The sequence below is a fragment of the Bradyrhizobium tropiciagri genome, assembly GCF_001189845.1.
In the GTDB taxonomy this organism is placed as follows: Bacteria; Pseudomonadota; Alphaproteobacteria; order Rhizobiales; family Xanthobacteraceae; genus Bradyrhizobium; species Bradyrhizobium tropiciagri.
The window spans coordinates 1-57,671 of the sequence record NZ_LFLZ01000009.1 but is presented as its reverse complement, the minus strand read 5'-3'; the positions used below and the strand labels follow the sequence as shown (position 1 = coordinate 57,671).

48 protein-coding genes, 1 tRNA gene and 8 pseudogenes (1 of these 57 running past the window's edge) are annotated in these 57,671 nt (G+C 60.2%); 22 read left to right on the top strand and 35 right to left on the bottom strand.

Features of this window, described 5'->3' with window-relative positions; all coding sequences use genetic code 11:
• Positions 1–51 carry the beginning of a sensor histidine kinase gene (locus tag AKN84_RS10075; protein WP_050420557.1) on the bottom strand. 606 nt of this gene lie to the left of the window's left edge, so the window shows 51 of its 657 coding nt (coding positions 1–51); the start codon lies at positions 49–51; its stop codon lies beyond the left edge, outside the window.
• Between the two features lie 2,392 nt (positions 52–2,443).
• On the opposite strand from AKN84_RS10075, the gene AKN84_RS50330 reads away from it, so the two are divergent.
• Complete coding sequence (locus AKN84_RS50330) at positions 2,444–2,776, top strand: BA14K family protein (RefSeq protein ID WP_128970607.1); 333 nt, start codon at positions 2,444–2,446, stop codon at positions 2,774–2,776.
• 1,451 nt (positions 2,777–4,227) lie between these two features.
• On the opposite strand, the gene AKN84_RS44830 is transcribed toward AKN84_RS50330, so the two are convergent.
• The 7 genes and pseudogenes from AKN84_RS44830 to AKN84_RS10055 all read right to left on the bottom strand — a co-directional run bounded on the left by AKN84_RS44830 (position 4,228) and on the right by AKN84_RS10055 (position 9,722).
• Positions 4,228–4,428 carry a hypothetical protein gene (locus AKN84_RS44830; RefSeq protein WP_128970606.1) on the bottom strand — a complete coding sequence of 67 codons (201 nt, stop codon included), beginning with the start codon at positions 4,426–4,428 and terminating at the stop codon, positions 4,228–4,230.
• Positions 4,429–4,900: 472 nt separating this feature from the next.
• Entirely contained in the window at positions 4,901–5,158 is a 258-nt protein-coding gene (locus AKN84_RS10070; RefSeq protein WP_050420646.1) for a hypothetical protein, read from the bottom strand.
• 1,055 nt (positions 5,159–6,213) lie between these two features.
• Positions 6,214–6,345, bottom strand: coding sequence for a recombinase family protein (locus AKN84_RS44820; protein ID WP_128970605.1), 132 nt, complete (start codon positions 6,343–6,345; stop codon positions 6,214–6,216).
• Complete coding sequence (locus AKN84_RS44815; protein WP_128970604.1) at positions 6,345–6,551, bottom strand: recombinase family protein; 207 nt, start codon at positions 6,549–6,551, stop codon at positions 6,345–6,347. The genes AKN84_RS44820 and AKN84_RS44815 overlap by 1 nt, the downstream gene beginning before the upstream one ends.
• A 418-nt stretch (positions 6,552–6,969) precedes the next feature.
• Positions 6,970–8,289: a hypothetical protein gene (locus tag AKN84_RS10065; RefSeq protein ID WP_128970603.1), complete on the bottom strand. Its 1,320-nt coding sequence runs from the start codon at positions 8,287–8,289 to the stop codon at positions 6,970–6,972.
• A 523-nt stretch (positions 8,290–8,812) separates the two neighbouring features.
• Positions 8,813–9,125: pseudogene (locus tag AKN84_RS10060) on the bottom strand (integrase core domain-containing protein); the annotation flags it as partial.
• Between the two features lie 213 nt (positions 9,126–9,338).
• Positions 9,339–9,722 (bottom strand): hypothetical protein, encoded by a 384-nt coding sequence (locus AKN84_RS10055; protein WP_128970602.1) that lies wholly within the window; start codon positions 9,720–9,722, stop codon positions 9,339–9,341.
• A gap of 282 nt (positions 9,723–10,004) precedes the next feature.
• Here AKN84_RS10055 and tnpA point away from each other — a divergent pair, with 282 nt between their 5' ends.
• The 3 genes and pseudogenes from tnpA to tnpC all read left to right on the top strand — a co-directional run bounded on the left by tnpA (position 10,005) and on the right by tnpC (position 12,437).
• A complete protein-coding gene (tnpA, locus tag AKN84_RS10050) occupies positions 10,005–10,427 on the top strand; it encodes an IS66-like element accessory protein TnpA (RefSeq protein WP_050420554.1) in 423 nt (140 codons plus the stop codon).
• Positions 10,424–10,777: an IS66 family insertion sequence element accessory protein TnpB gene (gene tnpB, locus AKN84_RS10045; RefSeq protein WP_050420553.1), complete on the top strand. Its 354-nt coding sequence runs from the start codon at positions 10,424–10,426 to the stop codon at positions 10,775–10,777. The genes tnpA and tnpB overlap by 4 nt, the downstream gene beginning before the upstream one ends.
• Before the next feature lie 69 nt (positions 10,778–10,846).
• Positions 10,847–12,437 (top strand): annotated as a pseudogene (tnpC, locus tag AKN84_RS10040) (IS66 family transposase).
• 18 nt (positions 12,438–12,455) lie between these two features.
• Here the strand turns inward: tnpC and AKN84_RS10035 are convergent.
• Positions 12,456–13,346 (bottom strand): annotated as a pseudogene (locus tag AKN84_RS10035) (ISL3 family transposase); the annotation flags it as partial.
• Positions 13,347–14,060: 714 nt separating this feature from the next.
• Between AKN84_RS10035 and AKN84_RS10030 the strand changes: the two are divergent.
• Together AKN84_RS10030 and AKN84_RS10025 are read left to right on the top strand one after the other, a co-directional pair.
• A complete protein-coding gene (locus tag AKN84_RS10030; protein WP_050420552.1) occupies positions 14,061–14,963 on the top strand; it encodes a polyphosphate kinase 2 family protein in 903 nt (300 codons plus the stop codon).
• Between the two features lie 232 nt (positions 14,964–15,195).
• Positions 15,196–16,842, top strand: a complete 1,647-nt coding sequence (locus AKN84_RS10025) for a Na/Pi cotransporter family protein (protein ID WP_244485003.1) — start codon at positions 15,196–15,198, stop codon at positions 16,840–16,842.
• A 45-nt stretch (positions 16,843–16,887) separates the two neighbouring features.
• On the opposite strand, the gene AKN84_RS10020 is transcribed toward AKN84_RS10025, so the two are convergent.
• Both AKN84_RS10020 and AKN84_RS10015 read right to left on the bottom strand, forming a co-directional pair.
• A complete protein-coding gene (locus tag AKN84_RS10020; protein ID WP_050420551.1) occupies positions 16,888–19,632 on the bottom strand; it encodes an HAD-IC family P-type ATPase in 2,745 nt (914 codons plus the stop codon).
• 744 nt (positions 19,633–20,376) lie between these two features.
• Positions 20,377–20,877 carry a DUF1269 domain-containing protein gene (locus tag AKN84_RS10015; protein ID WP_050420644.1) on the bottom strand — a complete coding sequence of 167 codons (501 nt, stop codon included), beginning with the start codon at positions 20,875–20,877 and terminating at the stop codon, positions 20,377–20,379.
• A gap of 616 nt (positions 20,878–21,493) precedes the next feature.
• Between AKN84_RS10015 and AKN84_RS10010 the strand changes: the two genes are divergently transcribed.
• The 4 genes and pseudogenes from AKN84_RS10010 (at position 21,494) to AKN84_RS10000 (ending at position 22,626) form a co-directional block, all read left to right on the top strand.
• Positions 21,494–21,694 carry a hypothetical protein gene (locus AKN84_RS10010; RefSeq protein ID WP_050420550.1) on the top strand — a complete coding sequence of 67 codons (201 nt, stop codon included), beginning with the start codon at positions 21,494–21,496 and terminating at the stop codon, positions 21,692–21,694.
• A gap of 79 nt (positions 21,695–21,773) precedes the next feature.
• Positions 21,774–21,985: pseudogene (locus AKN84_RS50615) on the top strand (transposase); the annotation flags it as partial.
• On the top strand, positions 21,974–22,144 hold the full coding sequence (locus tag AKN84_RS48485; RefSeq protein ID WP_083633114.1) for a universal stress protein: 171 nt from the start codon (positions 21,974–21,976) through the stop codon (positions 22,142–22,144). The pseudogene AKN84_RS50615 and the gene AKN84_RS48485, both read left to right, overlap by 12 nt.
• 29 nt (positions 22,145–22,173) lie before the next feature.
• Positions 22,174–22,626, top strand: a complete 453-nt coding sequence (locus tag AKN84_RS10000; protein ID WP_050420549.1) for a universal stress protein — start codon at positions 22,174–22,176, stop codon at positions 22,624–22,626.
• 1,097 nt (positions 22,627–23,723) lie between these two features.
• Here AKN84_RS10000 and AKN84_RS09990 read toward each other — a convergent pair.
• Positions 23,724–24,011, bottom strand: coding sequence for a hypothetical protein (locus tag AKN84_RS09990; protein WP_193399641.1), 288 nt, complete (start codon positions 24,009–24,011; stop codon positions 23,724–23,726).
• Positions 24,012–25,231: 1,220 nt separating this feature from the next.
• On the opposite strand from AKN84_RS09990, the gene AKN84_RS09985 reads away from it, so the two are divergent.
• Positions 25,232–26,227: a type 1 periplasmic-binding domain-containing protein gene (locus tag AKN84_RS09985; protein ID WP_050420546.1), complete on the top strand. Its 996-nt coding sequence runs from the start codon at positions 25,232–25,234 to the stop codon at positions 26,225–26,227.
• Between the two features lie 462 nt (positions 26,228–26,689).
• On the opposite strand, the gene AKN84_RS09980 is transcribed toward AKN84_RS09985, so the two are convergent.
• From AKN84_RS09980 to AKN84_RS09965, 4 genes are all read right to left on the bottom strand, one after another.
• Entirely contained in the window at positions 26,690–27,715 is a 1,026-nt protein-coding gene (locus tag AKN84_RS09980) for a hypothetical protein (protein ID WP_128970600.1), read from the bottom strand.
• A 147-nt stretch (positions 27,716–27,862) separates the two neighbouring features.
• Entirely contained in the window at positions 27,863–28,321 is a 459-nt protein-coding gene (locus tag AKN84_RS09975; protein WP_050420544.1) for a hypothetical protein, read from the bottom strand.
• A 16-nt stretch (positions 28,322–28,337) separates the two neighbouring features.
• Positions 28,338–30,497 carry a CHAT domain-containing protein gene (locus AKN84_RS09970; protein ID WP_128970599.1) on the bottom strand — a complete coding sequence of 720 codons (2,160 nt, stop codon included), beginning with the start codon at positions 30,495–30,497 and terminating at the stop codon, positions 28,338–28,340.
• A 274-nt stretch (positions 30,498–30,771) separates the two neighbouring features.
• Positions 30,772–31,668: a S1/P1 nuclease gene (locus AKN84_RS09965; RefSeq protein ID WP_050420542.1), complete on the bottom strand. Its 897-nt coding sequence runs from the start codon at positions 31,666–31,668 to the stop codon at positions 30,772–30,774.
• Between the two features lie 1,003 nt (positions 31,669–32,671).
• Between AKN84_RS09965 and AKN84_RS47240 the strand changes: the two genes are divergently transcribed.
• Positions 32,672–33,127 (top strand): hypothetical protein, encoded by a 456-nt coding sequence (locus tag AKN84_RS47240; RefSeq protein WP_157863270.1) that lies wholly within the window; start codon positions 32,672–32,674, stop codon positions 33,125–33,127.
• A complete protein-coding gene (locus AKN84_RS44800; RefSeq protein WP_128970597.1) occupies positions 33,067–33,237 on the top strand; it encodes a DUF3363 domain-containing protein in 171 nt (56 codons plus the stop codon). Before AKN84_RS47240 ends, AKN84_RS44800 begins: the two co-directional genes overlap by 61 nt.
• 747 nt (positions 33,238–33,984) lie before the next feature.
• On the opposite strand, the pseudogene AKN84_RS48840 reads toward AKN84_RS44800, so the two are convergent.
• A pseudogene (locus AKN84_RS48840) lies at positions 33,985–34,200 on the bottom strand (DUF2285 domain-containing protein); the annotation flags it as partial.
• 217 nt (positions 34,201–34,417) lie between these two features.
• Here AKN84_RS48840 and AKN84_RS09950 point away from each other — a divergent pair.
• The gene (locus AKN84_RS09950; RefSeq protein WP_244485002.1) at positions 34,418–35,317 is read left to right on the top strand and encodes an aminotransferase class V-fold PLP-dependent enzyme; all 900 of its coding nucleotides are present in this window, start codon (positions 34,418–34,420) and stop codon (positions 35,315–35,317) included.
• 274 nt (positions 35,318–35,591) lie between these two features.
• Here the strand turns inward: AKN84_RS09950 and AKN84_RS09945 are convergent, their stop codons facing one another.
• Entirely contained in the window at positions 35,592–35,801 is a 210-nt protein-coding gene (locus AKN84_RS09945) for a hypothetical protein (RefSeq protein ID WP_050420539.1), read from the bottom strand.
• Positions 35,802–36,207: 406 nt separating this feature from the next.
• Positions 36,208–36,465 carry a DUF3551 domain-containing protein gene (locus AKN84_RS44790; protein ID WP_128970595.1) on the bottom strand — a complete coding sequence of 86 codons (258 nt, stop codon included), beginning with the start codon at positions 36,463–36,465 and terminating at the stop codon, positions 36,208–36,210.
• A 352-nt stretch (positions 36,466–36,817) separates the two neighbouring features.
• On the opposite strand from AKN84_RS44790, the gene AKN84_RS09940 reads away from it, so the two are divergent.
• Positions 36,818–37,276, top strand: a complete 459-nt coding sequence (locus tag AKN84_RS09940; RefSeq protein ID WP_193399640.1) for a hypothetical protein — start codon at positions 36,818–36,820, stop codon at positions 37,274–37,276.
• Between the two features lie 63 nt (positions 37,277–37,339).
• On the opposite strand, the gene AKN84_RS48835 is transcribed toward AKN84_RS09940, so the two are convergent.
• Positions 37,340–37,705 (bottom strand): ATP-dependent DNA helicase, encoded by a 366-nt coding sequence (locus AKN84_RS48835; RefSeq protein WP_050420538.1) that lies wholly within the window; start codon positions 37,703–37,705, stop codon positions 37,340–37,342.
• A gap of 77 nt (positions 37,706–37,782) precedes the next feature.
• On the opposite strand from AKN84_RS48835, the gene AKN84_RS48830 reads away from it, so the two are divergent.
• Positions 37,783–38,217: a hypothetical protein gene (locus AKN84_RS48830; protein ID WP_050420537.1), complete on the top strand. Its 435-nt coding sequence runs from the start codon at positions 37,783–37,785 to the stop codon at positions 38,215–38,217.
• On the opposite strand, the gene AKN84_RS09925 is transcribed toward AKN84_RS48830, so the two are convergent.
• From AKN84_RS09925 to AKN84_RS09900, 6 genes are all read right to left on the bottom strand, one after another.
• Entirely contained in the window at positions 38,189–38,797 is a 609-nt protein-coding gene (locus AKN84_RS09925) for a Uma2 family endonuclease (protein WP_050420536.1), read from the bottom strand. The genes AKN84_RS48830 and AKN84_RS09925 overlap by 29 nt on opposite strands.
• Before the next feature lie 621 nt (positions 38,798–39,418).
• Positions 39,419–39,877, bottom strand: coding sequence for a Mov34/MPN/PAD-1 family protein (locus AKN84_RS09920; RefSeq protein ID WP_157863269.1), 459 nt, complete (start codon positions 39,875–39,877; stop codon positions 39,419–39,421).
• A 23-nt stretch (positions 39,878–39,900) separates the two neighbouring features.
• Positions 39,901–41,607, bottom strand: a complete 1,707-nt coding sequence (locus AKN84_RS09915) for a ThiF family adenylyltransferase (RefSeq protein ID WP_162240860.1) — start codon at positions 41,605–41,607, stop codon at positions 39,901–39,903.
• Positions 41,608–42,240: 633 nt separating this feature from the next.
• Complete coding sequence (locus tag AKN84_RS09910) at positions 42,241–42,486, bottom strand: hypothetical protein (protein WP_050420533.1); 246 nt, start codon at positions 42,484–42,486, stop codon at positions 42,241–42,243.
• Between the two features lie 91 nt (positions 42,487–42,577).
• The gene (locus AKN84_RS09905; protein ID WP_050420532.1) at positions 42,578–44,176 is read right to left on the bottom strand and encodes a hypothetical protein; all 1,599 of its coding nucleotides are present in this window, start codon (positions 44,174–44,176) and stop codon (positions 42,578–42,580) included.
• 132 nt (positions 44,177–44,308) lie between these two features.
• Entirely contained in the window at positions 44,309–44,740 is a 432-nt protein-coding gene (locus tag AKN84_RS09900) for a hypothetical protein (RefSeq protein WP_050420531.1), read from the bottom strand.
• 271 nt (positions 44,741–45,011) lie between these two features.
• Between AKN84_RS09900 and AKN84_RS09895 the strand changes: the two genes are divergently transcribed.
• Positions 45,012–46,133 carry a hypothetical protein gene (locus AKN84_RS09895; protein ID WP_050420530.1) on the top strand — a complete coding sequence of 374 codons (1,122 nt, stop codon included), beginning with the start codon at positions 45,012–45,014 and terminating at the stop codon, positions 46,131–46,133.
• A 76-nt stretch (positions 46,134–46,209) separates the two neighbouring features.
• Here the strand turns inward: AKN84_RS09895 and AKN84_RS09890 are convergent, their stop codons facing one another.
• From AKN84_RS09890 to AKN84_RS09880, 3 genes are all read right to left on the bottom strand, one after another.
• Positions 46,210–46,635, bottom strand: a complete 426-nt coding sequence (locus AKN84_RS09890) for a DUF1810 domain-containing protein (protein WP_050420529.1) — start codon at positions 46,633–46,635, stop codon at positions 46,210–46,212.
• 191 nt (positions 46,636–46,826) lie between these two features.
• On the bottom strand, positions 46,827–47,366 hold the full coding sequence (locus tag AKN84_RS09885) for a hypothetical protein (protein WP_050420528.1): 540 nt from the start codon (positions 47,364–47,366) through the stop codon (positions 46,827–46,829).
• Positions 47,367–47,410: 44 nt separating this feature from the next.
• Positions 47,411–48,358 carry a S1/P1 nuclease gene (locus AKN84_RS09880; protein ID WP_050420641.1) on the bottom strand — a complete coding sequence of 316 codons (948 nt, stop codon included), beginning with the start codon at positions 48,356–48,358 and terminating at the stop codon, positions 47,411–47,413.
• 357 nt (positions 48,359–48,715) lie between these two features.
• On the opposite strand from AKN84_RS09880, the gene AKN84_RS09875 reads away from it, so the two are divergent.
• Both AKN84_RS09875 and AKN84_RS09870 read left to right on the top strand, forming a co-directional pair.
• Positions 48,716–48,976 (top strand): BrnT family toxin, encoded by a 261-nt coding sequence (locus AKN84_RS09875; protein ID WP_050420527.1) that lies wholly within the window; start codon positions 48,716–48,718, stop codon positions 48,974–48,976.
• Positions 48,957–49,238 (top strand): BrnA antitoxin family protein, encoded by a 282-nt coding sequence (locus AKN84_RS09870; RefSeq protein WP_050420526.1) that lies wholly within the window; start codon positions 48,957–48,959, stop codon positions 49,236–49,238. The genes AKN84_RS09875 and AKN84_RS09870 overlap by 20 nt, the downstream gene beginning before the upstream one ends.
• 114 nt (positions 49,239–49,352) lie before the next feature.
• Here AKN84_RS09870 and AKN84_RS09865 read toward each other — a convergent pair whose 3' ends face one another.
• From AKN84_RS09865 to AKN84_RS09845, 5 genes and pseudogenes are all read right to left on the bottom strand, one after another.
• Positions 49,353–50,333 (bottom strand): nucleotidyl cyclase domain-containing protein, encoded by a 981-nt coding sequence (locus tag AKN84_RS09865; protein WP_050420525.1) that lies wholly within the window; start codon positions 50,331–50,333, stop codon positions 49,353–49,355.
• Between the two features lie 71 nt (positions 50,334–50,404).
• A complete protein-coding gene (locus tag AKN84_RS09860) occupies positions 50,405–50,923 on the bottom strand; it encodes a hypothetical protein (RefSeq protein WP_050420524.1) in 519 nt (172 codons plus the stop codon).
• Positions 50,924–51,423: 500 nt separating this feature from the next.
• Positions 51,424–51,498 (bottom strand) — tRNA-Val (locus AKN84_RS09855).
• A gap of 110 nt (positions 51,499–51,608) precedes the next feature.
• Positions 51,609–52,915: pseudogene (locus tag AKN84_RS09850) on the bottom strand (hypothetical protein).
• Between the two features lie 142 nt (positions 52,916–53,057).
• Positions 53,058–53,663 (bottom strand): DUF1134 domain-containing protein, encoded by a 606-nt coding sequence (locus AKN84_RS09845; RefSeq protein WP_050420523.1) that lies wholly within the window; start codon positions 53,661–53,663, stop codon positions 53,058–53,060.
• 153 nt (positions 53,664–53,816) lie between these two features.
• Between AKN84_RS09845 and AKN84_RS09840 the strand changes: the two are divergent.
• Positions 53,817–54,280, top strand: a pseudogene (locus tag AKN84_RS09840) (YHS domain-containing (seleno)protein).
• A 90-nt stretch (positions 54,281–54,370) separates the two neighbouring features.
• Here the strand turns inward: AKN84_RS09840 and cysQ are convergent.
• Positions 54,371–55,195, bottom strand: a complete 825-nt coding sequence (cysQ, locus tag AKN84_RS09835; protein WP_050420522.1) for a 3'(2'),5'-bisphosphate nucleotidase CysQ — start codon at positions 55,193–55,195, stop codon at positions 54,371–54,373.
• 151 nt (positions 55,196–55,346) lie between these two features.
• On the opposite strand from cysQ, the gene chpT reads away from it, so the two are divergent.
• Both chpT and AKN84_RS09825 read left to right on the top strand, forming a co-directional pair.
• The gene (chpT, locus tag AKN84_RS09830) at positions 55,347–55,994 is read left to right on the top strand and encodes a histidine phosphotransferase ChpT (RefSeq protein WP_050420640.1); all 648 of its coding nucleotides are present in this window, start codon (positions 55,347–55,349) and stop codon (positions 55,992–55,994) included.
• Between the two features lie 202 nt (positions 55,995–56,196).
• Positions 56,197–57,671: pseudogene (locus AKN84_RS09825) on the top strand (chemotaxis protein CheA); the annotation flags it as partial.

Genomic DNA, 57,671 nt, shown 5'->3' with positions numbered 1-57,671 from the left:
CAGCAGTGTGGAGTCGTCTGAGAGCGGTAGATCGAGTGCAGATTCGATCATATGACCCTCCCGTCGTGCGAGCTACCGCTCCAGAAGCGAACCCGATGCAGTGCCCACTCCGCACGAATGATTTCTTTCATCGGTTTCTCCTGAATACGTCCAACCTGTTCAATCGCTGATCGCGTAAGGTAGCCAGACCAAGCTGTTTGGTTCATCGCGCTCAGGTGGAGCGGATGTATGCGTTCAATGCGGCAACGACGCCAACGGATAGAACTCGCGGGCCATTGCATAAGCGCGCACCCAGCGAGCGTCGCAGGAGTGTAAAGCTACTCATTGCAATAGTTCGACGGTCGCTCGCCGCAAGCGATATCTGGTCAGCAGCAGGGCGACCGCGTTGGGCAAAGAGCAGTCGAACTGCAGTATTGCCTCCAGCCCGACGTCCCGGGCTCTAAAAGCAAGCGCCTCGCGGTCGCCGATTTATTGGAATCGAATGGACCCCAGGGCACTCATATGGTGGCCGCTGGCGTGCATCCCGTCGGATCAATAATTGCCCGGTCCTGGCTCGCAGGGGATATTGTTTCCGGTCCAGGGCGCCGTCGCAAATGCGCCGACGCGAGGTGCGGGGTAGCAGAGGCGCCCTCCGATGTTGATCAGGGCCGGGGAAGCGCTGGCATTGAAGTCCTCCGCTGAATGCCGCCAAGCGACGTGGCTTTCGCGAGCCGTAGCGGGAGCGGCGAGCATGGCGACTGCGACGAGCGCAGTCGACAAGAGTTTCAGGTGTGTCATTGGGATTCTCCGTTGGTTGCGGGAAGCCAAAGAGCTTCGGCTTCTCTGCACCTGATGTAGATTGTCGAACCTCGATCGCAATTAAATTGGATGTTAGAGCTCAAGCGGCGGATCGAGGTCCGTGGGTTCGGCTCGACTAACCGAACACCGCCGCACGTCCTTTGCTGCGCCTCGTACTCGTGCTCGTGCTATTTTGAACCAAAGCCGAAGCAAGTGCCGCTTCTTCCCTGGGGAAGGTCGAGCGCCGCGGGCACCTCACCGCCATCCAATCCAGGCCGATCGAACCGGCAGCAGGCGAGGTCCGGGCGCACATCGTTAGGCGCCTGCCGTTCCGCCTGCGGCGCCATTTGGTCGCGGGCGGTTTCATGGATAGGCACGGCGATGAGTCCGCCACGGCTCCGTCACCGCGGCCGACACATATATTCAAGAACCGCAGTTGGCTAACGGCATCACGCACATGCTCGGATCTGGTCTGCACGCACATCATCCAACGATGGCCGCCGCGATGCCTTCGCCATGCAATGGCTAGGCTCGAAGCCAAACCAGGCGGTTCAGTAGCGAGATCGCTCGGAATACCGACCACGCCCCACCGCGTATTGGGGGCCGCTATAGTCCGGGTGCCAGGTGCCGATGCGTTGGCATTGGCCGACGCCGGCCATCAACTGGCCGCCGTTCATCGCGGGGCCGGCGTCGCCTACAGCATCGCCACCAGGCGGGGTGCAGAGGCCTGCGCCACGATCCGCTGCAAAGCTCATGCTTGGTGCTGCGAGTGGCAGCAGCGTTGCTAGTGCGGCGGCCACGCTTAGAGTTCTCAGGGTCTTCATCTGCTATTCATCCTCTTTGATTTGATGCTTTGCCGCCGCTGGTGATTTCGACACTCCGGTCTCCGCTTCGAAACCGAAGCCGACAGGCGCCGGCCAGTGACTCAGAAATTAGGATCGGTCCCGCGAAATCCCCATCACATTCTCTGGAGATCGTGTGAACTAGCTGATCACCACTTGCCGTCGCCGTTATCGATGCGACGCCAGTTGAATTCCGCTCACTGGTGCTCCCAATTGATCTCAGCTGAGCACGCTCACCAGTCGGGGAAGTTGCTCTCCAGGCCGTTACCTGGACCTGCGCTCAATTGTCCCGGTGCTGTCGGTTGTTCGGTTGAACCAGGGGGGTGCCGATCGCTTTAATGTCGTGTAGACGTCCTCAACGTCCCGCACTTGAGTTGATCCCGCACCTGACCGAGGCCGAGTTATGAGAACGACGCGAAGCGGAGTTGTTATCCTAGCGAGGCGTCACCGCCCTATGTCGGCTGATGTCGCTATCGCGAAAGCAGTTTGCGACGGCCTAGTCATCACTGCGATAAACGTGCTTATTCAGCTCGGTCGCTGTGGCTACACGCATCGAACATGATATGGTTGTTGTCTGCGCGGGTTGCGGAATGCGCGTAGCGGTTGGAGTATGGCTCCAGCGATGATCTCCAGCCACAGCTTGGTAAAGCAGCGGGAAGTTCATTTTGCTCTTCGCGCAACAGTGATCAACGCCGCGCGTGCATTCTCAGGCGCAATACCCACGTAACTGGTGTCCAGAAAATTCCCGAAGGAAGCGCTCTCCGCAGAGCAGCGGTCATCGCTCGCGCGAAATCTCCGCACAGATCAACATACGGAGAACGAAAATGTTTGTGTTCAAAGCTCTGATCGCGGCCGCTCTACTGTCGGCGGTTACGGTAACTTCAGCGACCGCGCAATATGCGGGCTTCGCGAGCGACCACCCGGACGCTTTTGATGCCGAGTATCCCAATCGGGATTCCCTAAATGGAGGCGCGCTGACGCCCGCTGGTAGGATGGGCCTCGAGTTACCGGGAGGCGCAGCGTGGGTTCATTCGGCGAACGCTTATGCAGGAATGGGCAGCGTCAGGCCCTCATTCTGCGGCCAGCGGTATCGTTCTTACGACCCGGCAACGAGCACCTTCCTTGGCTACGATGGCCGCCGTCATCCGTGTCAGTGATCCGGATGGGAAGTCGAACCGAGACTGACCAGGATACAGCTGTTCCCATGATCAAAAGGCAAAGGGTCCGTACGGGGCGCTGACGGTGTTATCGCTTGGGTCGCCTGAAGGCGGACCGCGCCCTTGAGGCGTGGCCGCTATCGGGACCGGCCTCGATCGTGGGCCCGTATCAATTTGAAAGGATTCAACTGTAAGCGACGATAGCGATGCGCCAACCTCGGAGGTCGTTTACCAATGTCAATGGCGCGCTCGTCTCGATCGCTGCGGTTGTGCAACCCGACCGTATCGGCCGCGTCGCGCTTGGTGGCGCTTTCGGGTGATCGGCATTCCATAGGTGCTGAAAGCGGGCTTTGCGAGTTCCGCATAGACCAACGGCGCATTGTCTTGCGTAGGCCAATTTGGGGAAGCTCGTTGCACGCAGCGGCGCACGCTACACGCTTGCGCAACTAAAACACCAGCGTCGGGTAGGGACGCTGGTGTTTTTTCAGGCGAGTAGATCGTTCCCAGGCTGCAGCATCCGGACGAACGTTCCGCTCTGGGCGAGTTCGATGATCCTGCGCCGATCAATTGAGGCCGACTACACTCCGAAGGAATGTCGCATCTGACTCGCCATGCGCTGTACCGCGTCCGTGTATTGACCGTGGTTGAAGTGCTGATCGGCGACGTAAAGAACCACAATGAGGCCTGCAGCGATCAATAAGCCTTTCACGAGCGACGCTCCTTTAAGGTCTGGGCGGCTCCGAATGTCGTGACGATTCCCGCATTCTGGCTGGACTCTCCGTCCGCGTCGGCTCCGGCAACCGGCTCGCCTCCAGCGCTCTGTTGTCGCGTACCGTCCAGCAAGCAAGTCGAGCGTAGCTGCGTCTTAGCGCAGGCATGAGCCCTTCCCGTGGCGCTTCTCGATCCATCACTGAGGAGAATCGCAGGGCTCCTTTAAGGAAGTCTTGATCAGCCTATCTGGAGAACTCCGGGCAAACCCGGCCCGCGTCGCGCTCGTTCACACGTTCAATCCGCCGTCCCTCGCGGCGGCGAGTGGACGATCACAGTGAAAGACTGGCCCCGGCGGAAATCTCCACGCGCCGGGGCCTTCTTCTTTTCGGGAACAAGTGGGCAACCAGGGGCGTTTAAGCACCGCTTTGATAGGAGTGGGATTACTACCGGCTTCGGTGTTCTCCCCGGGGCGCTGGGGCCGCTTTCTGCGGAAGCAGGGAGCCATGTTCAAACCAGATCATTTTGATGCGGTGGACTATAGCTTCCTCGGCATTGCCGGGGCATCGTTCGTGGCGATCGTCGTCACTGTCGGGTGGATGCTGATCGGGTGATGATCCACCCTATGGACGGGACTTTGCCCTTGCGCGCAATCTGCGTTGATGACGCCCGAGAGAAAGTCGAGCGGTGGGACGCACTGGCCTCGCGGCTGCTTCCTCCGGAACGCGAACCAAAGCGCGACGTCAGGATTTCTTTCGCTTTCGTTCACCGCCCGCCGCTGCTTCGCGAGCCAATCGTTCGGCCTTCAATCGCTCGCGGTTTGCGTGAAATGCCTGTTGGGCGCGTTCATACTCGGACATCACGGCCTTGGTATCCGCTTGCCTGAAGGCCTTATGGGCCTCCCGGTGGGCTGCGGAGGGTACCTTCCGTTGGTGGGTGTTCATTTCCTCCTCCCATTAAACCTTGGGCGGGGCTACTTTACCCGAAGCCCACAATCGACAGTGGAATCCCAGTGTGCTCGCAGGAAGCAAATTAGGACACTCGACGCATCGTCTGCGGAGGTCCCTTGGTGTCTTCCGCCACCTGAGCCAATCGCTCGGCCTTGAACGCGATAACTCCATAGTTGTCTTACTGGTTCCTTTGCGCTTTGCGGCAGCGCCGATTACGAAAAGGCGCCACATATCCCCGGCGTTATTTTCCCTTCGCCTTCAGCCCTTCGCTCGATAGCCGGGCGACTAACTGCGCACGAAATCTCGCAATATCTCGAAGTAATTCGTCGCGGCCCGGTCCCTGCGCAAGCTTCCGTGTGGCAGCTTCTAACCTAACCGCCATTTCCTCCAGCTCCCGCATTTCGTTCACGCTCATTTTTTGGCCTTCAGTCCGATCTCGACCAGCCCGGCGATCCGGTACGGGTAGTCACCCCTCGATGATGAGGCGACCCAGGAACGCATTGCAGGCCCGTTCGGCTTCAGCGAACGTGCTGAAGGGCGATCCGGATACTTGAAGCGCTGGCATATTCAGAAAGTCTGGACGGTATGACGCAACAAAGCCAGGCTCTCCATGCAGGCCTGGTCCACTCCGGCTTTCGTTGCTGATAACGAACGAATAGTCGTCACTGCTGGCGATCCACATCTCCAGATCGCCAGTCTCGACGCGGCTGAAGTGCAGGGGCATCTCACCCTCCACATTTGCCGGCCGAGCCTAGGACACAATTTCTTTCGACTTCGGTCCGAATCGCCGTTGAACGTTCAAACGGCGAAGGGCCGCCGGCTCGCAGCTAATAGCAAGCATACGCTTGCTGGCTTGCCGCTGCGACGCAGTAGCCATAGCTGGCTCGGTACGGATAGGGGTACCCATAGCCGTAGTCGTACCCGTAGTCATACGGGTAGCCGTATCCGTAAGGGTAACCGTAGGCACCCGCCAAGCCGAGACCTATCCCAAGTCCAAGAGCGGTTGCTCCAAACCCGGCTCCGCGCCAACCGCCGCCATGCCAGCCGCCTCCGCCAAATCCGCCGTGGAACCCGCCACCATGAAAGCCACCACCGCCGAAGCCGCCGCGCGCAGAAGCAGCAGACGGTGCAAACGCCACGGCAATTACCGCGAATAATATGATCAGGCTTTTCCTAAGCAGCATCGGACTCTCCCAATTGAAAGTCGCCCGATTTGGAAAACGCTTCACGTCCGCTTTAGTTGCCGACTGTCGTGTCCAAAGACACCCCGACAGGCGCGCGCCTTGGCGCGCTCAGCTACGGCTCTATTTCTTCGCCTTCAGGAAGCGACGGAATGGGGCGCTCCTGCGATCTCCACTCATCGATATTGGCGACCAGCTCGGGCGAGCACGCATTTGGAGGCTAATCGAAATGGCCAAGTCTGACCGCGTGCATAGCACGCCACCCACAAGCGCGTCCGCAATTCTGGAGGAGGGGGCTGGCGCCCATGGCGCCGATAAATTGTCCCCGGTGTCTCTGATTCCGACCAGATCAGCTGGCGCATGTCAGCCCGTCTGCGACGAGTGCGAACCGGACAGCGTCGAGCCGACTTCTACGGGCGGGCAGGGCCGCACACCGTGAGCAGGAGGCTCCTAATGAATATGTTCGGTCCGCGGCAGTAGCCGCTGCCGCGCCCGCCGCCGTCGCTATGAGGCATTCAGCGACCGCTCGAATTGCGCGATAGCGGCCAGCATGGTCGCCAGCAGCTGGCCTTGCGCCGATGAAATATCGAGCAACGGATCACCAAAGGTTACGAAACACGGCGCCGGCCTTGCCAATACGCTCGTTCAGATCCAACAGCTCACGGGTGCTGCGGCCGAGCCGGTCCAGCTTGGTGACTAGGACGACGTCACCGGGCTGCAGCGCGGCCATCAGCTTCGCCAGCTGCGGCGATCGGCGCGGGCGCCGCTGATCTTCTCGCGATAGATCGTATCGGCGCCAGCGGCCTTGACGGCTTCCAGCTGGCCGGTGAGGTGCTGTTTGCTTTGCTTTGATAGGAAGACCGGATAAACGACCGACTCGCTGGCCATATCGGCGAGCCGGCGCGTTTGGCTTGTCCGACGTTGCTCCCTCTTCATTCTGAATCGCCGTGTAACCTATTGATCCAACTGGGGACGAAAACCGCTCGAAATTCAGAATGGCTACTGATTTTCCTCGAAATCCTCGCGGATTTTGATTCCGCCATTCGGAGGTTCGATCCCTCCCGCCCCAGCCATATTCAAGGTATTGAATTAATTAAATAAATTGCTTTTGCGCATCAAGAATTTTCGACGCGTTTGGAAATTCGGTTCAGCCCGCATTTGGAAATCCTGTGCTCAGTTCGTTCTGGATGGATTGCGAACGCGAATCATAATGAAATTGAGCGACGCTCAATCTGTCGGTTGGACGCTAGAATGCTGCTGACGAATTCGAGCTTTCGACTTTCAGGTTTGTGATGCCGCGGATGCCGGGCGAGAATGCCTCCGACCTTTTGCAGTGTTGAACGGAGCTCGAAGTTTATCTTTGCGAGCCGATATCTGGAGACATTTGGCGCGTTTCATTGCGAGGCGATTCCGCTTCGCCAGCAATCGGCTGCTGATCAAGTTCCTTCTGCGCCAGGAGATGCGCGTGTCGTTTCCGGGTTGCGGCTAACGCTCGCGCCATCGTCTCCTTGGCGTAACCACGATAGGCTTGTGCGGTCTTGTGTCCGGAAAGCGCGCGTCCCTGGCCGTCCGTCAGTTCGGCTTCCTCAAGCTCGGTCATGCCGCCATGTCGGCAGGCATCGAGCGTGAATAGCTTCGACACGCCGTCGATCTTCTTGCGCATCTGCTGTACGACTTTTTCCATGCCGGGATAGGACCATACTTTGGCGTCGCCCTTGTGCTCACCCCTTTCGATCTGGCGCATGATCATCGGGACGCCGAGCTTGGGCAGATGGCTCAAAACGTCCTCCGCTTCCGCATAAAACTTGACGGTCTCTCCTTCGACTGTCTCTTCGAGCGGGTGCCAGACCAGCGCCTTGTTTTTGTGGTGCTCGATACGCACGGCATGCGGCCAGTTCTTGCTGCGGTAGTCAGGCCAAGTCAAAAACCCGGCCACCACGTTCTCCGGCCGTTGCAGCCATTCAAAGCAGATCACTGCGACGGCCGCGGGTTCAGGCCGGCCTTCCTTGATGCAACCCCACGCGAACTTGTATACCTCCTCACGGGTAACCGCGTGTTTCTTGGTCCTAGTGCGGCTCTTTAGAGTGAAATCGTCCCAGGGGTTCGGGTGCTTCTTATCGAACAACTCCGGGTGCAGCCGACGCATGATCCGCCATACCTTTCGGCAGAGCCCAACCACCTTTTCTCCCTGCCGCAGTCTAAGGCCGTTCGGGCCGTTGATGATTTTGTCGTAGATCTTATCCGCCGCTCTTGGCGTGACTTCCAGTATCTGCCGTTCGCCGATCCGGCGTCCGCTCTTGCCGACGGTGTCGCAGATCAATTGCATGATCCGTTCGTAGTCGGGGCGCGACCGAGGTGAAACCTTCTCACTGTACGCCTTCTCCGTCTTGTATTGCCGGAATAGCCAATCGACGGTGCCGTAGCGTGAGATCTTTCCCTGCTCCCCCGGCTGCCCTCTGCGCTGATTGTTCCATTCATCGAACCAGGCGTTGAGCGTGGCGGCGCGTCCGCCGTTTCCGTCATCGCCGCACGCCGCTGCATAGCTCGTCCCAAGTGGCTCATTCGCCATCTCGCAGCCGAGATTCCGGTAATGGGTCGGGATCCGGAAGTAGAATGCGGCCGAACCGCGGGCAAGCCGACGCACCTCCACGAAGCGTGGAAGCGGGCGCTCCAACGTCACAAATCCTCGGCGAGGTCGCCCGGCACGATGCCCGGCGCAATAGCTCGGTCCAGATCGTCTCTCAACCACAGCTGACGCTTCCCTTCTTTCACGCGTGGTCGAGGATACTCCATACCGACTCGTTTGAGAAAGGCTTCGACAGTTGGCTCACCGCAATACCCTGCCGCGACTGCAGCTGACATACGGCGTGGCCAAGAACCAGCAGGAATTACGGAACGTGGCATCGCAACCGTCCAATCTTGAGCTGCCGAAATCGGCTTCTAGCGTATGGAGCCGATGCATCATGCAGATCGCCAACGGCGCTTGGAAGTGCGACGGCGGCCAGATCGGGCAAGAGGGTAGTAGATCGTGCGAAAGGGATAAGTTGGGTGTGTCCTCGCTGGTAGGGGAGCTACAGCCAGTTTTGTACTGGGCCGCCGGATAACCAAACCTTGGAGGATGGTACGGAGCGGCTAAATAATGCTAAATAATGATGTGGCGAACCGTCCACATCGATGAAGCCGTGCTTTTCTTCGCTCTAGATGTTTAGTCCCGGCATTTGCTGGAGCGGGTTAAGTTTGAATCGTTCTGGCTGGGAAGTCCAGCATTTGCAGATGTATTCGTAGGGTGTGAGGCCCTTGAGGGGTCTTCAGCCGCCGAGCGTAGTTGTAGGCGGTGATGAAGTCGGCGAGGTGAGCTTCGAGCTGAGCGTGTTGATCGTAATGGTAGCGTTGGACGGTCGCTTCCTTGATCGTGCGGTTCATGCGCTCGACCTAGCCGTTGGTCCACGGATGCTTGACCTTGGTCAGCCGATGCTCGATCCCGTTCTCTTGGCATCGCATATCGAACATATCCGCGAATGTCGGGGAGGGCGGGAATAGGTACTCGACGCTTTGCGCATCTTCGAGAGGGACTATTTCTGGCTCGATCCAAAGAGCCCCCCAAGAAAACGTGCCCCAACAGATGAGTGCTGCTGCCATAGTGGATCGCGACGTTGCCGGAATATGGGACACGCGCGGTTCGAATGATCGGCGGTGCGCGCTTCGCTATGTCGTCGAAGGGATTCAATGCCGCTTTGACTTTCCGCCAGACATCTTGAGTGACCAAGTAGACCCGCTGTCTGTGTCTCGGAAGATGGGCGCAAACAGGTCGATATCTTCTGGCAAACTGAAGTCTATTTCGTCTGGCGATGTTGTACCGGCCTCGGCGGGCCGAAAGGTCTGGATACCGACCCCTGCAAGGGCGCACGCTTTGTGCCAAAAGACCACGAAATCCAATTTTAACAGCTGATTGATATCTGCGACTGAAAATTCGGATGCCCGCCGAAGCGAAATGCCATACTGCAATGCCACGGCTTCGGCGTCGGGTGAAAAACCTGATGCGCTGACCGCAATGGTGTAGTCTGCGCCGATCGCTTGTCGCTCACCTGCAAACCACATCTGCACCAATTTCGGCGTCCGGTTTGGCCGCGGGATCGTCGGCAACGGTGCCCCACTGCACTCGCTGAAAGTCCTTGCGGTCCTCATCTATCGCATTGGCCGCGCGGCCGAAACGGACGTAGACGCTTAGCAGACGGTCAAAATTCTCGTCCTTCCACTCTGCGTAGTGCTTGCGCGGAGGATCCCCAGTATTTGGAAAATTCCAAATGATTGTAAGCGCTAAGCCAGAACCCTTGCTTCGGGATCTGGATAGCCGTGCGAAGAAGCCTCCGGGTTGGACGGAGGTTTGGGATGGGATTGGACAGCAAAAAGGACGTCCATTTAGACGGCTCATCGGCGGGGTCGGTGAGCCGGCTGGAGATCCTTGAAGGGCCGTCAGGACGTCGTGTGCGTTCGGAAGCTGAGAGAGCTCGGATCGCTGCCGAGAGTCTGTTACCCGGTGCTCAGGTGTCCGAGGTGGCGCGCAAGCACGGAGCGACGCGCTGGCAGATCTACGATTGGCGACGGCGGTTTCGACAGCGAGGTATGTTGCCGCCGTGCGAGGCGTCCCCGCCGACATTTGCGCCGCTGGTCGTGGACCATGCGTTGGAGGAGCGTCAGGCTCCGGCGATCAAGCTTGAGATCTCGATCGGTGATGTCGTGCTGCGGACGGATACGGCCATAGATGCTGACCAGCTATCCCGGGTGATCCGTGCGGTGCGAGCGTCACGATGATCGCGGCCGGTGCTGATCTGAAGATTTACGTTGCCACGCGGCCGATCGACTTCCGCTGTGGACACGATGGGCTTGCGACGAAGGTGCAGGAGATGCTTCATCTCGACCCGTTCAGCGGCGCAGCCTTCGTGTTCCGCTCGAAGCGAGCGGACCGGATCAAGATTTTGGTCTGGGATCGAACGGGCCTGGTGTTGGTGCACAAGCGCCTCGAAGGCTGCAAGTTTGTTTGGCCAACGATCGCGGACGGCGTGATGCGAATATCGCCGGCGATGTTTGCGGCCTTGTTCGAAGGGCTGGATTGGAGATTGGTCCGCCCGGAAGAAGCACGGCGCCCGCAGACGGCGGGATAACTGCGGCAGAATGACTCGGCAGCTATTTTGAACGTGGTACACGCGGCGGCGATGTGCTCGAAATGGCGCATGAGCATCGCGGCGCTGCGCGACGAAAACGAACACCTTAAGGCGCTATTGGCGCAAACGCAGGCGGCCTTGAGCGAGCATCAGGGGGCACTGGCGGCGTCGGAAGAAGCCCGACGCCGGCTGGAGGTCATTCTCGGCGAATTACGACGCGACAGGTTCGGCGCGAAATCCGAGAAGCTGCGACCGGATCAGTATCATTTGCCGCTCGAAGACGTGGAGATCGCACAAGGCATCCTGGATGCCGCGCAGGAGAGAGCTGAGAAGGTCATCCAGGGCCGATCGCGAAACGCGACGGATCAAAGTTCTCATCGCAATCGCGGCTGTTTGCCTGCCCATTTGCCGCGGGTGGAGCGGATCATCGAGCCTGCGAGCACGCTCTGCCCGTGTGGTTGCGGCGCCATGACGAAGATCGGCGAGGACGTCAGCCAGCGCCTTGACGTGATCCCGGCGCAATGGCGCGTACTGGTCACGCGCCGCCCGAAATACATCTGTCGCCGCTGCTCGGGCCCCGTCGTGCAGGCGCATGCACCGGAGCACGTCGTGCCCGGCGGGCTGCCGACCGAAGCGGCCATCGCGCACGTGATCGTCTCCAAATTTGGCGACCATACGCCTTTTTACCGTCAGGCCGAGATCTATGCGCGCCAGGGCATCCGGCTTGATCGGGCGACACTGGGCAACTGGTCGGGCCGCGCCTGCTTCCATCTTCAGCCCATCGCGGACCACATGCGCCACCACTTGGCCATGGCGGATCGGCTGTTCATGGACGAGACCAAGGCGCCAGTACTCGATCCGGGGCGCGGCCAAACGAAGAAAAGGCTACTTCTGGGCGATCGCCTCAGACGACCGCGGCCACAGTGGCCCAAGTCCGCCGATCGTGCTGTTCCGATATGCCCCCGGTCGCAGCGGTGCCTTTGCTGAGCAGTTCCTGAACGGCTTTGGCGGACACTACCTGCAATGCGACGCCTATGACGGGTATGACCGGTTGAACGAAGTCGTTCGACCGCAAGGGCCATGGACGCTCGTGCATTGCTGGAGCCATTTGCGCCGGCGCTTCGTCAAATTGGTACGCAACAGCAAGTCGCCGATCGCCGAAGCCGCCGTTCGGCACATCGCGCAGCTTTACGCCATCGAAGTCATGGTGCGCGGCTCTTCGCCGGACATCCGGCTGGCCGCGCGCAAGGAGCACTCGCTGCCCATGGTAGCCGCGCTAAAGTCGTGGTTCGAGAAACAGCTGTCGATGATCTCCAGCGGTTCGACACTCGCCGAGGACATCCGCTATGCACTGAATCATTGGCAGGGGCTGACCCGCTTCCTCGAAGACGGACGTCTCGAGCTCGACACCAACCCGGTCGAGAACGCGATCCGGCCAATCTGCCTGACCAGGAAAAACGCTCTCTTCGCAGGACATGAAATCGGGGCAGAAAACTGGGCCTTGCTCGCGTCGATCATCGCCACCTGCAAGCTCAATTACGTCAACCCGGTAGCCTACATCGCCGAAACACTTGAGGCGATCATCGACGGCCATCCCCATAGCAGAATCGGCGACCTCATGCCGTGGCGCTTCCGCAAGGCGTCAAGCCAGCCTCAATAGGGCCCCGGCCGAGCGCTTACCGTGCTTCGACAGAGCCAGGATGGCTGCATTGGTCTCCTCGCGGCGCAAATAGCCCTCATACTGGAGGCGCTCGGCGGCTGTGAGCAGCTTGGGATCGATCGTGGTCGCACCGATGACGGTGCGTATCTGGCGCATCGATTTGCGGACGGCATCGAGGAAAGCCCGACTGGCGTTCTCCATTAGATGCCAACGATCTGCGACCTGAACAGCGTGCGGCAGGGCCTTTGCTGCCGCTTCGCCATATCCTCCACCACGGTCACGGGCGACGATCGCGATCGTGGGATGCGCAGCGAGCCAGGCTTGGGCGGTCGCGGGTTCCCGGTCCGGCAGCAGCGCGACGATCCGGCGCCTCTCCAGGTTGCAGATGATGCTGGCGTACCGGTGATTGCGCCGCCAGGCCCAATCGTCAATGCCGATGACCCTGAGCGGGTCAGCTGGGGGACGGCTGCGGCGTCGCACTACGCGCAGGAGCGTGTCTTTGCTCACCGGCAGCATTAGCCGTTTTGCGAAGCCGGCTGCAGGTCGGCCACCAAGCGCCAGACCGAGATGATGGACGATAGAGTCCAACCTCGCCGTCCTTCGCGCCGACGGCGCCAGAACCTCCTCGGCGAAACGCTCAGTGAAGATTTGGCGCCCGCACAAGACTGCGTCGCAGCGGAAGCGGCGGGCGATCACCAAGAGCTCTACGACCCGCCCTGCGAGCGGCAGATCGGTCACGCGTCGCCGATACCGGCTATGAACACGTCGAGAAACTGTACCGCACGATGGACACAGACCAACGGTTCCGGACGCCCGGACCGCAATAACGGCCTTATCACCTTCGTAGTACGCACTCTCTACAACAAACCCACGCGGCACCAGACTGGAGCGGTGGAGAGCTTGCTGCATGGCGCTGATTCTCCCCCAATCAAAGCGCCAGACATCTCTCAAACTGCATCAAAAGTGAGTCAGAGCCAATATTGCAGGCCGAATGACAACCAGCATGACCGTGGCCTGTGATTCGGAGTGGCTCGACGCCCTACTGCGCACGCTGGAGCGAAGCAAGGATCTGCGCAAGCAGCGCGAGGCGTCAAGCTCGGTGAGTCTCACCTGCTTCGGTTGAGTTTCGTCGGAATTGCCGTTCAGGGCATTGCAGGCTCTCGAACATCACGGGATTGTCCCCGACAAGTACGTGCTGTCGTCGCATTCGGTCAGTCTGTTTGTCCCGGCGGAGAGCCGAGAGGCCGCGGTTAAGGCGTTGCATTCGCTAGTCCAGCAAACCTAGCTTCGAGAAGCGGCAGGGATCGCTTCCGTTGTCAGGCCAAGATCGGACGCGAGCAACGGCGCCGCGTGCCGCAGTGCCTTGGCAAACAAGAGCGAAGAGATGAGCATCCTCTTGTTCCATTCTGATCCGATGCGCGAGCATTGCGAAGCCGAGGTCTACACGTTGCACTGCGGTCGCCGGGAGTGACTTGGGCCGCGGCCATCAAGCTGCGGCGCACGGAGCCCTGTCGCCATGATACGATAAGACACGGCCCATCAAGGCTGTTGGTAGCAGGCTAAGGCCGGGCCGTTGAGCAGACTGCCTGAGATTGTCTCTGTCTTAAAAAGGGAGTTCACTCCATGCCGAGGAAAGAGATTCTCGACCAGATCCAGAAGTACATCCACCCGTTCCGAATTACGAGCGGCAAGGGCTTTCAGCTGAAGGACTTCGACCCTGGCGACACGCGCGGTCTGAAGATGGAAAAGGGCGAAGCTGCCGACCTTCTTCAACGTGGCACTCAGTGGCTCGCAGAAGAACAGGACATGCTTTTTGCCCAAGACTGTTGGTCGCTGCTGCTCGTGTTCCAGGCCATGGACGCGGCTGGCAAGGACAGCACGATCAAACACGTCATATCGGGAGTAAATCCGCAGGGCTGCCAGGTCTTTTCGTTCAAGCAGCCCTCGCGAGAGGATCTCGCACATGACTTCATGTGGCGCTACGTCACGCGTCTGCCAGAGCGTGGGCGGATCGGAATCTTCAATCGCTCCTATTACGAGGAAGTCCTCGTCGTGCGCGTTCACGAGGACATCTTGAAGCGGCAGAGGCTGCCGCTGCCGTTCATGGGCAAACAGATATGGGACGAACGGCTGGCGTACATCGCACACTTCGAGAATTACCTTAGCCGGCAGGGGATAGTCATCCTCAAGTTCTTCCTGCATGTGTCGCGCGAAGAGCAGAAGAAGCGCTTCATGAAGCGCCTCGACAACCCGGAGAAGAACTGGAAGTTCTCTGCATCGGACGTGCACGAGCGCAGGTACTGGCGCGACTATATGAGCTCGTTCGAGGCAGCGATCGCGGCCACTGCATCGGAGCACGCGCCGTGGTATGTGGTGCCGGCCGACAACAAGTGGTTCACCCGCCTTGTAGTCGCCGCGGCAGTCGTGGAGGCAGTGGAGAAGCTCGACCTTGCATATCCGAAGGTGAGCCCGGAGCAGAAGAAGGAGCTGGCGGCCGCTCGCGCGGAGCTTGCGCGTGAAGCTTAGCTTCCGTGGCTCGAACGCTCGATAGCCAGCGCCATCGGCGCTACGCCAGGGCAGCCGCGACCGAAGAAATCGACTGCATCCGCCGATCCGCGACGATCTAGCTTTGGCTGGCCATACGTTGCGGCTGCGCTATATTAGACGGCCCAATTGTCGATGTCCCCTGGAGGGACCGCATGTCGACGACGATTCGGTCCTTGGTGGTGTGGGCCTGTTCCTGCTTGGCATGAGCGTCATGACCGCCGGCCTCAAGGGACTCGCCGGATCGGGATTGCGGACGGTACTGAGCAGGGCCGCGGCGACCTCGCTGTCTGGTGCTTTCTGGGGCGCCGTCGTCACGCTGATCGTGCAATCCTCAAGCGCAACCACGATGACCACCATCGGTCTCGTGAGTGCGGGTGTGCTGACATTTCCGCAAGGGTTGGCCCTCGTATTCGGCGCCAATGTCGGCACAACAGGAACCGGCTGGCTGGTTGCTCTCATCGGGGTGCGCGTCTCGCTCACGGCCGCTGCGTTGCCGATGATCTTCGTCGGTGCGCTGATCAAATTGCTGGGCCGTGGACGTGTTTCCGCAGCGGGGGCAGCGCTTGCCGGGTTTGCGCTTTTGCTTTTTGGACTGACAACTCTGCAGCAGGGCATGGGGGGGCTGGCCGAACAGTTGCACCCGGCCGATTTGCCGGCTGTTCTCGGCACCACATGGTGGTCGGGCTTTTACGGCCTGCTGGCGCTGGTCACTGTCGGACTGGTGATGACTGCTGTGATGCAATCATCGACGGCAGCTATCGCGGTCACGCTGTCCGCATACTATGCGGGCGCCGTCGGACTGGACCAGGCTTGCGCGCTGATCATTGGGCAGAATATCGGCACGGCGACCAGTTCCGCGATGGCAGCAATCGGTGCGAGCAGCACCGCCAAACGATTGGCCCTCGCGTACATCTTGTTCAAGCTGATCGCGGCCTTTATCGCGTTGGCACTCTTCCCTGTTACGATTCCTTTGCTGGTCCGCGCTTCGAACACGATAGATGGCGTGACGCTACTCGCAGGTTATCATACGGCCTACAACGTCGTTGGCGTCTTCGTGCTGCTGCCGGTGATCAACAGGTTCACGCGATTCGTCGAGCGTATTCTGCCCGAACGCGGCTCGCCGCTGACGCGGTGCCTGGATCCGGCGGCGCTGGCGACCCCGATTGCGGCCGAGGAAGCCGTACGGCGGACGGTTGCACGCGCACTTGGAACGATGTGCGGATCACTCGCGACGGCCATGGCGACGGCGAATCCGGGTGCATCCCTCCGTCCCAAGAAGGACGTCGTGCCAGCGGCCGAGGCCGCCGCGGCGCTGCGCCAGGCTCAACGATTCATGTCGGAGGCAAGTGGCCCGCCCGAATCGGAGGACGAGCAGGGACGGCTCACCAGCACACTGCACGCGCTCGACCACGCGTCTCGCCTGACCGAAACCGTAGGCGAGGGGAGCGAATTCGATACCCCGACCGGCGGGCCTGAAGATATTCGTGTCGCGGAAATGTGCGCGGAGGCAATGGTTGGCGCAGCCACGCTCGCCGCTGAAGTCGCCGCCCTGCCGGCCTCTACTGGTCACACTTTCCCAATCGCGTCCGGAAGCGGGTCGAAGGAGCCGATCGAGTCGGAGAAAGAACGCCTGGCAACCGGAGCGTCGACCGAGCAAACCCTCGCCCAACTGGAACGCTGCGCGAAAGCACTCGGCGAACTGCGGAAGGACCATCGCAGTGCGACGCTTGGCTCGGTGGCGAGCGGAGCGTTGACCACGGACGACGCAATCGCTCGCGTCGATGCTGTCCGGCGCCTTGAGGCACTTGCGTACCACGCCTGGCGCTCCGCGGCGCATCTTGTCGGTCGCGGTGCATAGCGCGCAAGAGCTCGAAGCACGCGCAATCTTGCGAATACGCGCCGTTCACATGCCGGATTCCGCTACGACTACGACCTTCCGCAGCGAGCGTGACGAGCGAATGATAAACTTCTCTGCCTCCACGACCAGGAAGAACAGCAGGCCGCCCGCAAGAAGCCATGGCCACACCCAAAGCGGGACGGCTTCATTGCCGAACATCGCCTTGACCGGCGGTACGTACGTGAAGATGAGTTGTAGGATCACGACGGCAATGATGCCAAGCGGCAGGTAAGCATTGCCGAAATGCGCCTTGAAGGACAGCGACGAGTCGATCAGGTAACGGCTATTCAGCAGATAGAAGACCTGGCCGATCGTGATGGCATTGACGGCCACCGTCCGGGCAAGCCCGTCCGATGCGCCTTGCGCCTTCATCCAGAAGAACGCCAGCAAGGTGTAGGCAAGGAGCGCCAAGCCGACAAAGATGATCCGCCAAATCCCGAAGCCAGTCACGATCGGGCGGTCCACCGCGCGTGGCGGCCGGCGCATCACATCGATCTCGTGCGGTTCGAAGGAGATGACCAGGCCCAGCGCAACCGAGGTCACCATGTTGACCCACAGCACTTGCGGGGCCGTGATCGGCATGGTGAACCCGACAAGGATTGCGACAGCAATGACCAGCGCCTGCGCGACGTTGGTCGGCAACAGGAATAGCATGGCCTTCTCGACATTGTTGTAGACCGTGCGCCCTTCCTTCACCGCCGCCGAGATCGAGGCGAAGTTGTCGTCGGCCAGGATCATCGCGGCGGCTTCCTTCGTGACCTCGGTGCCCTTGATACCCATCGCAACGCCGATGTCAGCCTTCTTGAGGGACGGTGCGTCGTTCACCCCATCGCCTGTCATGGCCACGATTTGATTATTCGCCTGGATCGCTCTCACCAGGCGCAGCTTGTGTTCGGGGCTTGCCCGCGCGAAGACGTCGACGGCGCGGACACGTTCCTGCAGCGTGGCGGTGTCCATATCCTCGATCTCGGCGCCCGTGATCGCCGTCGTCCCATCGCCAAGCCCAAGCATCTTGGCGATGGCCGCGGCCGTGACCTTGTGATCTCCGGTGATCATGGTGACCCGGATGCCGCCGCCGTGGCATTCCTTCACGGCTTCGATAGCCTCTTTGCGGGGCGGATCCAGCAGGCCAATCAGGCCGAGCAAGACGAGGGTCCTCGGCAGGTCGGCCGCGGTGAAGCCGCCAGCTTTCACATTCGGGTTCTCGAGCCACGCGAGCGCCAGAACACGTTCGCCTTGGGCCGCAAGCCTGTCTGATTGTTTCAGGAAGTGCTCGCGGTCGAGTGGCTCCGGCTGGCCGTCGGCGGTCCGCTGACGGTCGCAGTGCTCAAGGATGACTTCCGGGGCGCCTTTGACGAGCAGGACTTGCTCGCCGCTCGCAGCTCCGTGGAGTGTCGCCATGAACTTGTGCTCGGATTCGAAAGGAATGGCGTCGATACGCGGAGATGCAGCCTGTTCGACTTGCCGATCCATACCGAGCTTGGCCGCGAACGGATAGAGCGCGCCTTCAGTTGGATCGCCCTCCACCTTCCAGATGCCTTCCTTCTGGAATAGCTCCGCATCGTTACAGAGCAGGGACACCCGCCCCATGAGCGTAAGCACGGCGTCCTTGCCCGCGGGCTGTCCGTCCTTTTTGATTTCGCCCTCGGGCGAATAGCCGTCGCCGGTGACCTGATACGCCGACTCGGCCGTGACGGCGGACACCACCATCATCTCCATGAGCGTCAACGTACCCGTCTTGTCCGAACAAATCCGCGACACCGAGCCGAGCGTTTCGACCGCGGGTAACCGCCGGATAATAGCGTTACGCTTGGCCATGCGTTGTACGCCGATGGCCAAAGTGATCGTGATAAGCGCAGGCAGTCCTTCCGGGATGAGCGATACGGCGATGCCCACGACGGCCTGGAAGAGCTCCACAAAGTCCATGGCCTTTACCCATCTGCCGTAGGCGAAGATCAGGACGCTGATCACCCCGATGGCCGCGGTGATGGCGTAGGCAAATTTCTTGATCTGTCGTAGCAGCGGGGTTTCGAGCGGGCTGACGTCGGCGAGCAACTGGTTGATACGGCCGAGTTCTGTCTCACTGCCGGTCGTGACGACCAACCCGGTCGCGCGACCGGACACGACCATGGTGCCGGAAAATACCATGTTTTCGCGATCGCCGACCGTCGCGTTCGCAGGCGCCACATCGACGCTCTTTTCCGCGGGCACGGACTCGCCAGTGAGGGCCGCCTCTTCGGTGCGCAAGTTCTTCGCCTCGATGAGCCGCAGATCTGCAGGAATCTTGTCGCCCGATTCCAGGAGCACAACGTCCCCCGGAACAAGTTGCTCGGCTGGAATCATGCGGGTCTCCCCGCCGCGCATCGTCCGAGCTTCGGCGGACAGCATGTTGCGGATGGAATCCAGTGCCCTCTCGGCCTTGCCTTCCTGAATGAACCCGAGCAGCGCGTTAAGAACGACCACGCCAAAGATGATTGCCGCGTCAACCCACAGGTTCAGCATTAACTTGGTGAACCCTGCGGCAAGCAGTACGTAGACGAGGATGTTGTTGAACTGCGTGAGAAACCTCGTAAGCGGGCCCCGTTTCCTGCCTTCCGGCAAACGGTTTGGCCCGTATTTCTGAAGCCGGATCGAGGCCTCATCCGGATCGAGGCCCTTCTCGCAACTGGTAGCAAGTCGCTTCACAACCTCATGTTGAGGTATCGCGTGCCAAGGCCACTCTTCGTTGGCCGTGTTCGCTGCTGCACCCATGCTTTTGCTCCACGAAATCAGCCCCTGTTGCTCGCCTGTCCTGACGAAAGGGCTCGAAGCAATCGTGATATCCAATCATGCATGGCATCGGCGCCCTAGAGGGCGTGTCCATCACGTCATGTCCTGCCGGGGAGTGGCCGGGCTCCCGGCTGACCTGGCACCCTCTCAGGAAGCGGTCGCGGACGCTGGATTCCCGGCCGGCCCGGCGCCGGCGGACGAGCCATCGGGCGGCCTGAATGCCGCCATCCGTGCCATCCGGCGGGACCGCCCCAGCCGGAGCCGCGCCGCCAATTGAAGCCGCATCGATACCAGCCGGGGCCGCGCCATCCGCGATTGTACCAACAGTAACGGTGGCCTCTCCACCGGAATTGGACAGCTTCCGTAAGCCGATGCTCGTCGCCCGCGTCATGCAGGCCCAGCGGTCCTCCGATAAAACCGGCCTGCGAGCGACCGCCAGTCGTAGTCACTACCGCCGCAGCAGCCGCAAGAGCGAGCGCCCATAGAATCGATTTTCGCATGATTTCCTCCTCGGTATTCACCGCCCAGGAGAGAACCGGCAGATGGCCGCAGACCCGAGTGCTGCAGCCGACCTTCTTGCACGCGATCCCGCTTAAGGACCCACACCAACGCGGTCTGGAAACCCCGAGCGTGAATCAGTTGCGAGAACAATCAGGCGGCTGCCGCGACAGCGCAGCCTGCGGCGGTTCTCACGATGGTTTAGCTCTGATGGTTTAGCTCTAACCCTCAGGCAGCCTTTGGCTGAGCTGCGCTTGCGAGCGTGTCGCGCAGATGCTGCTCTTTCTGTTCATCGAGCGAGGTCTTCAGAACGGTACCTCCCGCATCCTTGATCTGACTGAGAACCTTGTCTGCAGTCATACTCTGGATCAGCAGGAACAGAACGGCATCTCCCGATTTCACGTTAGATGCGAGATCCTTCATGAACTGATCTCTGATACCGAAATCGGTCAGCGCGCCGCTCAATGCGCCTGCTCCGGCACCAAGAGCCAGGCCAATAAGGGGATTCAAGAACACCAACCCAAACAGCAGTCCCCAAAAGCTTCCGCTTGCGGCGCCCGTCATCGTAGTGTTCACAAGTTGATTGAGTTTTACAGAGTCCCCTGTTTTGACTGCGATCACGGCATCATTGATCGTGATAAGATATTCCCTCTGCAGATTGAGTATTTTCTGCCGAACTTCCTCTGCCTTAGCTTCGGATGGGTACACGATCGCAACAAGATCTGACATTGAATTCTCCTGTAACGAGCCGGCATGCTGCCCCTGATCAAGCGCGAGATCCACGCATCCGCAAAATTTAACACAGACGTTAGACTCTCTTATCGGCCAATCAGCCCGGTGCTTTCACAATTACGAGATGTGCTGAGGTCCGGATGCAATTGAGTAAGCGTAGCTGTCGTATGTGCATTCGAATAACTAACCTTCGAATGAAAGGAGCTCCGCAAACTTGCCTCGCCGCAGAATGGCGCCACGGGGCCAAGGCGGGGCGGCGCTGGCGAAAGACTCATGGCCGGCTTATGGTGGTACCCGATGCCGCGGCGCGCTATTCGCTGCTCACCCAGATCGACGGCACCATGCCAAGGACTTACATCGCGTGGCGTTGGAGGTCTCCCGATCGGGCCATACATGAAGCCAATCCGGCAGACGGCTCCAGTTTTCCGTCAATGAGTCGACGACGCCGCTGGGGTGCTCTACACCTCGCTGCCGCGGGTTGCGGCGATCGACGAGGCCACGGGCGAAGCCAAATGGGTGTTCGATCCCAAGATTTATGAAAACGGTCTTGGCTAGACTGGTGCGCCATCTCGGTAAGGTTGAAATGGTTTGAGATCAAACGAGAGGATTCAACATGGCAAGCTATGTAGGGGAAAATCTCTTAGTCAAGAAATCTGCGGCCGTCCTTCTTCTTCTACTCGGCATCGTGTTGATCGTGATCGGCCTGCACGAGGACTTTTGGACGGTTGCCTCGCTCGGAGCTCTTTCTTTGCTTGGCGGCGTTTTCCTTCTTGTGCTCAAGATTGTCGCGCGCAACCAAAGTAATCAGCTCTAGGTCGCGTGGACGGTTGGGATTCTCAAATCAGTGAAAGCATGATTCAAGACGGCTTTTTTGGGAGGCAGTCTTGGGCGTCATGGATCGACCGTTTTGAGCGATGAGCCGTGGATCCGGATATCGGGCCTGATCATCGGCCGTCCCGACCAACGGGGTTCGACGGGACGCGACAATCGTCTATTCGTGGAAGGCGTGCTTTGGATTGTCCGCACCGGAGCCCACTAACGCGACCTGCCGCCGCTGTTTTCATTCCGACAGATGGGGCGCAGCAAGCGGAGTATGGGGTGGCGCACGGGCCACCAAGCCATCATCGCAGCAGCCGAGGACAAAGGCTGCGATCTCGTTGTCATGTCATCGCTCGGGCGCAGCGGACTTTCCAAGTTTCTAATCGGCAGCGTGACAAACAAGGTGCTGACGCTCGCGAAAATCCCCGTACTGGTTTGTCAGTGAATGTGGTCTACTAGCAAGGGAGGCCCCGAATGTACGCCAATATTCTCTTGAGCTCGGATGGATCGGGCGTTGCGAGAAAAGGCGTTAAGCATGGGATTGCTTTAGCAAAGGCCCTGAACGCCAAAGTGACAGTCATCACCGTAACGGAACCGCTACCGATCGACTATGGGAGCGGACACGCTTCGGGGTGGCTTCCCACGCAGGAAGAGGTTGATCGCTTTGACGCAGCCTGCAAGGAACGTGCTGGCAGACTGCTCGATGAAGCTCGAGCTATGGCGGAGCAGATCGGGATTTCTGCAGAACTCTTGCATGTTCCGAACGCGCACCCAGCCACTGCGATTATCGAAACGGCAAAGTCCAGAGGCTGCGACTTAATCGTCATGGCCTCTCACGGGCGTCGCGGCCTCAGGAAGCTTTTGTTGGGGAGTCAAACATCGGAGGTCCTAGCGGACGGAAGCGTGCCGGTGTTGGTAGTGCGGTAGCAGACATGATAGTGCAGGAGGCAAGTGGTAAGACCAGCTCCTAGCCTGGACTTCGCCAGCAATCCCGACGTCCCGCCTTGGGTCAACTGCGACCCGACCCATCCGCAGTTCTCAGTCGCAAAGCGACCATTCGGCGACGATTAATTTGCTGGTGGGCCCGGCAGGACTCGAACCTGCAACCAGACCGTTATGAGCGGGGAGGGGGTGCAGAGCGATGCTGAAAGTAATGATGAAATTGGCGACGATTGACGGGGTTCGTTCTCGTTTGGTTGCGCCGTAGTATTGGTTATCGATTGGCTAGCCCGGACGCAAATACGCCAGTTTGTCGAGCGGCAAACGCCGCTCGTCGTACAGGCTGGGGGATTGCTTCTAATATAACGGGTGACTTTTGTACCGAAATCAGGTACAAATTGAGTATAGGTCGTAAGTGGGCTCGAAAACCCCAGCGGCCTTTTTGATTCTCTAGCCGGTGACGCGAACCCGGCTCTTTCTCGACACAGACTATCTGGCATGCCCGCGCGCTTACCGCGCCGCGCGTCCGCATGCACAGGGTCGCGAGTTTTCTCCACTTCCGCGACCCCCAGCGAGCGACTGCGCTACGGCCTTGGCGCGGCGCTCGCTCCTATTTTCGGCAGACCGTTCCTTCGGGGCGGTCTGCTTTTTCTCCGCTCGCTGGAATGCGAGCCGAACAACTTTCATCATACAAGAAAGGATTTCACCGCGATGCTTGCCTAGATGACGTTCGTCGGAGTCAATGAATAGTCCAGCACCTCAACCCATTCGCTTGGTTTCCTGTGCTCGACGCAATTTCGCGTTAAACGCATTGATTTGCAGAAGTCGGCAGCATCGGTCATGAAGCCAACATACTCTGCGTCTCCTTTGTGCCTCCGCGATACCTCTTCCGCTAATCCCTCGAACCACCCTTTGAACTTATTGCCATAAAACAAGGAGGCGATGCCAAAGAGAGCTTGAAGCGCATGATCCGTTTTTTGAATGAAATCCTTGCATCGGGCCTCCAAGTTGGGGGCAGATGGCAATGCCAGAGACCGGTCCTTTATCGATAGCTTTGAAGTGCGCGCTGCCGAAGAAAGCAAGGCTTACGACCAACAGGTAAACAGTCTCGACGCGAGCACGGAAAGCTTGTGGTTGCCGAAGTATTCGTTGAGGCGGTCGATAGAAGCATCGAAACGACGTTGCTGGAGCTTGTCCTCAAATTGATCGCGGCGGTCGGTGTGGTAGATGAACAAAACATCGGCCAGAAGAATGCGATCCACGTCCTTCATCTTACGTTCAGGAGCGTACTTTGCCGCAATGTAGTTGGCGAGAAATTGCTCGGCTGCTTCCGGCGGGTGAGGCCGCTTTGAGCCGATATCCAGTGTCTCCAAGCATGGCTTCAGTTGGTACGGTACGAGTAAAGAAGTTGGATTGCGCGTCACGTTGCTGGGCGACAAATGAATTGTGGCTCATGCATTCCTCATTTCTAATGCAAGCCAGAATATCGAAACATTTTGACAACGGCAAAAGCGGAGCAGATTGAATCCTAAGAATAACCAGGAGCGAGACCTGATCTGTGTATGGCGGGGCTGGTCTTCCAGGCTGCGTCCATACCAGCCATCATTCTGAGATTCATTTAGCTCTTCCCCAACTGCACAATCTCTAGTAAAAGAAGTGTAATACAGTCACCGCAACCATACCGAAGATTTTATTCTCCGTCATCGGACGACCTGGCGAGCCAAAGCGACGTTTCTGAGTCTCAGCCTAGAGGACGAACATGGGCGGACAACCTGTTCTTCCGTCAACGAACGTATCTGCATCACCTGAGCCTTCGGCCTCACCTGAGCCTTCGGCCGATCATGAGACGAAGCCTTCAGAAGCTCCCGGAACGAGCCCGTCAACTGAGGCCGCAAAGCCGTCGGGCCTTTCTCTCAAGCCGAGCGATTACATTTCGCTGACCGCTCTGCTTATTTCGCTATCTACAGCGGTCTACAACGTTTGGGGATGGGTCCAAGGTCCCAGGGTATCATTCTATCCCCCGGAGTTGGTCTCCTTCCATTGCACGGCGGTCGAGGGGGCGGACGAAAAGCCTAAGTGTAAGGCCGGTTCAAATGTCTTCGTCGCGGGCTCGTCCATGACTTATTTAAATTCTGGACGACCGGAATACGGTGCTGTTCTTCTGGAAGAACGTGCTGCGCTGGCGTTTGGTCCACAGCAGCCAGTCACGCTTCACTGGCAGGAATTCGCGAACCTCACCAGCTTAAGCGCGTCTTCTAGTCAAGCGGCGGCAATCCAACTACCTGGGGCATCGTCCATTGCTCATGAGACCCGCTTCTTCCCTAGAGACGAGCCTTGCAAATCGCCCTGCAATCCCGCCCAGAATTTTATGAGGTGGACTGATTTTCTGGATCACGTCGTTACAAAAAAAGAGGAAGTTACTGTGACCTTTAGCGCCAAGTGGCGAGGAGGTGGTGAACCAGAGAGTCAGAGTAGAGCGTGCAGCGTCTTTATTAGGGACGATGATCGGAAGAAATGGGGTACTGAGCTGGGTGAGCTTACGCGGCTGTCCAGTCTAACATGTCGATATCAGTGAACGAGAGGAGACGGTAAAATGTTGTCTCGCGCTCTAAGCCTGTTGCTCGTGCTCATCCTTTCCGGAACTGCTGTGGCGGCGGAAGCCAAGAAGATCGGGGTCTTAGCAGCGTTTCCACCGGGGGACACTGCCGCGGCGGCACAGTCGCAAAGCTTAGTTGTCGAGCTTAAGAAGGCAGGCTTGGTCTCGATAACTCGAGAAGCCCATAGTCCGGCCGAAGCGCTGACTGAAACGAGAGCGCTCGTCGAAGCGGATCGAGTCGATATTCTGATAATACGAGCTTCTTTTTTCTTGTGGCCGGGCGTTTTTTTGAACATCCCAATCAACCTGCCGGTGGTCGTGTTCAATGTACCGCTTGAGATACCGCAGGCGGTATACGTGGGCTATAATCCAGTGGAAGTTGGGAAGGCTCAGATTGGTTTTCTAGGAGCGCAGGGCTCGAAGCAACTCCTTCTTCTCGATGGAAGCAACATCTCGTTCGTCAAAGAGCTGATATCCGCTGGGCAATGGCAAGCTTTAAGCGCACTTTCAAATATGAAAGCTGCCGCTGATTGCGGAGGTTGCCCGAAGACCGGAGATTGTCCTAAGGGCAATTCGGCGAAAGCGTGCCCCTGTCCCAAGACTGGCGATTGCCCAAAGTCAGATATCACTGATCTTATCACGTCACAAAAGATCGATGGTGTCGCAGTTCTAGAGCCGAGATTTTTGACACTCGTTCATGATCAAGGCTTGGCCGACAAGGGCGTGCGTTGGGTTGCGCCGATACCAACGGTGGATTCCCTCGCGGAAGTCGCTGAGAACAAGCAAGCGTTTGCTATCGACCCCCAACCCATCGTTCCAAAGGTCGTTGAAGTGGCAGCAAATCTGTTAGCGAAGGCATCGCCGAAGGACGTTGCTGGCATTTCGAAGATAAGCTCTAACGGGGGGGATAGGTTCGCGGTATTTCTTCCGCTCAAGCTCGTGACCGATCCAAATGCGGCAAAGGTCATTTTAAATACCCTTCAAGCCCACTAGACGAACGGCTTAATGGCGCGCGCCGAGTAGCAGCGGCCTGCTTAATCAGTACCAAGTCGCCGCGATCGAGTTTGCTCCAGTCGCCGCTCAAATCGATCTTTGGGCATAGAAAAAACTGCCTCGCCGCGGACGTCAATTTGCGAAGAGGCAAAGTTGGTCTTGATACCACACGTGCGACCTGCACACTCGAACGGGTTCGATGCTAGGTGTGTAGTGTGGCACGGAGCGGCAATCGCTGGAGGGGGCGAAGGATAGGCAATGCCTGAAACCGTACCGGCTTCAACTGCCGACGAAACAAAACCATGCAAGCTCTGCGGCGAAGCCATCAAGAGAGTGGCTTTGGTATGTATTCATGACTAGGTCTGGTATTCGAAATCAATTTGGCCATATCACTACCCCGAATAGCGTTGAGAGCGTAGCTCTCTATCAGCTAGACTTTCGTTTCCGGTGCATGTCGGACAGTTAAGTGAGCGCTGGATGATGGTCTGGAGCAGGCAGGAACGCATCCACCGTGTATGTTCCCGCCGCCATTGCCGGTGGGAACACGGGGTTCGTGCTGTGCCAGGTCGGCGGCCATTGGTCTGGCAGGTGTCCCCACATATTGAGCTGTCCCAAGGCGTCGAACAGCCCAAGGTATTGATAGTAGCGCACGCCCTTGACATCACTCGAGATCGGACAGCCAAGCGTCACGACGTGGAGGTTTTCCGTTCGCTCCGGCGGAAGGGAACGGATCGCATTTCCAATCTGCAGGGCGCCCTTGCTGTGTCCAACCAGCAGCTTGAATGGAGTCTCGCGATGAAGGAGGAGGGCGTGCAGCACGTCCGAGGAGCCAGACCCGTGGCGAAAAACGGGTGCGCCATGAAGCGTCTTCGCGTCCGGTGCGGACGCAGACAGTTGGCGGCCGATGCTCGCCGTCCGGGGCGTGGCATTGGCGAGGGTGTTCTGGATCAGGCTCTTTGCATGCACATAGTCGTAGAGGCCGAAGCCGAACCAGCCTCCAAGGGCCTGTAGCATGACGTCCGCCATGCCGTATCCTGGAACAATCGCAAGCACGGGCTTTCCGAGCGCGCGAGAGATGTCCCATGCCATCGCGGCGCTGCCGAGCGCCGAGCTTCCAACTCCCGTAATCGTGGCGATCTCGACAGCGCGCGCCTCCGCGTGAGGCGAAGCCAGGAACTGCTCCACATCTGTATATCTGTGCACGTAGGGCGCGGTATTAGCGTCGATCAAGAGAAGTGAGCCTTCCGGATCGCTGAGCGCATCGAACTGGATGATGCGGGAAGGAGGTTTCTCCTCACGGGCTCGCATCGGCGCGTCTCTTTCGGCAAGCTGAATAGCCAATGCCGGTACGTTGTAGAAGATGAGGTCCAGCAGTGTGTTGCATATTCGGCAGGCCCGGACGGCGGGCTCAACCAACTGTGGCGGTGGCTCAAAAAGGTTGAGGTAGGAGCGTTCAGATCGGGGCGCTTGGTTGTCTCCGAACGGCATCGTAAAATCCTCCTCGCAGGTTGAGTTTGTCGTACCACCCGTCTGCATGAAGCGCTGGCGCAAGACGTCGATCGTGCAATTTGAGACGCGCTGAATTGCCGGCCAAGCAAGATCGCGACGTCCACTTAGTCGAGTAGAGGCGGCGGCTTACGGGGTTTCGAGCACCTTGAGGGCGGCCGTGGCCGCCTTTTGCACCGCCTGTGGGTCAGGCGCCGCGGCGCCACCGCCGCTGAGGGTTGCGGCGAGTTGCTCGGGCGGAGCCGCCGGTGCAGCGGCGCTCAGCGCAGCCTTTGCATCGGCAATCTTCGTCGCCAACCTCTCACGCTGCTGGACAGCATCGTTCCGCGCGTTCTGCGCCTGGTTCATCTGGTCCACCGCCTGCTGCCGCTCAGTCCGAGTGTCATCAACCTGTTGCCGGAGTGTCTGCTCGTTCTTCTCGCCCGGTATCCGGCCGAAATAATAGCCGATGATCACGGAGATGATTGGCGAGATCTGGACCACCAACTTGTCATTGCCCAGGGGCTGCAGTACGTCAGCGAGCGCAAGCACATACAGGGCTACGAACACCGCCGTCAGCACGACGATTACCCAGTCCTTCATATTCATCTGACCCTCCCGATCTTCATGACGCAGACACGCGAGCGACTCCGAGGTCGCCGTAAACCGCATAGAGACGCCACGTCGGATCGGGATCGCCAGCCATATCCGCGTGTGCCGCGTTCATCGCTCCGGCGATGCTAAGGCCCTTGCCCAGCAGGCCGTCGAAGAACGCGGTCGCGAAGCGCAGCGCCGTCGCGGTGACGACCGGGGCCAACGTTCCGATGTAGGCTGACGCACCAGCGGCCAAAAAACTGCGAGCGAAACTGGTGAATCCGACCGCGCCAAATGTCGCCGCCGCCGACGAACAGGCATTGACGAACACCAATGGCTGTTTCGGAAGCGCGAAAGTGCGGATGTGGTGCGGCAACAATTGGCCGCCGAGGGTGTTCTCGATCCTGAGATACAGATTGCCTGAGGACTCGACGATGCCGTGACAGAGAAAATGAATGATGTCGGCCTGGGGAACGCTGTTCTTGAGCTTCAGCAGGTTCATCGGCTCGCGGGCGCTGCCGGTAACGTTGGGGACAACGTCAAGGCCCTTGTTCCTGGCGACGTTGACGACCTCGAGCACCCCGTTCAGCGTGGTTGCGTCGGAGGCCACGCCATCGCCGACCACATACACAAGCCTCCGTTTGGTCTGCGGTGATGCGACCACGTTGGCGGCCGTCCTCGGAGAGCCAGCTGCGCCGGTGTCGTCACGCACCGGAACCCGGACCAGCAATATCGGCTCCTTGAGAGTGGACTGGACGGCGGTCTGAAACGCCAGCTCCCAAGGAACGGCATCAAGCTTCGGGTTCTTGAGCACCCATTGTACCACCGCATTCGCGTCGAGGCGGGCCAGCACGGTCCGCGTCTGCAGCGAGATCAGATTGTCTACGATCTCGCGCGCAATGCCATGGAAATCCATAGCCAGCAGCTCCAGCACCTGATCGCCGCTCTCGACCCCGACCTTACGCGGGTTGCCGAGATTCTTCTCGATGCTTTCGATCCGCGTGCTCGCCGCGGCGAGGGCATTGAGCACCGCGAAAGCGTCGTAGTCGTCGCGAGAGTTGCCGAGGGGCACCATCTCTAGTTGGCCCGACTCGTTCAGCGCCGGCATGTGAAATTGGATGCGCGCAGGAGCTTCATTGGTAAGCGACAGCTGGATCGTTGGACCGATATACGGCGCGGCTCCGCTGTCCCCAGCTTCGCGGAACAACATATCGCGGCTCTTCTCGAGAATGAGTGTGCTATCACCGACCTCCGCTCGGAACATGACGGCGATGCTGCCGACAAGGCGAAACTCGTCGAAGATCGTGATGGCCACTTCGCCTTCGCCGTCGATCGGGTGCAGCGCCATGACCCGCACGCGGGCTTCATCGCTGTCGCCATTGCGCGGAACGTGGATCGTCTGGACCTCGGGCTCAACACTCAGGGAAGCGGACTGTGAGCTCACATGCAAAAGGAGCGTTGCGTGTTCCTTTCCAGCGGGCACGCGGATGTCCAGACTGCGTGCGGCGTCGTCCTCGGCACCCTCCACCCGCAGCAGCAGTGTGATCTCCCCGCGGCTGGGAGTCTTGCGGTCGGGAGCGTAGCCGAGACTGGTACGCCGTTTGATGGCGGTGAACGGCCGCGTTGTCTCCGACACTTCCTTCTGGCTAGTCGGTGATTCCTCCGGCAACGTATCCAATTCGATGTCAGGCGACAGAGACAGCACCTCGAAAGAAGTCGGGGATGGCGCAAATCGCCCGGCGGCGGTGGGCAACTCCTCGATCGTCTTTAGTGCCTGGAAGAGCGGCGGATCGTGTCGCTTCACGCCGGCGTAGGCTCTCCGGCGAACCCCCGTGTCGGTGTCGCCGGCTAGATACCCTAGAAACGGCATAGCCTCGACCCAGTCGGCACGGGCAAGACGATTGGCAAAGGTTCGACGTACCGTCGCATCAGCGTGATCGATAATGCCCCGGCACACCGAAATGACTTGTTCGGCATCGAGCGTCAGCTGGTGTCGGTTACTAGGCTGGCCGTACTCTAAGTCGAATGGCCCGTGTTCGGCGGCGGCAGCGATAATGCCATCGAGAAGCTTTTGCCGACTGCTCGTCGAAATTTCCGGCAAGCATGTCATCAGGGTTTCGACCGCGCCTAGCGTGAGCGTCGCGTCGCCCAGGATGCCAACACCAAAGCGGCCAAACACACTCTTAGCCACGGCCGTCTCCTGCTCGCGTCAGCGACCCGCATCGCTTCGATTGCCATGGCCATGATACGAAGCCGAAGTCGCGCCCGTCCCGCATCACGAGCGCAACAGCATGGACGTCGCGTTGGGTCATAGCATTTCTCTCCTCGACCGCCTGCGCTTCCAGGCAGCCAATAACTTCCTGACAAGCGAGCTTACATCCTTGGTCTGAAACGATGCGTCTGAGCGGGGGGCCTCTTTGTCTCTTCCGGCTGTGAATTTCGCAGACCTCGCCGTCGCCAAAAACCTATTGTTTGTGCAGTGCCTGGTTCAGGATCATCGCCAGCCGCACGCCCGCCTTGCTCAGTTGGATTCCGACGTCATTTGTTGCGGTCGTGACGTAGTCGTCCGTCAACCGAAAGCTTCCACGCGCGTTGGGAGCTGGAAGCTGCTCATACGCATCGTCCTTCGACAGCGCGAACGTCTCCTTGGCCCAGTCGGCGGGGCTCCCCGATTGCCACTGCGTCTGTTGATCCTTCGTGATGTGCCCGATGAGATCGGAGGCAATCGTTTGCGGATCAGGCCCCAGCTGGTCTACGAATTCGGTGTCCCAAAAATGATGGAGGTTGCCTGCGCTGAGCCCGGCCGCCGAGACCCTCTTGGCATTGCCGCCGCGATCGTGATCGTCCGAACTGTGCAATGGCTGGTGCACGTCGCCAACGAAGTGAAGCAAGAATTTGAGGGCGGCGACTTGTTCCTCGATATCGGTGGCGGGGTTGACGAGTTCGGCCGCGAATTGATCGATCTTGTCGACAACACAATCGGATGCCGGCCCATCGGAGGCAGGCTTTCCATTGGGCACAGGGGGATGATTGAAGCAGGCATCGTCAAGGTTCGGAGCCATGATCTCGATGTCAACGAAATGCCACTGCCGCGTCCGCTCGCGAGCATTGTTGACGTTCGTGTCCCGGAACTTGTCCGCCCTGGTGGCTGCCGACGCAATGTCGTGCGCTGTGAGCGAGTCGGTATCGGCGGCAAGCAGTGCATTGACGCGCTTGCGCACATCTACATCAAGGAACGACTGCGCTACGAACGCGACCACTTCATGACCTTCGTCGCCCCAGGCAAGTGCACCACTTATGTGAAAACAGCTGAGAACCGCGCCGCAGGCAAGGGTGACAAGGTTCGTCGCAAGCCGGATCATAATCCCCTCCATCAAATCATTAGCGAAATATTGAAGTTCAAAATGCGCAATTGGAGATCAGATAGCGCTGTTAGGCTCTCTTTCAGCGTTTGAAGCGGTCAGAAGGGCCTCGTCACGAAGACGGTGTCGTCCTGGAACTCTCGCATAGATTGCGTTAATGTCAATCAACATCCGGGAGAGCGGTTCAGATCGATTTTCAGCTCCTTCAGGCGAGAGCGCAATTCACGGTGAATGCGCTGTGCATACCATGCTCCCGTTCGCATGGTTCAGTCGGCAGATGGTATCGTTACCCGCGCTCAAATCTTTGTACGAACCGGACGGATAGTACGCTGGTGCGGCGCATCCTCGAAGGCGAGGAGAAGTTGCTTGCAGCGATAGCCGCCACGCTCACGCTTGTGCCACTTCTCGGGCTCCCCGCCGCCGCTTCCTGCAATTTTTTCCGGTTCGAGGCAAATCTCTGAGATGGGTTCGCGTCGGCGTCCAAGGTGACGTCGCCATCGTCTGCACGGCTGCTACGATGCTTCGCTGAACTGGAAAGTACCGGCGGAAGTGCAGCGGAGACCGGAGGATCGGTCCGCTCGATGAAATCTGCGGCGGTGCCGAATGCATCGACGGTGATCCCGCGCACTATCGCGGAGGCAGGAAGTCTGCGCGGCGCAAGTCGGCCAGCAATATCTCGCGATCGCGTGGGCCAGGTGCGACGGGGTTCGACCCGCAAACCGCCCATTCTTCTCCATGTCCCTGCGCTCGTGGTCTCGTTTGTGGCCGGAGGGTGGCGATCCTACTCATGTTGCTTTGGCTTAGCTAAAAATGGTGAGGAACGATATGAACCCGAGCCTGTAGCTCGCACAGCGCGGCTCGGCCGGGAGTAACTAGGGAGAAGATGATGGCGCGAGATGCGGCAATTGGACTCGCGTGATCTTATGAAATATTTTCGTACAACTTCAGAAACGCTGGCAGGCCGTTTGATTAGATTGGGAGAAAGCGGCCTGGCGCCAACAGCATGGAAGGTTTGTTGCTCTTTTCGATGTCTGCTGATCGTACAAGTCTGCTTCAGCGCCTCGAGGCAACGACGCAGGGGACAAACAATCTACTCGTGCGCGGCGAGTTCGATGATCGTCGCTGTGTCGATGATCCTGCCGGCAAGGTCCTTGATCTGGATCTCGTTCCCGGATTCGGCCAGTTCATCGGCCTTGGCGAGAGCCTGCTTTGCGGAGGAAACGACAACTCTGACAGCACCGTCGCCGTTCTTCGAATACACTTGATATCCTACGACGCTCATCGCCCCTCGCTGATGAGGATCCCTAGCGACCTTTCAGATCGGCGCCTAGTGCAAATGAGCCACAGCTTCTACCTCCTGAACAAAACGGAGCTCTCGCTGCTTGCCGGCAAAGGCTTATGGTCCGCCGCCAGCGCCTGGTGGGGCGCGTCGTCGGTGAAGGGCTTTCGGATGAACTGAGAGAGCGCCGTTTTGTCGTGCTCGAGGGCGTCGACGGGTGGACGCATTACGTTGAGATCGGACCTCTCTCGGGTGCTGTCCTGGTTGGGACATTCGCTCTGCCAAATTAGGACAGTCGGGATTGGTCATTTTCTTTGGTCTTCAAAACAACAACGCCGCTCGCTTGAAATACATGCGATGCGGCGTTGGTCCGGCCCCAGGAGGGACGTGGCAAAATCCTGGCTCCCATGAGAGTGCATGGAGCGGGCCAAGGAATTGTGTCATCGGGCACCGTATGACTCCGGGTACAAAGAGGCGATTTCTTGCGCTCGGATTGAGGGCGCGTCAGTTCCGCCAGACTGCTGCGGAGATTTCGGCGTGGACCGGGTTTATTAGACGTTATGTCCGTCCGCTGAGATCGGCGGTCCGCCCTTTCGTGCAAAGATTGCGAGGGTTGCTCCTGTACAGTGACGTTTTCCGTATGGGTCGGCGCGGTCGTGGGCGTCGTGCTGGTCGAATCGACCACGCCATGGTTCGGTGTTATCGAAATTGCAACGGAGCGAGCGGAGGCCGAGGAACATATTCCGACGCCGGCGGACGCGTGGTGCCTAGCCCGTCAGCTTTTCGTCAGCCGACACAAATACGATTGATGCGCGTTCCCACACGCACAAGCAAACTTCGCCCCTTTGCTTGGGCCTCACCTGATGGTGACATCGGGTGAGGCTGTCGGGACATCCGGGACAAGAAAAAGCGAAGTTCGCATTGCTGCCACTGGCGCGCAAATTGGCTTCGCGCATTGTCGCAATGTCGATACGCTTGCCGAGGGGTCGCGCGTTCTCCAAAGAATGCAACTATCTATAGCACCTGTTGATACGCGCTTAATCTAGCTCTGGCCGACCGCTCCGCAACAGCTGCGGATAACCATGTCTCGTCGCCCACTTGGCACGAGCGAGGTGGGTTTCATATGCGCGGCGGGCACGCTGTGGTTCATGTTCGGAATCGATATGCAACACGATCTTTGCAACTTCTCGCCAGTCGGCGTCCTCTGCATCTGCGTCCAGAAGGCGCATATAGGTGACCGCGTGTTCCTGGTCGTTATCTTGACTCTTCGAACTGTCTCAAGTCGAGCATTGTTTTAGCTTCTTCGAAGTCGTCAGCATGGCACGCTGACGTCCGAGTCAAGCGTTCCCGGAGCACTTGCGAGGACAACGCTTGACGCGGCGGCGTCGCCACACAATCTCGCAATGAAGTGCAGGTACTTTCACCTGAGGGGATCGCCGCGCCCCGAAGACCACCATTTGCAGGTGAGTGATGAGAAGATACAACGGGCTGGAGCCCGGCGACACGGTGCTCTACGCCGATCTCGACTACGATTCGATGCAGTATGCGATGAACGCGCTCGAGGTCCGGCGCGGGGTCGAGGTCGTCAAGTTCGACGTGCCGGAACCGGCGACCCGGCAATCCGTCCTGGACGCCTACGCCTGCGCACTCGAGGCAAACCCGAAAACCCGACTTTTGCTACTCACCCATGTCAGCAACCGGACGGGCCTCGCTATGCCGATCGCCGAGATAATCCGCATGGCAAAGGCCAAGAGCATCGACACCATCGTCGACGCGGCCCATTCTTGGGGACAGCTTGATTTCAAGGTAAGCGAGCTTGGGGCCGACTTCGTCGGCTTCAACTTGCATAAGTGGATCGGCGCGCCGCTTGGGGTCGGCTTCCTCTATATCAGGAAGGGCCGCCTAGCCGATATCGACCGCCACATGGGCGACGAGGCCTTCCCGGAGACCGACATCCGCTCGCGGGTGCACACCGGCACGGTCAATTTTGCCGCCGTGCTTACAGTGCCTACGGCAATCGCGCTGCACGAGGAGATCGGTGCGTCTGCGAAGCAGGGCCGTCTGCGATATTTAAGAGACTATTGGGTGCACCGCGTCCGGGCGTTCAAGAACATCGAGATCCTAACGCCGGACGAGGTTGGCCTCTACGGTGCCATTACGTCGTTCCGTCTTGCCGGCAAGACGAGCAAGGCCGATAATGACGCCATCGTGGCGGAGCTCAGGGACAGACACAAGGTGCTCACGGTGCGCCGGGCGGGTGTGGCCAAGGGAGAATGCATCCGTGTGACGCCGGCGCTCTGTACCAAGGAGGCGGATCTCGACCGGCTAGTCGATGCACTTGCGGTCGTAACCGGCACCAAGGCCGCCTGAGACGCGCCGTCCGTGAATAGGGCTGCCGCGTCACGGCCTGGGGAAGCTCACTGAGGCTGGAACGACCGGCCATTGTCCCAGCCGAGTTGAAGCGACTCCGACGGCGGCGCGTCGGTGCGATCAGGGCTCGAGATGGAGTTTCATCCCGCCCTTGCGCACGGCATCGGTGGTCCAATTGAGAAATCGAGACCGCAAATAGAAGCAATCGAACCCAAGAACCTCTCGGTTGGGGTACCTTGAGACGTCTTCGTGCCGCGCCGAGAGCGAGCGATCATCAGGTTTGATGAAATGGGCTTGCTGATTTCCTTACGCGCCAATCTTCGGTGTCGTACTTTTCCAACGGCAACTGCAATCTCTTGGCCCGTTCGTCGCGGTCTTTTCTTCGAAACTCCCGCTCGCGGCGCTCGAACTTGGCAAGCTCGTCATTCGCGGCTCGCATGAACTGAGCGTGCGAGGTACCTGCGCTTTGGGGGCGGGCGGACATATTTTTCTCCTGACAATCTGGTCAAAAACGCAAACCGAAATGCCGGCGACGGGCCAAGTTACATCATCTTGAGGACGCTGCGAAATGGCTGCGACCTGGACGAAATCACCACGATCAAAGCGTAGCGCAAATGCCTTGCAAAGCACGCCCAATCAACACGAAGTGTGGACTAGGAGAACGCGAAGCTTCGTACGATACGGACATATCCGGGCACGCGCATGTGATAACGGCGCCACAACGGTCGTGTAGTTGGCCGCCAACGACGAGCGGCGCGCGCAATCGGTGCGGCTGGGTGATAGCCAACCGATGACATCACTGCGCAGTTCGTCCCGCCACCAAATCGATCGGAAAACCCCAGCAATCTCAAGAGATAGCTGGTTTTGCTTTAGTTGGTTCGGCCAACCGATCAGTAACGGGAGCGGACATCCGCATGTCCTCTGCGCTGGCGCGCAAAGGCATACCGTGGGTTGACACCGCACCCTGCATTCGTGCCCGATGCCGTCGCTCTGCACTGGGCATAGGTCGCAAAGGAACAGTTACCGGGATAGCCCCAATGCCGGCCTTGCAGGCAGTACTTGAACTCTCGAGCGGAAGCAGGACTGGCACTTGCTGCAAAGCCCGCGATGGTGAGAATAAGCAGAAGCGATGATGCGGCAAAACGCATGACGATCTCCTTCGGCTTCAACTTTCGACAGTACCAAGTCAAGCTGTCAACTTCGGATTGGTTCCCTCGCGCTCAGTGAGACGGCCTACTTTGTGACCTCGTACTGCGCGGCGCCACCTTAAACTTCGTCCGCTCTCTCCCGAACGTGGCTGTCGCTAACCCTGCGACGCACGCGCTGCTCCGAAGCCCCCTTTCTATGTGTGGGTTCGACAATCGTGGGCGCGCAGATGCCGGTTGCTCGTGCGCTTCAACTTTTTGACGTGGACGGGGTTCAGAATGTGGCCCCATGGTCCAACTTCGGTTCCCGCTGCTTGTGCTGTATAGGTCGACCACATTGGTTGGGAATGGATTCATGACCTCCGCGGACAAATCGGTCGAGCCGTCAGGCGTCAAGGCGCTCTCGGGGACAGAGGTGCGTATGATGGCCGACGCGCGTAAAGCCGTGCTTGAGAGCGGGGATTGGCTAACCGCGGCACAGATCGCCGAGATGGCGGGATTTAGCGCCAGCAACCACAACGCCCAGCCGAACATGTGGAAGAAGGACGGGCAGACCTTCGCGTTGCGCCACCGCGGCGTGGACTACTTTCCGGGCTACGCCTTGGATCCTTCGACCGACTATCGGCCAGTCAAGGGCCTGGCGAGAGTGTTGGCGGTCTTTCGAGGACGGAAAGACGACTGGGGCCTCGCTTTCTGGTTCGCCTCGGTCAACGGCTCCCTTGGCGGGAAGCGACCGCAGGACTTGCTGATCGACCAGCCCGATCGCGTCGCCGCCGCGGCGGAAGATGATGTGGCCGGCGTGCTCCATGGCTGACAAGAGCAGCGCAGCAGTCGCGTGCGTCGACGCATTGAACCAGTTGATGCTGGGAAACGGCTGTCACCGTTTCAATCCGGTCAACGTCCGCTCATCGGCGTAAGGCTGCAGCAAGGCCACCCTGATGGTCTCGGGTTGACAGACGATGATGACCCGCTGTCGCGCGCGCGTAACCGCCGTGTAGAGCCGGGACGGATCGAGCAGCCGGCTCGGCGGTAGCGCGACGACGACGTAGTCAGCTTCCGAGCCCTGAGCGCGGTGGCAGGTGAGGGCGTAGCCGAGCGAGAGATCGACCAGGTCCTCCGCGGCGAACACATGCTCCTCGTCATCGAAGACGGTGACAAGCTGGCGTTCGGTCCTGTCGATCCGACGCACGGTGCCCATCGAGCCATTGAACAGGCCGCGCTTGTAGCAGTTGCGCCGGTGCACGATCGGCTCACCTGGCGAAAACAGGTCGCCGAGCGCCCCCTCAGCTCCTGTAGATCTTTCCTGCGCAGATATTCGTCGTGAAGACGCCGGTTGAGGCCTGCGACGCCGCATGGGCCGTCGTTGACCGGGGTGACGATCATGACGTCGTCGTCCCCCGAAAATTCGCGCCAGAGACTGACGATCTTGTCGGCGATCACCTCCCGTCCGGCGCAGCCGGCGAGTACGACGCCGGCGGCTCGGCCGATATGGTCCGGAAGCGCTGGCATCTCGCGCCGGCGTATCTGGGCGGCAACTTCGGGGATCGACGTGGTCGCCGCCTGGCGGTGCACGGTTGCGACTCCGGGGATCAGACTGATGATGCCGGGCTTCGACTTCAGGAAGTCAGGAACGGACGCCGCGCCAGATTCATCGTGCCGAGCCAGGGGGCGGCGCGCCTGGGCTGCAGTGCAGATATCTGTTTGGCGTCCAGTGCAACCATCGCGTTCAAAACCGGTGGCTGTGGTCTATTCTAAAGACTTTGAGACGCGCACGAGGTCTCACCTCAAGCGTATCGTAGATCTCGTTCAGCGTGATGGACGTTCCCAATGACGGGAGGGGGATTGCGACTTCAAACTCTTCGAACGTCTCCTCGGTCCATGTCACATCCTCCTGCCGTCTGTGAATTTTGACGAGGGCAATTCCCGACTCGATTTGCATTACCGTGTCGACGCTTTCTACGTCCTGGTATTCTCGCAATTTGGAGCAATGCTCGAAGACAGCAGTGTCCGGCGAGGAAACCTCCACAATAATCGTTGGTTTGGAAGCCGTCATTGCTGCCGCATTGGGCGGACCACAATCCACCACGACGTCCGGATATCGAATCGTAGTCGGCCCGGTTTGCACGGCCGTGTTGCTCGATGTGGTGCGCCATCCCTTCTGCTTTCCGGCGGGGACGAGTACCGTTTGAACGTTGCTGCAGATGATGTTGTGTGCTTCTTTCGCACCGGTCATGGCGTAGGCTACGCCGCCTACGAGTTCGTAGCGGCCCTCGACACCAGCGATGGCATCGAAAAAATCTTTAATTGTGAGTTTTTCGTGCTCAGGAACATCCATGACAAGTATCCGATGACGAGGTTCATCCAGACTATCCGTTGGGTGCCGCTAGGTCGAATGCCACTCACCGCAAACTGATCGTTCAGCGCTGATCGGCGTACGGCCGCTGCAAGGCGTCCTGCATTGTCTCCGGCTGCCCGACGATGATGACCTGCTGGCGGGCCCGCGTGGCCGCGGTGTAGAGCCAGGACGGATCGAGCAGCCGGCTCGGCGGCAGAGCGACACAGCACGCCAGCTGGAACTTTCCGATCTAGATCGGATACGGCGACTACCATAAAAGGTCCTGTAGTACGTCCGCAAAGCGCTGAAAAAGCTGTGTACGCGATGAAATGCGGCAGCCAAAGGCGCCGATCGCGGATCATAAGACGCCAGCTACTTTTGAAGAATTATCTATTGAGTAACAGGTGCGCGCCGAAGGTTATCGCGGTAACGAGCGCACGCCGTTCTGGACGACCAAACGGGAATGCGACGTCGCAGCAGAGCAGGGTGGCATCTACCGGGGGCGGCGGGTCTTCCACTTCCGCAACGATGTGAGGAGGTTCGACGTCGCGCCGTCGCTGGAATCTGGGCTTCTGGTGAAGCCAGCGACATTCATGGTGATGCCGCAGTATAAAAGATGGGTCACTCGAACATATGAAGTTTCGCGGCGTCGATCGAAAGTCTGCTACCCCAAGGCCATCGCGGCTTCAATTCGGCCGCCCAAATCGTTGACTTCCACTCTTCAGGGCCGCCAAACAAAACCATCATCAGAGGGTAGGCGACGCGCGCCTCCGGATAATTGATGACCCGCCGAATAGCGCGTCGATCGGTTCCGCTGAGCTCACCAGAGGACGCGTCGGGATGCGTGTGCCAATCGCCAATGTAGACCTGGGACCGTGCCGATTGATAGTAGTGGTCGGCGATCTGGGCGGCTTCCCATTCATGATCGTGCTCAAACGAGTACCGGCCGTGTATCGATGCCGGTCCTGGGCCGATGAGCCGGGTCACGACGACGGTATCCGCATCGCTCCAATATCCGACGAGCGTTCCACCCGTTTCCAATGGATAGTGGTAGCAGGCTTCTTCCTTGGCTGCGGCCAACGTTTTGTGCGACACCCATACGGTTACCACGTGCATGAGCACTTGGGATTGCGTGGCAATGCGTCGGTGCGCCAAGCCGGGACGCGGACGCCGTCCTCGTCCCGAAAACTCAACGTGTAGACGACCGATGACGAGGGGATGTTGTTGCGTCCAAAGAGCCCGATCACGACGCGCATCGCTTGGAGCGACAGTTCCTGGAGGTCGCAAAACGTACCAGAAAAAGTCCGCTCGGCGCATCCTGGAGGTTGGATTAATTCGCCCTCATCGAACATCCCTAGGGGAGCCGGAATAACGTTGGGCTCGTCCTTCCACGCGCATTCCAGGCAAACGTAGCACCCACTGTCGGGCACCGAAAGCACAACCGCTCCGCCGCCGAGAGTCGGACTGCCGAACAGCGTCAGGAGAGGCAAGGACCGCGATCGGGCAAAACCCTGGATCAGGGTTGTCGGTCCATACGCGGCGGTCGCATCGATCGCCAAATCCACCCCCTCGAGCGCCTTGTCTAGCGCAGTATCGTCGCCCATACAGGTTTGGGGCGAGTAGGTCCCGATGCAGTGAGGTATGTAGCTCACTTCGGTCGCAGGGTATTCACGCTCGATGAAATCCGCTAGGGCCTGCCCCTTCGGCAGCCCCCACGCTGAAGATCCCAACGGCCACCTGACCGTGTTGCCGGGTTCAACGATATCGTAGTCCATCAATGTTAGTTTGCGGATCCCGTTGCGCGCCAATTCGATTGCGAGCGGAGCGCCGATCGCACCCGTGCCCAGCAGCGCTACCGACTTCGTCGCGAGCGCTGCCGCCGCAGGAGCGCGCGAAATAATGTCGCTAGTACCGGCACGCAACGTTCTGATGACGAGCGAAAACGTTTCGGGAGCTTTTTTGCCGCGCGGAAGAGCCTTCTTTCGTGGATAAAATGCGGCGAGTTTTCCGTGCACAAGCACGAAGAGCCATGTCTCGCCGTCGTGCTTCCGGAACTCAGTTTCCGTGGGATATAACGTAGCAACGAGTTGCCCTCGGACCCCGGGAGCGACATCAAACGCTTGAGTCAGGTCGAAGCGTCCGTTCATGAATTCGCCCAGTCCCGAGCCTTGATCCACAATCCGCGGTGGCATCAACTGTTTGGGCGATCGGACCCAGGCAATATCCATCTTGCGGACCGTGCCTCGTAGCGCGCTGGGCATCGGCCCTTTCCAGGTCGCGATTTCCTTCCCTTCGGCGTCGAAAACACGCTCCACCAACGCACGAAGAACCGGTAGTCCGGAATCGTTGTCGGCGTGAGAGACATAGACGATCCTCAAGATGCCGGGACCTTTTGCGTCCAGGAGAGACCAGTCGGAATCGATGAGGCAGTACGATTCCGGCGGGGCCAGGGTGTTCCACCAGACCTCTGCCGGCTCGCCTTGCGGATCTTCCTCGCCTCCGGCCTCCATCGCCTTCTGCAACTGTTTTTTTAGCAATTCGGGCACGGTCCAGTCCGGCTGCCACTGGCGGGTATCGCGTCCCAAGAGGCAAAGATTTCCGTCGAGGGGCGAGCAGTGCCGCCCAGGGAAGAGCGCGGGATCGGTCAGGTTGATGTGCGGTCGCGCCTCCGGGTAGCCGTCCGGATAGATCGCATGAAGGGGAATCATACGATCGCCCAGCGGCCAATCGAACGTCAATTCCAGACGGCCGTCCGCGAGGACCATCTCGTCGACCTTCGGCGAAACGCCAGCCTTGGCAAAAGCCTCCAACTCCCACTGGTACCGTCCTGGATAGCGGCGGTCCCAGTGGGGTCGTGTTCTGTCCTGCTGTTCAGCAGAATCCTCTCGCATCAGCCGACGCGACGCGGCGGCGGACTTGGAGGCTGCGGCGGTCCTGGGGGCTTCGGCGGCGGGGGCGGAGGCTCGTGATGATGCGGGTGATGCGGCTCGTGCTCGTGGCGCTTCTCGGGCTCGTGATGTTCATCGGGACGGTGATGCTCGCGCCCACCGTCTTCCTTCCCGTGTCCTGACATTTGTCCTCCAGTGGTCCTTCCCCAATCGCAATGAGGTAAGTGCGTTTTTTACGATGTCAACGAGCATCGATCCTGTGGCACAACTCCGGGCCAGCAAATCGAGGCGATGGGCCTGTTATCAGGAATCGCCTTCTGCAGCGTAACCTCCCCCAGCAGAGGTCGCCGCCTTCGTTCTCATGCCTGGCAGTTGATGCCCCACAGAAGCCTTCAAGACGCACGTCAAGCATCAGGATCTCTCGCTCTGGGCGCGGATCCGGCGCTACCCCGCATTGCGAGGTCGCGCCGGCTGTGAGCCTGCCATATCGTTTTTCCTCTTATTTGTATGGTGACGCTGGTTCGCTTTTTCGCTTGCCGGTCTCTCCGGCGTTTTTCAGGTGTCTACGTCGATATCGTCAGCGTCGCATTCGGCGCCATATTTGACCTTAAGTTCGCCTATCAACCGATGGGCATCGGCCATTGACCCGGCGCGCTGGGATTTGGTGATTTGTAACCTCTGGCCGCCAGCTTGTTTCCAAAGCCACACATCGATTAGCTGGGTGTGACCATCGATCGTAAAAATGTGGACCTGAAGTCTCGGGAATTTGATTTCTGGATCGGAATAGTCCGTCTGTGGCATATGGCTCTCCCTGCGTGGCGAGTACCCAAGATAGTGCTCGTTAGGAGCGAGCGCTAGCGGTCCGGCTTCCGAGGCTTCAGTGCCTTCAGCTTCACCGAAGCCGATCAGTTCCGACCGGCTTCGCTTGAGGCGTGACGGCAATCCAGTTCGGATCCGAAAGCTGGACTTCAAACGATTGTCGCGTCCAAGTTTTTGGCAGGGTCAGATGGTCGCGCCCACAACCGCAACGCGTTGATGTCCATATGGCGGAAAGGCGCCGACGACCGCAGCCCTGACATCGGCAAGCTGCCACGAACCACGCCGCGTACGCGAAAACCAAGGGCACGCAGAACTGTAGTACGTCGATCATGAACGAAGGGCTCGACAGGCTTGCGATCGTGAACGCCCCGACCACCAGGATCGCGGCGAGTAAGTCACCGATAGTGCTCCATTTGCCGGCGTTGGTTTCACCGACCGCTGCAATCCGGACGGCGTTCAGGAAAGCGAGCAGGCCGAGAATGGCAGCCGTCATTAGCGCGATGCGTCCGCCGCCGACCAGCGTGCCGTTCCAAATCCGCGCGGCGATCTGGTCGACCGAGAACTCGTGGCGCAAGCCGTAGAGTATCTCCAAGATGATACGGGGAACTTGCGTGGCCAGACCCGCGACCAGAGCGTAGATGGGAACGAGCAGGGCGTACCGCCTAGCATCCAAAAGCAAGCCCAGTCCCAATCTTGCGAGATCGGCTCGGAGCACGGCGTACAGGAAGAGGCCGGAAGCGACGGTTAGGCCGAAATTCCAGGTCTCTCTCGATATGCCGAAAAATTCGCGCCAGCCGCTCGTCAGCAACAACGTGAGCGGCTGCAAGCCTGACATGACTAGCGGATAAAGGATCGCCGAAAGAAGGATGAGGTCCCGGCTCTTGATTACGCGGGCTCGGGCGGTCGGATTCGGATGTAGCCTGAAGAAATCGATGGAGGCATCGAACGGGCGGTACGCCGGCGACCGCTGAGCGGCGAAGACATCGGCCAAAGCATCCGTTCCGGCAAGTTGGGAGCCGCGGAAGTCGTGGACGTGCTCGCGACGAACGACGAAGTAGTATGAATAGACGAATACGATCGCGCTTGAGAGAAGCAGGACGGTGAACTGAGAGGACAGGCCTGCGTAGATGGTCCCGTCGAAGACCGGAACGAAGCCTCCGAAGGAAGGATGGCTGCCGATGCCCCGACGATCGATGAAGCCGAGCACCAGGCAGAATATCGCCGTCGACCATCCCAGCGTTCGAAAGTGCAGGAGCACGGCGCGTCGTGCCCAGATTTCAAGCCGGGTCTCGGCAAGTTCGAGGTGCGAGACTTCGTGCCCCAGCATGGCCTCGAAGGCGCTCGGTCGATCGCGCTGCCGGGTGCGCTGCTCGAGGCCGACGACTACCGCGTCGCCCGATGGCTTCACGCGTTCCCTCGCTTCCAACGCGTCACCATTCTTGGGTGTGTACAGGAGGCCTGGCGGCGAGAGCAGAGTCGAACGTGCAGCGACGCGCGCCAGGCCCGAGCGGATGGCATCGAAGGACGGGTTCGTGGCAGGCCGCTCGAGTTTCGACTCGGCGTTCGCTCCGCGACGCCACCGGTTCAGCGACGCAGCCACTATGACAACTGTGCCCAGAACGGTAAGGCCGATCATCGACACTACGACGTTCGGGTGAATGACGTCGCCCATGTACTATCGGGTATCCTTCCCACAATTTCGCGAGAAAGAGGTACTGCAGACAAATGGTTATAATAGTCGCCACTGCGGCCGGGCCGTCGGAAATGCCCAGGCGGCGCAGCAACCTCATCGGATGGATGGACTTCATTTTTTCGGGCCGACCTTGGCGTACAGCTTGGCGAAACCGGCCTCCAGTTTTGCCTTCTCGGCCGAGGAGAAGCGGCTCTTGTTAATCGCCGCAGTCACCTCTTTGCGAAGCTTCTCCACGTCGTCTTTGGTGGCACGGCGATCCAGTACCCGATCGAGGAGGGTGCCTACGGCTGTCTTCACCTTGCCCTTAACGACGTCCTTGGCCACGTCCCCGAGAAACGCCAGAAGAAACGGAGCGACCATTGCGGCGAAAGTTGCGACTTCAGCCCCGCCGATGAAGCGACCTTCGTCCTGTGCGTCTGCTCGATGCCATTCCTCCACCAGCGCATCGAAGCCATCCTCAACGACGAACGCGTCGTCCGGTTCGACTTCGGTGACGATGGCAAGAGCCCATTTCTTGAGGTTTTCGCGATTCACTTCCGTCATGATCTATCTCCACAGAAATGCGGTGCACGTGGGCACCGGTAATGGTCCGTCAGCATTTGTTGTTGGAGCTGCGGCGCCGCAATGCACAGTCAGGCGAATACATCCACTGTAACCGTCTCCATAAAGGAAGAATGTTGCTCAATTTTCGCTTGCAGTACAAGTTGTGTGCAATCTAAGTGAATTTATGGGCGCGCTGGAAGCCATGCCACGAAGTTCGGACGTGACCTGAGCTTTCATGGAGACTTGTGAAGGGCGTGGGGAACGTAGACGCATGGGCGTGCACAAGATTCGCTATGTAGTTCGGCCGCCTGGCGCCTGCCCGAAGGAGTTGCTCTCTGGAAAAGGTCCGGGCGGCGCGTGCGAGGTGGATACCGATTTCGTGGCGGCTTGCGCCATGGGAGAGCTCTTTCAGACCGGCGGCGGATCGAGCAGGCCATTGGCTCTGCTGTTCGAAGAACTTCTCGTTTCCGGCGGAAAAGAACTGATCTGGAAGGGCAAGGGGCCGGGGCGCGGCAAGGAGATGCGGCGCGCGTTTTCAGGGCTGTTCGGGCGATTTTTTGCCCGGGCCTACCTGAGCCGGTATCATGACTTCGCGTGGTTCATGCCGATCGACGGAGATCCGACGAACGTCTCGAAGCGTTTGCGCGTATCCCGACTTTCGGGACAAGGGACAGAGCTTCCGGATTGGATATGCGGCTCCGGATCCGGTCGAGTTGCGGTCGCCGAGGCCAAGGGCACCAGCCAGGCGTCAAACGGCACCGGCGCTGGGTTGCCCGGTCCCATAAGGACTGCCGACGGCCAACTGAAGGGCGTGGTGGTCGAGAGCTTGCGGAAAGTGGCTGGCGAGGAGCGCTGGACCGCCGTTCGCACAAAAGGGTGGGCGGTCATGTCGCGCTGGGGGGTCGAAATCCCACCACGCGACGCTTTCATCTACGTGCTGGATCCGGATACCCCGGGCGACCCCCCGTCGGCGCACGAACGGGACGATATGGTCCAGGATATTGCGCGTGCGCACGTCGCCTACCTTCTGGCCGGCATGGGGTTCAGCGAGATGGCATCGCAGCTTTTGGCGGAGCACGTCGCCGGCGGCAATAGGGCTCCCGAGGGAGCCTTCCTCGGGTCGGACGGCGAGGCCTCCGCCACCTTTCTGGGCGTACCAGTTGGGCCACTCGGCGTGTTGCCGTTCCCGCTTGATCGGGCTCGGACGCTCGCTCAAACGATGCCGGATTCGATCCGGTTCGTGGGTGTCGATGCGGATGTCATCCGAAGGGCGCTCGCCGGCCAGCGCCTCGACGCGAGGGCGCGCCGCAGCGAGGGACCAGTTCAGATCGGAGCGGACGGTCTCCTCTACGCTCCGATAGATCGGGTCACGCAGCGTTCGTGGACGATCTGACGGGTGGGTCCTCTGTCGGCATCCAACTCAGGAGCCCGCAAGCCTGGAACACCAACGGTTTAGTCCGGCAACGAGTCTAGCCTCGCTCAAGGATCGACAACGTCGCGGGATCCCTGCCGTCCTTATAGAAGGCGGCGATGGCCTCGCTGAAGATCGTCTGGGTGGAGACGGCGTCGAAGAGTGTCATGCTCGAGCGGAATTTAAGGTCGTCCGGAGATCCGAGTATTTCTGTAATCGACCTGTCGCTTGCCGCCAGCACCAGCCGGGTGCATTCGGTCAGGCGCGGTCCCAGCACCTGATGTCGCAGATAGGCGGCAGCTTCGGCTTGCGAGCCGATCGCGAAGCGCTGCGCCATGGTGCTGAAGCCGAGACCAGCCATCTGCGGGAAAATGAACCACATCCAGTGCGAGGTCTTCCGACCGCGCGATAGCTCCTGGACCACCCGCCGGTAGACCGGCTCCTGGGCGTCCACGAACCGCTGAAGTTCGAACGGATCGCTCACGCGTCAGCCCTTCCTGTCGGCCGCGAACGGCATGGCCGACCCGACTGGCCGGGGGCGGCAGCCGTCGTCCTTCTGCGTACGCGGTCCCGGCCTCGATGATTGTATCGCACGGTAACTGACCGCGATAGCGATCTCGACGGTTCAGCTTGCAAAGATCGCCGGGGAAGGTTTTGGAAAGCGCCGCAGCCCAATTACGGCGCGATCTGCTCGATTGCTTTTCGGACCTGGTCAACGTCCTCTTTCAGCGCGGTCGGCCGACCTGGGGCAAGTCCGAGTCCCACAAAACTGCCGGCATTCGGGATTCCGGCCGCAGGAAATTCATGGGAGACCCACCCGATCGCGGATGCTCGCATCCACACTGTTGCGCCTGACATCAGCGTGAACTGGGCGAACTGATCTCGTCCGGCGAGCTTGAGGACGTCGTCCACGGACTCCGTTACCGGCATCAGATTGGCGAAGATCCCGAGTACCTGCGTGACTGGCTTCTTGGGGCCGTTCGACGCCACCTCCGCCGGCAACGGGAAGAATATCTGCGGCGAGAGGCGGATCGCTTCTGCGCTGACAGTAAATTCGTTCGTCGGCAGGGCTACCACTGCGGTGATCCGCTTGGCGTCGAAGAAGACGGGAGCGCCCGCAATCGGCGTCAGCTGCGCGAGAGGCGATCCGGCGCATGCAGGTCCTGAGACAAGTACCGCGAAGCATACGCAAATAGCCGCAATAGACCGTTTCATCGATGTTCCTTCAAAAGTTCTCCTTGCTGGCGGCCGGCGAAATGTCATTTGAGCGCGGTCTCGACAAGGTTGGCCAATCTGGCGGCAGCCAACGCGGCCCGCGCCCGAGCCACGTTTTTCGCGTTCGTTTCGTAGTCCCGCGTCAGAAGCACCGGATTCTTTCCCGTGCTGACGGGCGGCATGTAAGCGTATTGCTTGGCTAGATCCACGCTCTCCTGAGCCCAGACGGCCGGATCGGCGATCTGGACCTCCGCCTGGCTGACGCCGACGCTGGACAGCCCATCCTTGTCGTCGGCATCGAAGACGGCTCCATACGGCGACGAATAGCCGCCGAAAATCGCGTCCCAGTAAGCGTGCAACGCCATGCTCCAGCCGCTCGCCGGGATCACGGACTCCGCGTTGCCGCCGGCGTCGCCGTCGGGGATCTGCATCGTGTACCGGGCTGCTGCGTGAAGTGGCTGATGGGCGTCGCCGACGAGGTGCAGTATCCAGACGAGATCGTAAGACCGGATGTCGTCGGACGCCCCCGAGTTTGCGGGCAAAGCGGCGATCATGACCTTCAGCTGAGTGACGAAATCGACCGGGTCCGTGGCAGGCAGGGACGTGCCATCCGGCGAGAAGTTCGTGTCCTTGAAATGCCAGTAGGCATGCTGGTTGTGGTCCGAGTAGCCGATGTTCTGGCCTGCCGTAGGGCTAGTGACCGCATCGCGCGTATAGCCGTATTCCTTGGTCTTGATGTCGTCGGTCCAGGTTGCGGCGTGAATGAAGGCGTACATCTTCGCCGTCCTGTCGTCGGACGCACCCGCCGACCACTTCGCGTAGTCCTTGTTGAGCCGCAGCAGGGCGTCCGCCTTGTCACGGACGGGGTCGGACAAGCGCTTGTACGCCAGGTAGGCGATCTGCATGTGCCCCTCGTCCCACCATGCGCGGGCAGGGGCCACGACGACGCCGAGAGCCGAGGCCAGAATACCGATCGAAACCGCGCGCCGCACCTGCAAGCCTCCGCTGTCGATTTACCAGAGGTTGCATTCAGCTCGGCCAATCTGTCAACGTGATGACAGGCCGATCGAGACGGTCGAGCCATCAGCATGCGATGGACGGATATTGGCGTCCATTGCCAACGAACGACCCAGCCCGTCACGTGAGAGTTTGGCGCGGCAGGCTAGGCCAAAGTACGTTTAGGCACCCTCTAAGCTGTTTAGATCTCGCACGCACGCCCTGGCGCGTTGACAGCGAAACGGTACCTGCTGGGCAAAGTGCGTCACTCAAATTGAACGCCGCTGTCCCACCACAGACACGGCCATTTCTCACCCTTGACGTTGAACCATTTTGTAGCTACAAAATAATCCGTGAAGATCATCTGGGACGAACCAAAACGGCTCGCCAATCTCGACAAACACGGGATGGATTTCGCTGATCTCAACGAGAAGTTCTTCGATACTGCCATCGTCCTGCAAGCCAAGCGAGACCGTTATCGCGCAATCGGCGTGAACATTCGCGGCGTCATTTCGGTGATCTTCGCGGTATACGGCAAGGAAGCCGTCAGCATCATCAGCATGCGCCCCGCCAGTAAGACAGAAAGGGAGCTCTATGAAGCGAACCGTCGCTAAGAAGCGCTATACGGCCAGCGATATGCGTGCTGTAAGCGATAACCCGGAATGGACTAAGGACGACTTTGCAAAAGCAAAGGCCTTCGACGAGGTCTTCCCAACGATGCGCAAGGGCCGCGGCCCCAATAAGGCGCCGACGAAGAAGCTGGTTTCGCTGCGGCTCAGTCCCGTTGTCCTGGATCATTTCAAGGCCGGCGGTCCTAATTGGCAGCGCAGAATTGACGAAGCGCTTGTGAAGATCGTCAAGCGAAAGGCCGGATAACCTCGTCGAGAGAGATCACATGCCGATTGACGTTCCGTCTGACGGCTTCCGAGTTACAAAATTATCGACCTTTTCGGATCGGCGCTCAGCCGGACTCATTTCAGTTCACCTGAGTCACCGTACCCTTGAACTTGAGGAACTCATGCTTGTCGCCGCCGTCTGTGATGTTGGTGTAGAAAACCATGTTCCCGTATCTTCGACGTGAACGACCGTCGTCTTGTCGCCTTCCGAAGCGAGGACACCCCGGCTTACCGAACATCGAACGCGATCGCCCTGCATACCGAGCCTGGTCGCGGTCATGGGACCGTACTCGAAGCCAATCGCGAGCCCGAGGCCGGTAATGTCAACCTTGTTGTGCTTCAGGCGCTCCAGGGCAAGGCCGAAGCTGCTGCGCAGGCCGCCGGCGCAGAGAGTGCCGGTCGAAACCGTATCCTGTTCGTATGTGGTATAGGCCGTTCCTTCCATGAGAAGGCCGTGGATGCAGTCCCCGATAAAGCGGATTCTGCGGCCCCCGAAATCGGAGGAAACGACCCGGTCAAGCTCCGACCGTATAACGTGGAAGCAGCGAACGACGTCAGCGGCGTTCTTGTCGATGTGCGTAGCCACGTATTTCGTAAACCCGTCCAGGTCGGCGTAGAGTGACACCGCCTCCATCCGCCGGGAATTACCGGGCGTAAGGACCGAGATGTCTAGGTTGCGCAGCGGCGGGGTAGGGCGGGTGAACTCGAAGGCTCCGATCGGATTGTCCTTGTTGTCTTGCCGCCATTCCTTGACGATCTCGTCCTTGCTCACATCGAGCTTGGCGATGTCTTGACAATGGGTGATTTGATCCGAGCTGAGGGGCGTCGTCCCTTCCTTTCCGGCCTCCGCTTCTTCGAGGCCGGCGGCCTTGCGGGCGTTGTTGGTGAGGAAGATGCCTTCGGCGCGCCAATTGGAGGCCAGCTTGGCGGCCAGATTCGCGGCTGAGCCGAGGAAGAGGGGCTCGCGGTTGCCGTTTCGACCGTTGTTGACCGCCAGCGTCAGCCCGCTATCGATGCCGATTCTGGTTTTAGCGTTCGGGATGTCCTCGTCATCGTCCCCGGTTTCGGCGAGCACGTCGATGATCAGCTTGCCAATGGCTACGGCGCGGCAGAGGCGCTTCTTCTCTTCGTCGGTCTCTTCTTCGTCTATCGATGCGTTTTGCCGAACACGACGTGGCCGGGCCCGACGGGAAAGCGGGTCCGGATGAAGTTGCCGACCAGGTCGCGCAGCGGATCGAATGCTTTGTCCTCCCGGCCGAACTCGAGCACCTGGTAGATGCGGCCGAACACGGCCTGCGGCCCTTCAGTACCGGCCCCGGAATACGGGTACGTGCGGCGCAGATTCTCGAGGAGATTTTCGATACCGGCCTGACCGTCGGCCAGGATGTCGAAGCCGGCGCCGCCGGCGACCCGCCATTCCTCGTCGGTGAGCCGCTTCAGGTTCGGCATGCGTCCGAGCGTGGCGACCGCCCCGAACAGATCGCAGGCGGCGATGGCAATGTACAGCGGCAAGGCATCCAGCAGCCCGCCTCGGACGGGCCCGTGGGTCAGGCGCTCGGTGACGTAGACCTCGAGCCCGGTGAGCGGCCGCGCGCCGGCCTCGGCTGCCAGGCGGGAGAGGCTCGGCAACACCGTACGGACGTGGTGGGACCAGTCGTGCAGCATGCTCCGGGTCCTGGACCGCTAACGTCAGCTGCCTTGAATCAGCTCGCCGGCGATCCGAAGACCGCCGGCGAAGAAAACTGTTCTACGGGCAACTTAGCTAGGTCAGAATGGACACGAGGACGCGTGGAATGGCCGACTTAGGCTGCATTTCACATTCTCACGGAGTCGTTTAGTGAGGGCAGTTGGCGTTGAACAGCACGCGTCGCACTTCATGCAGGTGCCGTTCCGAAGCAGCCCTAAACTTGCAGCGAAAGCCCTGAAAGGTGGTTTTCGGCGGGATGCACACCTAATTCCTCATCCAGATCGGTAAAGCATTGAAACTGCATAGAATATCCGCCCTCCGAGGGCGCCGAGACTCGCATGCGCTGTTGAAGGTTATTTGGCTGCGCATATTCGGCAATCATCGCGACCAGATGATGTGTGTCCCCATTGTGCCCCAGCGGCTTCTGGGCACGCGTTAAGGGAAAAAGGTTCGTAACCTATTGACTTGTTAGGAGTAATGGTGGACGCACAAGGGATCGAACCTTGGACCTCTCCCGTGTGAAGGGAACGCTCTCCCGCTGAGCTATGCGTCCGGGATATGACGTGCCAAACGGCCGATGCCGGCCGGTCGATAAAGGCGCTTCGTCAGAGCGTGCGATTTACGAAGTGCCGGGTAGGGGTGTCAAGCCAAACCCTGCGTAAATCAGGCGCCCTGCTGGCGGGCGCGAGAGGCGTGTGACTGCAGCGCCCGGATGCGTTCGGCGAGCGTGCCGCCGCCTTCGGGCATCCCGCTGCCCGGCGAGACGCCGTTTGCGGCACCGTTGGCGGGCTTGGCAGCGGGCTGCGAGGCGATCTTGGCCGGCACGTTCGGCTCCGCCGCCAGCATGGCCTCGATCGCCGAATTGGGGCCCTCGAGCTGGATCGCGAGCTTGGCCACTTCGGCCGCGATGTCGTTGATGCGCTCGCGCAGCAGCGCGTTCTCCATCCGCTCGGTCGCCCAGGAGCTCTCGGCCTGCTGCTGGATCGCGTTGATGTCGCGCTGCAGCTTGCCGCGTTCGTCGCGGGCTGTGCGCAGCTGCTCCTCGACCGCGGCCTTCTCCTGGCGCAGCTTCTCGAGCACGGACGATTTGCCGCCGCCCGCCGCGGCGATCTCCTCGCGCAGCTCCTGCACCGTCCGCTCGGCGGCGGCGTTGGCCTGCTTGAGCTGGCCGTTCTCGAATTCACGCTCGGCGAGCAGCTTGCCCTGGGTCGCAAGCCGTGTCTCGAGGTCGCTGACGCGGTTGCCGAGCATCTCGGCTTCCTTGACCTGGACGATCAGCTGGCGGTCGAGATCGGTGACGCGCTGGCTCAGGTTCTCGACCCGGCCGCGCGCATCGGTGAGATCGCGCGTCACGGTTTCCGACTGACTACGCTCCTGGGCGAGGCGGGCCTCGGTGGCCGCGAACTCCCTGGCGGCATCGCGACCCGGTTCTTCAACTCCTCGACCTGGGTCCGCACCGCGACCAGTTCGACCTGGCGGCTGTCGGCTGTCATCGAGCGGTCGCTGAGCTCGGCGTTGATCCTGCCAAGCTCGCCCTGCTTGTCGGTCAGCGCCTGCTCGGCGGTGCGCAGCAGCTCGGTCTTGGCGCCGAACTCCTCCTCGGTGGCGCGAAGCTGCTCCTTCATCGCCTTCTCGCGCGCCTCCATCGCGAAGATCGCGGCGTTCTTTTCGCCGAGCTCAATCTTCATGCGGTTGATCGCGTCGGTCTTCTTGCCGAGCTCGGCGAGCTGGCTCGTGGTCTTGCTCTTGAGCTGGTCGACGCTCATCTCGAGCCGACGGGCCGACATGGCGAATTCGGCGCGGAGCTGGTCCTTGTCGGCCTGGATCTCGGCCATCGACAGCGGGGTGGCCGCCTCCATCCGGCGCGTGGTCAGCCGTACCGCCCGGTTATGCACCAGGGGCACGATCATCAGGCCGCACAGCATCGAGATCAGGAAACCGATCGCCGCGTACATGATCGGCTCGATCATGAAGGGTCACTCCAAAGAAAGAAGGAATTTGTTAATCACAATGCCACGGCGGGCCGGCCAAAGGCCAGCCCGTTTGCCGCGTTAAGGTGAATCGCCAACAGTGCCGGAGCGCTTGGCGCAGTGACCCGTTCGAGGCTGCGACCTAGAACGGGTTCCAGGTCGCGCGCGGGGTGTATTTGAGATAGCCGACGCTGGCGCCGAGCCGCAGGCCGATGCCCGAGCGAATCGGGACCAGCACGATGTTGTTGGCGGTCAGCGCCGTCATGCCGAAGCCGCCGACGATATAGGCGGAGCCGTCGATGCCGACGAAGCGCTGGTAGATCGCCTGCGTCGAAGGCAGGTTGTAGACCAGCGTCATGGTGCGGGCGCCGTCGCCGCCCCAGTCGAAGCCGACCGAAGGACCCTGCCAATAGACCCTGAGGTCGCCGGCGTTCTTGGTGTAGAGCGTGCCTTCGCCGTAGCGCAGTCCGGCCACGAACGCGCCGGAGCCTTCCTCGCCGAGCACATAACCGTTGGGCAGACCCCATTGGCTGACCGCGCGCTCGATCACGGAGGCGAGCCCGCGCGAAACGTTGCCGAAGAACTTGTGGCCGGCGCCGACCAGCTCGTCGGGCCCGTAAGTATACGGGGTCGGTTCACGCTGCGGCGGCGGATATTGCGGTGGTGGGGGCTGCTGCGCGGACGCCCCTGCGCTCCAGCACATCAGCGCGGCAAACGCGACCGCGGCAAGGCGTGATGCGAAAGTCATTAAGAACCCCTGCTATCGAAATCCGAGCGTTGCCCTTTAACCTGATGCCAACAGGCACGGCTCTAGGTTGCGCCCAGTGTCCCCTCGACTCGGATGTTATCGGTATCAACTATGACGGCACAACGGCAGGAAAGATATGGATCGTGCCGGGGCATGGCGTTTTTCGGCCTGTTGGCGGGCATTTTGGCGGCTATCTGCCCTGCTTTGCCTGTTCAGGCCACCACGACCGAGCGCGTGGTGACGAACCGCTACTCTGGCCTTGCGATCGAAGGATTCGATCCGGTCGCCTATTTCACCGACGCCGCCGCCACCCAGGGGCGGCCGGAATTCGAGGCCGCCGAAAGCGGCGCGGTCTGGCGCTTCCGCAACGAAGGCAACCGCGCCTCGTTCGTGGCGCATCCTGAAATCTACGGTCCGCAGTTCGGCGGCTACGATCCGACCGATCTGGTGCGGGGCGTGACCTGCGCCGGCAATCCGCGATTCTGGGCGGTCGTCGGGAACAGGCTTTATCTGTTCAACCGGGAACGCAGCCGCGATGCCTTCGCCGCCGATCCCGCGCGCTTCCTGAAGGAAGCGCGGCACGCTGGCCGGGGCTGGAAGAGGATCTCGCGCAGTAGTCAGCTCTTTGTTTTGAGCATGATCTCCGCGCAAACGCGTTCCGCGTTTGTCGCGAGGGAAAACCGCTTCGCACTTTTCCGGATCATGCTTTAGGCTGCGGCGGGGTCGCCCCATGCAATGAATTCCGGCACCAGGAAGTCCTCGCGGCCGAGCCCGAAATGCAGGGGGTGCCCGTGCGAATCGGTCACCTTGCCGCCGGCCGCAACGACCACCGCGTGACCGGCCGCCACATCCCATTCGGATGTGGGGGAGAGGCGGGGATAGATATCGACCGCACCCTCGGCGACACGGCCGAACTTGACCGCCGATCCCAGCACGGCGCGGACCGCGCCGCCGCGTTCGTCGATGAAGGCCTCGGTGCGCGCATCACCGTGTGAACGGCTCACCGCGACGGTCCAGGGCGCGCCGCGTGGCGGGCAAGGACGGGACTTGATCGCCACCGCCTGCGAAGCCGCGCCGCCCTGCAACGTCAATCGCTCCGCGCCCTTGCCGACGATGCCGCGCCAGATCAATCCGAGCGCGGGTGCACCGACGATGCCGAGCAGCGGCACGCCGTGCGTGACCAGCGCCACATTGACGGTGAACTCATTCCGGCCGGCGACGAACTCCTTGGTGCCGTCGAGCGGATCGATCAGGAAGAAACTGTCCTTGTAGGGCGGCGTCGCCAGATGGACGCGCTCCTCCGACAGCAGCGACACATGCGGCGCCAGCCGCGTCAGCCCTTCGACGATGATATGGTCGGCGGCGAGATCGGCTTCGGTGACCGGCGAGCCGTCGCTCTTGCCGGTCACATTCATGGCGGAACGGTTGACCGCAAGAATCGCCTCGCCGGCGCGGATCACGAGCTCGGTCAGCTGGTCGAGCAGCGTGGCGGCCTTGTCGCAGTCGAGGGCGGGCGATTGTGCCTTATTCATGGGCGGCTCTCATATCCTGTTCGTCTTCCCCTGAGATCATGATGCCAGCCCCGCCGCAAGCTGGCAGCATCCGTCTGCCCGGTGTATCAAGCCGACAGGCATGCGTGATTCGCACTCCTCGGTCGGCGTGCGGCTTTCCAGGAAACAATTGATGTCTGGCACTTCGTCTCCCGGTCCCGCTCCCGATGCGCTCGAGCTCGCGGCGCTGTTGTGCTCGCGGGTCTGTCACGATCTCATCAGTCCGGTCGGCGCGATCGTCAATGGGCTTGAGGTCCTTGACGACAATCCGAAGCCCGAAGATCGCGACTTCGCGCTCGATCTGATCCGCAAGAGTGCCAAGACTGCTTCGGCGCGGCTGCAGTTCTGCCGGCTGGCATTCGGCGCCGCCGGTTCCTCCGGCGCGCAGATCGACCTCGGCGATGCCCAGAACATGGCGAAGGGGCACATCGAGGACGGCAAGGTGACGCTGACCTGGAATTTGCCGCGGCTGCTGCTGCCCAAGAATCGCGTCAAGCTGCTGCTCAACATGCTGGTCATTGCGCAGCAGACCATCCCGCGCGGCGGCACGCTCACCATCGATCCGGTCGGTGAGGGCGAGACCATGAGTTTCCGCATCACGGCCGCGGGTCTCAATGCACGCGTGCCGCAGAACATCGTCGATATCCTCAACGGGACGTCGGCGAACACGGTCGATGCGCATGCGGTTCAGCCATACTACACGCGCCTGCTGGCGGAAGCCTGCGGGCTGAAGGTGACGCTCGCGCTCGATGGCGACAAGGTCATTATCGCAGCGTCCTGAACGCGGCCGCGGGAACATCATTAATCAAAGGTTACGACGGGCCGCGCGATTCGATCGCGCGGCCTTATCTCTTTGTTGATCCCGTTCTTTTCCATTTACTCAACCAAACTTAAACGCTTTGCGGAGAAGCTGACCCAAGTTCCGTCAGGCGCGTGGATGTCGCGCGCCGCAGCGTTTTCGGCGTTTTTCGAAGGTTGGTTTCATGGACGATCTGTTGCGCGAGTTCCTGACGGAGAGCAGCGAGAGCCTGGATACGGTCGACAACCAGCTGGTGCAGTTCGAGCAGGATCCGAACAACGCGAAGATCCTGGACAACATTTTCCGCCTTGTACACACCATCAAGGGGACCTGCGGCTTCTTAGGATTGCCGCGGCTGGAAGCGCTGGCGCATGCCGGCGAGACCTTGATGGGCAAATTCCGCGACGCATGCCGGTGAAGGCGGAAGCCGTGACGCTGATCCTGTCCTCGATCGACCGCATCAAGGAGATCCTGGGCGGGCTCGAGGCGACCGAGGCCGAGCCCGAAGGCAACGACCGCGATCTGATCGATCAGCTGGAAGCGATGGTCGAGCACGGCATGGCCGCGATGACTGCCGGCGAGGCTGCTGAAGAAGATGTGCCGGTCGTCGAATCTCCGTCCGTGCAGGCTGATATGACCGAAGGCACGCTGGTGGTGCAGACGCTGGAGCGTCCCTTGCGTCCAGGCGAGGTCTCGCTCGACGAGCTCGAGCGCGCCTTCCGCGAGACCGAGACTGAAGTGGCAGCGCCTCCGCCCGCCGCGAAGGCCGTTGCAGCCGCTGCGCCCGCCACCGAGCCGGCCGAGGTTGCGAAGAAGCCGGCCCGCAAGGCCGCCGCCGAGGATGTCCAGGAAGGCGACAAGATCGCCAACCAGTCGATCCGCGTCAACGTCGACACCCTCGAACACCTCATGACCATGGTCTCCGAGCTGGTCTTGACCCGCAACCAGCTTTTGGAGATCTCCCGCCGCAACGAGGACACCGAGTTCAAGGTGCCGCTGCAGCGGCTCTCCAACGTCACCGCCGAGCTGCAGGAAGGCGTCATGAAGACGCGGATGCAGCCGATCGGCAATGCCTGGCAGAAGCTGCCGCGCATCGTCCGCGACCTCTCCGGCGAACTCGGCAAGCAGATCGAGCTGGAGATGCACGGCGCCGACACCGAGCTCGACCGCCAGGTGCTCGACCTGATCAAGGATCCGTTGACGCACATGGTGCGCAACTCCGCCGATCATGGGCTGGAGACCACCGCCGAGCGCCTCGCCGCCGGCAAGGGAGAGCAAGGCACCATTCGCCTCTCCGCCTATCACGAAGGCGGCCACATCATCATCTGCATCGCCGACAATGGGAGAGGGCTCAACACCGAGCGGATCAAGGCCAAGGCGCTCCAGAACGCTCTCGTCACCGAGGCTGAGCTGGAGAAGATGACCGAGGCCCAGATCCACAAGTTCATCTTCGCGCCGGGCTTCTCGACCGCAGCGCAAGTGACCTCGGTGTCCGGCCGCGGCGTCGGCATGGACGTGGTGCGCACCAATATCGACCAGATCGGCGGCACCATCGACATCAAGAGCGTGGCCGGCGAGGGCGCTTCGGTCACCATCAAGATCCCGCTGACTCTGGCGATCGTCTCGGCGTTGATCGTGGAAGCCGGCGGCGACCGCTTT

Bases quoted from the DNA above. Each gene is read 5' to 3' on its own strand.
- AKN84_RS50330 (WP_128970607.1), top strand. From the start codon at position 2,444: ATGTTTGTGTTCAAAGCTCTGATCGCGGCCGCTCTACTGTCGGCGGTT.
- AKN84_RS44830 (WP_128970606.1), bottom strand. From the start codon at position 4,428: ATGAACACCCACCAACGGAAGGTACCCTCCGCAGCCCACCGGGAGGCC.
- AKN84_RS10070 (WP_050420646.1), bottom strand. From the start codon at position 5,158: ATGCCCCTGCACTTCAGCCGCGTCGAGACTGGCGATCTGGAGATGTGG.
- AKN84_RS44820 (WP_128970605.1), bottom strand. From the start codon at position 6,345: ATGGCCGCGCTGCAGCCCGGTGACGTCGTCCTAGTCACCAAGCTGGAC.
- AKN84_RS44815 (WP_128970604.1), bottom strand. From the start codon at position 6,551: ATGAAGAGGGAGCAACGTCGGACAAGCCAAACGCGCCGGCTCGCCGAT.
- tnpA (WP_050420554.1), top strand. From the start codon at position 10,005: ATGGGATTGGACAGCAAAAAGGACGTCCATTTAGACGGCTCATCGGCG.
- tnpB (WP_050420553.1), top strand. From the start codon at position 10,424: ATGATCGCGGCCGGTGCTGATCTGAAGATTTACGTTGCCACGCGGCCG.
- AKN84_RS10030 (WP_050420552.1), top strand. From the start codon at position 14,061: ATGCCGAGGAAAGAGATTCTCGACCAGATCCAGAAGTACATCCACCCG.
- AKN84_RS10025 (WP_244485003.1), top strand. From the start codon at position 15,196: ATGACCGCCGGCCTCAAGGGACTCGCCGGATCGGGATTGCGGACGGTA.
- AKN84_RS10020 (WP_050420551.1), bottom strand. From the start codon at position 19,632: ATGGGTGCAGCAGCGAACACGGCCAACGAAGAGTGGCCTTGGCACGCG.
- AKN84_RS10015 (WP_050420644.1), bottom strand. From the start codon at position 20,877: ATGTCAGATCTTGTTGCGATCGTGTACCCATCCGAAGCTAAGGCAGAG.
- AKN84_RS10010 (WP_050420550.1), top strand. From the start codon at position 21,494: ATGGCAAGCTATGTAGGGGAAAATCTCTTAGTCAAGAAATCTGCGGCC.
- AKN84_RS48485 (WP_083633114.1), top strand. From the start codon at position 21,974: ATGGGGTGGCGCACGGGCCACCAAGCCATCATCGCAGCAGCCGAGGAC.
- AKN84_RS10000 (WP_050420549.1), top strand. From the start codon at position 22,174: ATGTACGCCAATATTCTCTTGAGCTCGGATGGATCGGGCGTTGCGAGA.
- AKN84_RS09985 (WP_050420546.1), top strand. From the start codon at position 25,232: ATGTTGTCTCGCGCTCTAAGCCTGTTGCTCGTGCTCATCCTTTCCGGA.
- AKN84_RS09980 (WP_128970600.1), bottom strand. From the start codon at position 27,715: ATGCCGTTCGGAGACAACCAAGCGCCCCGATCTGAACGCTCCTACCTC.
- AKN84_RS09975 (WP_050420544.1), bottom strand. From the start codon at position 28,321: ATGAATATGAAGGACTGGGTAATCGTCGTGCTGACGGCGGTGTTCGTA.
- AKN84_RS09965 (WP_050420542.1), bottom strand. From the start codon at position 31,668: ATGATCCGGCTTGCGACGAACCTTGTCACCCTTGCCTGCGGCGCGGTT.
- AKN84_RS47240 (WP_157863270.1), top strand. From the start codon at position 32,672: ATGGAAGGTTTGTTGCTCTTTTCGATGTCTGCTGATCGTACAAGTCTG.
- AKN84_RS44800 (WP_128970597.1), top strand. From the start codon at position 33,067: ATGGTCCGCCGCCAGCGCCTGGTGGGGCGCGTCGTCGGTGAAGGGCTT.
- AKN84_RS09950 (WP_244485002.1), top strand. From the start codon at position 34,418: ATGAGAAGATACAACGGGCTGGAGCCCGGCGACACGGTGCTCTACGCC.
- AKN84_RS09945 (WP_050420539.1), bottom strand. From the start codon at position 35,801: ATGTCCGCCCGCCCCCAAAGCGCAGGTACCTCGCACGCTCAGTTCATG.
- AKN84_RS44790 (WP_128970595.1), bottom strand. From the start codon at position 36,465: ATGCGTTTTGCCGCATCATCGCTTCTGCTTATTCTCACCATCGCGGGC.
- AKN84_RS09940 (WP_193399640.1), top strand. From the start codon at position 36,818: ATGACCTCCGCGGACAAATCGGTCGAGCCGTCAGGCGTCAAGGCGCTC.
- AKN84_RS09925 (WP_050420536.1), bottom strand. From the start codon at position 38,797: ATGGATGTTCCTGAGCACGAAAAACTCACAATTAAAGATTTTTTCGAT.
- AKN84_RS09910 (WP_050420533.1), bottom strand. From the start codon at position 42,486: ATGCCACAGACGGACTATTCCGATCCAGAAATCAAATTCCCGAGACTT.
- AKN84_RS09905 (WP_050420532.1), bottom strand. From the start codon at position 44,176: ATGGGCGACGTCATTCACCCGAACGTCGTAGTGTCGATGATCGGCCTT.
- AKN84_RS09900 (WP_050420531.1), bottom strand. From the start codon at position 44,740: ATGACGGAAGTGAATCGCGAAAACCTCAAGAAATGGGCTCTTGCCATC.
- AKN84_RS09895 (WP_050420530.1), top strand. From the start codon at position 45,012: ATGGGCGTGCACAAGATTCGCTATGTAGTTCGGCCGCCTGGCGCCTGC.
- AKN84_RS09885 (WP_050420528.1), bottom strand. From the start codon at position 47,366: ATGAAACGGTCTATTGCGGCTATTTGCGTATGCTTCGCGGTACTTGTC.
- AKN84_RS09870 (WP_050420526.1), top strand. From the start codon at position 48,957: ATGAAGCGAACCGTCGCTAAGAAGCGCTATACGGCCAGCGATATGCGT.
- AKN84_RS09860 (WP_050420524.1), bottom strand. From the start codon at position 50,923: ATGCTGCACGACTGGTCCCACCACGTCCGTACGGTGTTGCCGAGCCTC.
- AKN84_RS09845 (WP_050420523.1), bottom strand. From the start codon at position 53,663: ATGACTTTCGCATCACGCCTTGCCGCGGTCGCGTTTGCCGCGCTGATG.
- cysQ (WP_050420522.1), bottom strand. From the start codon at position 55,195: ATGAATAAGGCACAATCGCCCGCCCTCGACTGCGACAAGGCCGCCACG.
- chpT (WP_050420640.1), top strand. From the start codon at position 55,347: ATGTCTGGCACTTCGTCTCCCGGTCCCGCTCCCGATGCGCTCGAGCTC.